Raw genomic sequence first — 56,703 nt, 5'->3', positions numbered from 1 at the left:
GATGATCGGGAACCTGTTCGTGAATTATCAAAAGAGTTAACGGGTTCTCTTTATGGTGACAAAGGTTATCTCAGCCAGGAATTGGCGGATGATTTAGCCCAAATCGGCGTCATTTTCATCACGAAAAAGCGCCGAAATATGAAAGCTTACATGCAATCTGAGTGGGATAAAATAATGTTATCAAGGCGTTTTATTATCGAAACAATTAATGGGCAATTAAAGACAATTTCTCAAATAGAACATTCTCGCCACCGAAGTATAAAAGGATTTCTGTTGACCGTTTTAGGTGGACTGATTGCTTATTGCCTTAAATTGAAGAAACCATCACTGAAAGTTTTCTACTCAGAAGAAGATTTTTCAGTGACGGCTTAAACGAAATTCGGGTTAGCATATATAAATTTTGAGGTATGATCTTTTGCCCCCCATGGCTCATTACTAATTTCCCAAAATTTTATTAGCGGCTTAATCAACGTTTCTACTGAACAATTCATATGCTACCTTCTGAAAATCATTCTGATTAATTATTATTCTTTCTCATATTTATAATTTTAAATATGAATGATATTACTATAGCTTTCATGGTTTAGCGTTGTCAGATTAACTGTTTGAGTGAAAAAATTCAATAGTATAATCAAAGAGATGCAAATAACTAATTGTGAGGATTTTTTTACCTGAATTGGGTATAAGCTTTAGAGGTTATTTAAAATGAACTGCATAAAATAGAAACTGTGCTATGGGTTTAAAAATAAAGATGTGGCATGTATAATTTATCAGTATGATTCATTAGAAATCGCCAAAAGAACTAATTCTTTTAGGAGATAGAATTTTCAGAGATTAGTTTTATAAATTTGATTAAATATTTTTCTTTCCCAATAAATTAAAATATAAAATCCGCCATGAAAAAAACACTACTCATGTATAAATGAACAGTAATTTTATTTCCGACTGAGTCTGTTCAAATCTATTTTTTATAGAAAATTTAATATGCTTAATTAGCTAAAGATCACCACTAAATTACATTAGTAATAATTCGTTTCATTTATTATTTGTTTACCATATTTTTCTATTTGAAACAGGAAAAATTGTTAGTAGACTTAATATACTTTTCCTTTGCATAAAGCACCCCTGCATAGTGCTTTTTATGCTGAAAATAATAACAATAGAGGTTAATTCGTTACCTTATAAGCCCTCAAGACATGAAATAGCAGTGTAGCTTAACCACTTTTGTGAGTGATGTGGGGTTATCTCCATAAGTGAAGTTATATTCTCGTCACATTTTGTGAATTTGTAACAGCAAAGCTGCTGATTGAAAGCAGTTGAGGGACTTTTTCGCACGGATTTTTATATTGGTATTCAATCAATATAGAGTATGAGATTACGCCATTGTAATAAAATTGGCATAGCAAGGCTTTTAGTGATGCAGAAATGTGTTGATTAAAAAGGGTAAAATTCCAAAACCGTTTTCTCATATCAAGTTTGATTATGAAGGGGGAATGATGTTTTTCCATGCTGTCAACAAAAATAATATCGTCGCACTTACATTAATATTGAGCATTGTCATTTTCTTTTTCTCTGTTAGTAACAGTAAGTTGAGTATTATCGATTATGCAGATAAACATTGTCAGAAGAATACTGCTTGTCTGATTGATATGAATAAAATCGCATCCTTTGACTGGGATAAAATGTATATCCTGGATAAGGGAATGGGTCATAAAGATATTGAAGAGATTATCGGGGCTGCTTTTACAGGAAAGGCTAGCCTTTTTTATAAGATTATTTTTGTCAGAAATCAGCGAGTGGTTTATGAAGATGAGTATGATCCCTATGTAAAATCTTATGAGAAAAAATTTCTGAAACCGGATTTTAAGTATCCTTATGATGGAAAAGGAAATTATTTAAATTATTACGTCATCTCCAAGGATAACGCGATTCTTTCAATGGAAATTGAAAAGAGGCCTCCCGCAAGTGATAAAGTTTATTACAAGTTATCTCCTTCCAATCCACAGCAGGTTAAGGAAAAAAACTTGTAAATATATTCAATTATTGGTTGGTGCTTTAGTGCAGTCCTAATATTTCTTTTTGGCCTGCACTTTTTTAGTTTTATTCTTTGTTTTGTATTTAGAGCGGGAGCGTGAATTTTTTGAGGAGTTAACTTTATTTGATGGAATATCAAAAGCCGAATGACTTTGATGTACTGGAGGTTGTTCTTGCAGGTTTTTTAAGCGCCTTTCCCATTCACAAGTTGCATTGAGGCTTTTCAGCGTTCGGGTTAACCCGGCAATCAATCTTTTATCCTTATCATTTCTTGCATACTTAAGTTGTTTTTCTAATGTTTTCTTTTTTTCCTCACATCCAGCTTTACTGGCGGTTGCATAGGCAATACTCATACTGAAAACGATCAATACAGATAAGATCATAGTTTTCGACTTCATGAATTATTCCTACATATGGTTTTAGGTAATTATCCAAAATTTTATATGCTGATCTGGATTTGATCCTAAAAATTTGACCATAGTTACAACTCACAGGGGGAGGATGGAGGCTTTTATCTTTTTTTTGCGAGAATGAGACATAATGCTTTTTTGTTGCCTGATCGGCATCAGGCAAGTTACCAATATTTCTCTCCCTGGGGGTTGAAAATCGAATGCTAAGTTACCTTCACATGATTTTTAGTGTTCGGGTGTTACCGCATTTGTAATAAATTTTCATATATCAATTTGTTATCTTGAATTTTATGCTGTATTTTTTTACGGTATTTATTACCGTTTTTCCACTTTTGCAACATATTGTGGGGTAATCAGTGGGGCAACAAATATCTTAGAGCACCGCACATTTATCTTCATCACGCTTATTTATCTTTTATGTAAGCACACGGTTTTGAGCGGCTGTTAACCCTGACAAAATTTGGTTAATCCATCCCTAAAATTATGCAGGAGTGCCGGAAGGATTATCGAAAAACGAGAACAAAGAGAGGGTATTCTTATATTGTTGAGCTATCGGAGGAAGCAGAAGAATGGCTGCCGTCGCTACCTGAGCATAAAAATCTCAATATTATACTATGATAGGTTTTTAGGTTTAACTATGTACTCAACATGAATTTTTTGATTCTATAGGGTTAGAAAAGGTATTAAGTGATAATACCCAGTATCACTATGTGCTTACATTGGCTCAGGCTCAAAGTATTATTGAAGATATTAATCCTAGCCCTCCACAAAAGCCAAGTTATGGTGAAGAATTTGCAAGAGGTAGTGAGATAAGAAATAAGAAGAAAAATCCTATGGCAGCAGTGTTTTCTGTCACAGATCCTATTTCTACTTATGCTGGAAATATCTATGATTCACATGGATTCTCTGAAGTTTGCCGGGAATTTAAGAGGTTAAGTATTACTGCAAAAACCTTTGTGGGAGAAAATGGGAAAAAATATATTCACCTGTCAGGTCATGCGGGACTTAGGCGTCTTGTCAGAGGAACCCGATACGGTGCTAGCCACCCTCAAATGTTAGCCATGGGGATAGGACAACAGGGTCTTAATAATAGTATTATCAAAGGTGTTAGATTCTGTATTGTCTTTTCGATTAGCTATAGATTGATAGAAAGTATTTTTAAGGATGAATATACCTTAGCTGATTTTATCGGGAATATAACAATAGATATGGCTAAAACCGCTATTGTTGCTGCTGTATCTTGGGCTGTCGGTACATTTTTAACTTCTACAGCTATTTTAGGCAGTAGTATTATTGTTGTTGCTGGAATAGTTCTTCTTGCGGGTATTTTAATTACCATTGGTTTAGACTATGTTGATAAAAAATATGGAATAAGTGAAAAGTTAATAGCATTATTAAAAGAGGGAATGGAAAGAAAACCAAGAACACCGGAAGCAGACTTACAATATTTTTTCAATGTGATGGGAAGAATCAGGTGAATAGCAAATATTTAAAAGCATTGGCTGGGGTAATATTATTAATTATATTTACACCTATTGTGTTTTTAATTGGTTATTATTTTCTTTCATTAATATTCATGAAAGATGAGATAACATTTTCTAGCGGTATTATCATAGGCTTTATGTCTTCTCCTCTATTGTTATATTCTATATCAGGATCTACTTTTTTCTTTATATTTGATAGACTACCTAGATTTAACAAGATAATTGTTAAGTATCTGAGTAGGTTGATGATTGCATCATTTATAATTGGTTTTCCTCTCTCTTTTTATGTTGATTATAAGTTAAAAAATGATGGTTATTTAACATGTGATAAAATATCGTGGATGTCACCAACCACCTATGTAAAAGATTTATCACTGTGTAAATGAAAAAATTTGTAAATATTCTGTCTTTATGTTTTGTCCTGTTTAGCCTCCAAATTTTGGAGGCTTTTTAGTTATTTTGCATAGTATTAAATAGTGTCTTTGAGGAAAATAAATAACCATAAGACACCATGAAAAAACTACTTAAATTACGCCAGCAAAAAGCTGATTTGATCCATCAAATGCGTTCGCTGCTCATCAAAGCAGAAGATGAAAAACGCTCACTGTCTACGGGCGTCCCCGAAGACGGAGGCTATACTGTTATCTCTGAGCTCAACAAACAGATCATGCAGCAACTGGCTGATGAGTCAGTCATGCGCCGAGTCTGTACGATTAAAACCACTCGCCGCAACGAATATAAACAGCTTGTTTCGGTCGGTGGCGTAGCGGTAGCCCACGGGGTAATCCGTTATCCCACACTCTCAGCTCCTTTCGACTACTTTTACTCTTTTTAAGATGCTATGACAGCATTTACTTTGTTACTATGCTTTATAGTGTTTTAGTGCTCGTGCAATGAATTGTGGGGTAATTCGTGGGGTAATAAAATGATTTATTCGCCTTATGTGAAACTAAAACTTATTAAAAATCAATAGGAAATAAATTAATGCTAAGTTATCGTCACAGTTTCCATGCGGGTAATCACGCTGATGTGCTTAAACACACTGTACAAAGCCTGATCATTGAATCACTTAAGACAAAAGAGAAGCCTTTTCTTTATTTGGATACTCATTCAGGCGCGGGTCGTTATCAATTAAGCGGAGAGCATGCCGAGCGTACGGGTGAATATCTGGAAGGTATTGCTCGTATCTGGCAACGTGATGATATTCCTGCAGAGTTAAATGCTTATATGAGGGTTGTTAAGGTACTGAATCAGAATGGGGTTCTGCGTTACTACCCTGGTTCCCCGTTGATTGCCCGTCATTTATTACGGGAAAACGATGAGCTTAATCTGAGTGAATTGCATTCAAGCGATTTTCCTTTATTACGCAGCGAGTTTTCCCGTGACAGGCGTGCACGTGTTTTGCGTGAAGATGGTTATCAGCAACTGAAATCAAAATTACCTCCTAAAACTCGTCGTGGGTTGGTGCTGATCGATCCCTCTTATGAATTGAAATCAGATTATCAGAGTGTCGTTAAAGGTATTTGGGAAGGGTACAAACGCTTTGCGACGGGAACTTATGCGTTGTGGTATCCGGTTGTGCTTCGTCAGCAGATTAGGCGTCTAGTTAAAGAACTGGAGGCGACAGGGATCCGCAAAATTTTGCAGATTGAATTAGGTCTGCGTCCAGACAGTGATCAACGTGGTATGACAGCATCTGGCATGATTGTTATCAACCCACCGTGGAAATTGGAACAGCAGATGCGCTCTGTTCTGCCATGGCTACATCAGGTACTGGTTCCTGAAGGTACGGGACATACTTTAGTAGAATGGATTGTGCCGGAATAAGGCGTCGTTGGCTTGATAGCTCTGGCCTATGACAATAAGAGCCAGAACCGTCATGAACAGTGATAACTTTTTGTAATAATATGATTTACGCTTAAATTTTAGTCGGTAAGTTAATTGATTAGACGGAAGTGCCTAAGATGAGTAAACATTACGATTATATTGCAATTGGTGGTGGCAGTGGTGGTATTGCTTCCGTTAACCGTGCGGCCATGTATGGGCAAAAATGCGCCCTGATTGAAGCAAAAGCATTGGGTGGAACATGTGTTAATGTGGGATGTGTACCGAAGAAAGTGATGTGGCACGCCGCGCAGATTGCGGAATCTATTCATCAATATGGCTCTGATTATGGTTTTGATGCAACAGTAAATCATTTTGACTGGAAAAAATTGATTGCCAGCCGTTCCTCCTATATTGATCGTATTCATATGTCGTATGAACGTGTGTTGGGTAACAATAAAGTGGATGTTATTCAGGGATTCGCGCGTTTTGTTGATGCAAAGACAATTGAAGTAAATGGCGAAAAAATTACGGCTGACCATATTTTGATTGCGACCGGTGGCCGTCCAATGTCTCCTGCTATTCCCGGTGCGGAGTATGGTATTGATTCAAACGGTTTCTTTGAACTGGATGAGATGCCAAAACGTGTTGCAGTCGTAGGTGCAGGCTATATTGCTGTGGAAATTGCGGGTGTTTTGAATGCGTTGGGAAGTGAAACCCATCTTTTTGTTCGTAAACATGCACCATTACGTTGTTTCGATCCGTTGATTGTCGATACGTTGTTGGAAGTTATTAAAAATGAAGGGCCGACATTGCATACGGAAGCAATACCGAAAGCGGTGATTAAAAATGCTGATGGCAGTTTGACGCTGCAATTGCAGGATGGCCGGGAGCAGACAATTGATACATTGATATGGGCGATTGGGCGCGAGCCAGTGACGGATAATCTGAATCTGGCGGTGGCAGGTATTGAGCTGAATGAGCAAGGATACATTCAGGTCGATAAGTACCAGAATACGAATGTGAAAGGTATTTATGCCGTAGGCGATAACACGGGAGCGGTGGAGCTGACGCCAGTTGCGGTTGCGGCAGGTCGTCGTTTATCGGAACGTTTGTTTAACAACAAGCCGGAAGAACATCTGGATTATGCCAATGTCCCAACAGTCGTATTCAGCCATCCGCCAATTGGTACTGTAGGATTAACAGAACCACAGGCAAGGGAGCAATATGGCGATGATCAGGTTAAAGTTTATACATCATCATTTACCGCAATGTATACGGCGGTAACAAGGCATCGTCAGCCATGTCGTATGAAGCTGGTTTGTGTAGGTAAAGATGAGAAAATTGTAGGCATCCACGGTATCGGTTTTGGTATGGATGAGATCCTGCAAGGCTTCGCAGTTGCGCTAAAAATGGGGGCAACGAAAAAGGATTTTGATAATACGGTTGCAATCCATCCAACGGCGGCAGAAGAGTTTGTGACTATGAAGGGTTAGTGTAGAAATCCCACCTCCACACGTTTTTACCGCTGAAAAATACATACTAGGCCAGCATGATCTGGTCTAGTATGGCTATAGACCAGCTTTGAAGGTTAATTTTCCCCTAAACAAATACGTTCTTATTTGAGTAGTTGAATAAAACCAATAGCTTTAATGAGGTTATTAGAACACTGACTCATGTTGTTCCGTATCAGATTCAGGTATGAACGCGATAATGTCTTGTAATGCCTTTCGAATTTTTTCCTCTTCCCCGCTTCTTTTCGTCGGAAACCGCAATAATGGAATGCCTAACTTAAATAAGATACTGTCTTTTATCTGATCCCTCTGTCTCTGCTTAGGATCGAGTGCATGGGTTTGGTGACCATCTACTTCTATTGCAAGCACAGGAAGCTTATCTAACTTATTGAAAATCAAAAAATCTATGTGGCTATTCAGATTTTGACTAAATCTCTGTTCAATTTCAGTTAGTATTCCGAAATCACTTATCAGTAAGCTTAGTGGATAATTATGCTCGTACGTGAATGAAGTAAAAAGCTCATCAGCAAGAATCTCGTTCAATAGCGTAGCCATTAGGTTTTCAGACAAATGCTGTGAAGTATTTACGATACGGCTTTTAAAATCTTGTAAAATGGGGGAGTACTCGTTGTACAAACAGTCGAATATTGAGACGATTTTACTTTCAAAAATGCTAGGTGACATAGATTGGTATTCTATATGGCGTATTAAGTCACCGATATTCGTACCTTGCTGTTTGGATAAATTGGCTGACATTACCATAATGAATTGCACTTTCGCTCGTGAAACGGCGACATTGATCAAGTTTGGACTGTCGTTAAATTGGTCTGCCCAGCTAGCTGTTGGGCTATATATGATAATGTCTTTTTCACGTCCTTGAAATTTGTGTGCGGTATCTATTTTTAAGTCTTTTTTATCAATAATATGGTTAGCGTTCACAACTTGGGCACGATAAGGTGTGACAATGCCGATTTTCTCTGGTTCTATATTAGCCAGACTTGCTTCAAGTAATTCTTCTTTAATTACTTCTAACTCACGGAAGTTGATTCGGCTTTTGCCGCTAGGATCTTTGCAAGTGTGATGGCCTGGAGCTGTCTTAAGAATTTTAAATGGCTCACTATCTGAATGAGTCATGATGACAAGCTGGTTGTCGTAATACTTCTGATTACAGAAATCGATGATACGAGGATGGCAACGATAGTGCTCTTTAAGTAGTGTGGAAGGTACACTCTTAGCGAATACCTTGTTTACAGATGACAATAGGCTTTCAGTTAGATAACTATACTCTGTTTGAATACCGAAGTTTTCATCAATATCGGGATGTGTGGAAATGAGCGACTCACTCGGAATATGAAGTATCTGCCTCAAATCGCCGACGACAACCATGTTTTTGGCGCACGCCATGGATAGCACTCCAGTGAGGAGGTTTACTTGCGACGCTTCATCTACAATGAGATAGTCAAATAGTTCATTGTCGCCTTTATTGTTAATGATTGAATCGGTTGTACTTAGTACGACAGGAAAGCGCTTAACAAAATTGTCGAAAAATTTTTTGTAGGACCGATTATTAAACTCAACGTGCTCCATTTTGTGGTGCGTTGAGAAAATATGGTGTTTTAAAACAGCTATCGAGCTATCGGTATATTGCCTTAACAAATCTTCGAAATTGTGTTGGTTTAGCTTCTGATCAATTGAGAATTTACTCTCTAAAAGTTCAGTTTTTTTCCTTTGATAGTACTCAGAGGCAAGTCCTTTGAACAAGTCGCTAGAAAGGGCTTTGACATCCTTGAATTTATAAATCCCGTATTTAAATAACCATTTAAACCTTAGTGGCCAAGACAGCTTTTCGTTTATCGAGAAATACTCTACCTCAGCCATAAATCTCATTAAATTTGGTGTTGACCATTTGTTACCAAAAGACCACTTAGATGGATTTATCGGATCTACAGAGAAATGCTTATCAAAATACTTACTCTCGACTTCAAGCCTGCTTATTAATTCTCGGATCCTTGCTTGCTCATTTTGAAGTTCAAGTAGCTCAGAAATCAGATTGTCAGTAGAAGTAATTACTTGTCTGGTTTGAAGCAGTGTCCTTGCAGAAAGCTCCCAATGAGCAATTTCAGGAATATTATGTTCTTTCGCAAAGAATGCTTGTTGTAAGACTGCATTACCAAGGCTAGCTGCAATAAAAGCAAAGCCTTCCTTTTCTAACTTTTCATAAACATTGTGTGTTGCCTCATTATTCCCAGCAACCACAGCAACCGTCTTATTTTGGCAGACCAAGTTTGCAATTATGTTGAGTATGGTTTGTGTTTTTCCTGTTCCCGGGGGGCCTTGAATAATGCTTATTTGTGATGTTAGCGCATTTGTAACTGCTTCACGCTGTGATGGGTTTACACCAAAAGGGAAGATGGTTGACGAGCAATATTTTCTTAGTGGTTGGGAGAAATTAACATAGTTGCTCAGTACTGAGTCACCTCTTATCTGGTTGAGTTTATTCTCATAAAAGTAGTTTGCAGACGGTGAGGACTCTTTCAAAAATGTTGCGATGTATCTGTAATAATCAATAAGGTGCTTCATCTCATTCCTATGAGCAATATTTGGTATTATTTCTACATCAGATACTGGAAATTCCTTGCTATATCCACTAGTGAGCAAAACTATATATTGGTTATCAAAAATTAATGCTTCATCCCATTCTTTATTTGATCCGCCTCTTAATCTAACAATTGAACCTTTAATGTTGATAGCTTCTGGGTGCTCAAAAAAACGGACATTTGTTTTGTTGTAGGGTAAAGTTTTTCCATCTAGAAAGGTGACGAGAGTTTTGTTGCCTGATGGAGCGACCTTGACGACCCTTTTTGTCGTATTTTTGAATTCACTTTGCTTGCTTCTGGTCAGAACCAAGTACTTCCGCTCATCCATGCACCACTAATCCTTTTTTGGTAAAACAACACTGGGCAGTATTCTAACCTAAAAAATCTGGGGCTCTAAGCTAATGACTGTGAATTCAGAGCCTGGGATCGCTCTGTAGGTTATGCCGCCTCGCGAATCTTTCATTAAATAGTTAAGGCCAGATTGTAACGCTAATCATGTTTTTACGTCAAAAGTGCCAACCTAAATGATAAGCCTCATCTGCAAGCGCTCAAACTGCCCAATTTGGTGCGTACAAGTGCTTTTAGATTCCTATCGTCGCATCTTAGGCATTCCCGAGAACAACCTAATCTGAAAACAAAGGAACTCATGGAGAAGCTGAACGTGATGATTTTGATGGTGAGCGAGTTGAAATGGTTGTCCAGACGATAGGAGCAATCGAGCGCCTTGACCTTCGGCCTAGACGATAGTTGATAGGGTTAAGGTGAAAGATCAGAAGTTACACATTAGGCTATGACTGATAAGCTAACCACATTCTTAAAAAGTGCGGGTCATACAAGGACAAGAAAGGATTTTGAAGATTTACTCCTTCCTATGCGATTTGCCCAGTTAAACTATTTTAAGGATCTGATAATATTTTCTAAAGAGTATTTGCGTCTACTTTGGCCTCTAATTGATAAAGAGGCCACTCTGAAAATCACAATCCCGGTGCCTTCCACAACGAAGTTGTCAGCCCATCATCCACCAAATGCAGTTGATCTGCATATACTGTCTGCCAGTCTTTCTTCGCTTTTTGGTAAACCTCTTGGTGGCTTAAGTTTGGTTGATATTCCCGTTCCCAACGCACCAGTCTTTCCCCTGTTTCTGGCATGGAATCATACAGCGAAACCCCGACGCCCGCTGCTATCGCACAGCCCAATGCCGTTGCTTCCTTAACTACCGGAACCCGCACGGGTAACCCAGTTACGTCGGAGAGAATCTGGCTCCAGAGTTTTCCTTTTGAACCGCCGCCTGCGAAGACCAGCGAATCGGGTTGTACACCTGAAAATGCTGCAACCATATCGAGGTTACAGGCTGAAACGATAGCTGCGTTTTCCTCTAATGCCCTAAATAGTGTTGCCTTGTTGCATTTTTCCGGATCAATCGACAGGTTGAGAAAGGAAGGGGCAGCGTGATACCACGATTTAAAGCGCATGACATCGGAGAAAATGGGCATCACACCATATGCACCGGCAGGAACTCGCGCTGCCATTTCTTCCAGAAGGTTGTAGGCATCAACACCCAGACGTTCCGCCATCAGTTTTTCTTCCGCACAGAAAGCATCACGGAACCAACGCATGGTGAGGCCAGTGAAAAAGCTGATGGATTCTGCTTGTGCCATGCCAGGGATCACGTGAGGATTAATGCGGATATTCATGTTGGGATCGGTCATCGGCTCTGGCAAGTTAACCACTTGCTGCCAGAATGTGCCGCCAAGTACCGCAGTCTGGGCAGGTTTGACAACTCCAATACCGAGGCAGCCTAGCTGGACATCACCACCGCCCATAACAACCGGTGTACCACTATTCAGACCGCACTCGGTTGCAGCTTTATCTGTTACGTGTCCAAGTAAAGTACCGGTTTCTTTAACTGGGGAGAGGATATCGGAACGTAAACCTGCCATTTCCAGCAGGCTTGGGCGCCAGTCGCGGCTCACTAAATCCAACATGCCCGTTGTCCCTGCGTTGGAAGGATCAACTGCCAGTTCGCCACTCAACATATAAGCCAGCCAATCGCTGATCATCGTCAGGGTAGTGGCTTGCCGATAGATATCTGAACGGTGATGGGCAAGCCACAACAGACGAGGCATTGCGCCCAATGCTAAGGTCTGGCCGGAATAACGATACACATCATATTCAAACGTATTGTTGTACAACTCTTTCAGTTCACTGACTTCATGACTGGAACGGGCGTCTACGTTGGCACATGCCCAGATGGGATCACCGTTGCGGTTGTAAAGGACGATACCTTCCCGCATGGAACAAGCTGCAACACCCTGAATCGCACTGGCGGGGAGTTCCGCTTTTTGCAGTGCCTGCCGGATACATTGGCAGGCCAGTTGCCAGTTGGTTTTCAGGTCAAATTCCATTGAGCCTGCGACATTCGGCACTGGTTGGTGAACCCATTCCGCCTGTCCAACGGAGATTTGATTTCCCTCCAGATCAAATATTACTGCACGGATACTGCCTGTTCCTGCATCAAGCGCCATCAGATACTTCCCTGATGAGTGAGCATGAGTACGTTGGTTCATGATGCTATCCTCGTTTGTCGTTATCTTATTAGCCTACTGGTTGTTGATTATTGACTACGATATGGCGCAGGGGATATTCCCTAATCTGTTGGGGATAAATGATTAGACGATCACATCAGCATAGCCCTTGCGGTTTTTTCTTCCGTGACCAACGAACTGATATAGCCCCCTTTTAATGCAGCAACAATAGCTTCGGCTTTTTCAATACCGCCAGCGACACCAATCACGTTCGGAATGGTTTTCAGCTCTGATAAGGTAAGACCAATCAGTTCCTGATGAATGTCGATATCATCAACCAGTTTCCCTTCGGTATTGAAAAAGTGGCCGAGAATATCTCCCACCGCCCCTTTGCGCCCAAACATCAGTTGTTCCCCATCACTGATATAACCGGAACGCATAATCGTTGCCTGTTGTCTCTGGTTGATTGCCCCAATACCTACGACTGCGATATCGGCGGCACAGGCGGTGAGTATCACATCCCGCACACTGCGTTCTTCGCGGAATGTTGTTGCGACTTGTTGGGTTGATGCCCTGAGTGGAGCAGGAATAATACTGACAGGGCAATCTGCATCAAGCTGGCCAATACCTGTCATATAAGGGCCAACGCCACCCGATAGCGTCACTAGCTGGATCTGTTGGGAAGAGATAAAACCGCTCAGATGTTGCAAAGTACACATGGGGGCTTCACCAAAACCAATAGCCAAAAGTTGACGAGGTTCAATCAGTGACATCAACAGATGAGCGGCCCCGGTGCCTAGCCGGGTATTCGGATTAATCCCTTCAAGGTCTGGCAAGACGCGCACTTTATTGAGGTTAAAGTGTTTTTTAAGGGTATCTTCCAGCTCCAGACATCCTTCATAGCGTGAGTTGATCTGAACATGGATAACACCGGATTTCCGCCCTTTCTCCAGCAAACGGGAGACCTTAAGACGACTCAGGCCAAGCAGTTCACCGATGTCCCCTTGTGTCAGACCATCGTGATAGTAAAACCAGGCAACACGTGCCAGTAGTTCTTCTTCACTCATGCTGTTTCCTGGATAGCTGTTTTCTGTATAGCTATTGCCTGCATAGTTATTACCTGCATAGCTATTACCTGAACTATTATCCGGATAATCAAACTCCCCGGATGACACGTTTTTCTCTGATGCTGATTTTTTCTTGTTTGATTTGTTCGTCATAACAACTTCTTTAATCCCCTGGAAAAGAATTAAGCATGAAAGCCTCTGATGTACCAGAGGTATTCTGCAAAAAATTGAACATATTTTAATGAAGATCTAACTTTTTCACAAAATGTGATCGAAATATTGCAAAAAATTCAGATTATGGATTAGAGTCATGAACAAAAGTTTTTTTAAAAAATAAATGTTCACATCGGTATTCGGGTTAAGTATCCGGGGTCACAAACGGAAAACAGCAATAAGGTACAGCAGCGAAAATCATACAAACACCCTGAGGTAGCGTGATGTCACAAAGCAATTCCGCTAGTAATTCATTGCAAACGCATTCATTACAAATACGCTCATCGCAAAAACATGCTGCCAATACGCCCCCGCTTCTGGCTGTCCGGGGGATCAGTAAGCAATTTTCCGGTTTGGTGGTGTTGAAACAGGTTGATTTCACTCTGATGTCGGGGCAAGTTCATGCTTTGTTGGGAGGAAATGGGGCAGGTAAATCGACGTTGATGAAAGTCATCGCAGGTCTTGAGCAGCCGGATGCCGGAACACTGATGTTGGAAGGAAATACTATTAACCATTTGACACCTGCCAAAGCCCATCAGTTAGGTATTTATCTAGTACCACAGGAACCTTTGTTATTTCCCAACCTTTCTGTTCAGGAAAATATTCTGTTTTATCTGCCTAAGCATCAAGCCAGCAAAAGCCGGATGCAACAATTGTTGCTGCAACTGAATTGTCGGTTAGATCTGAGTGCACCAGCCGGAAGTCTGGATGTGGCAGATCAACAGATGGTGGAAATCATGCGTGGTTTGATGCGCAATTCCCGCATTTTGATCCTTGATGAACCAACGGCTTCTCTGACTCCCGCGGAAACAGAACGATTGTTTGAACGGGTACGGGAGTTGCAACAGCAACAAGTGGGGATCATCTTTATTTCCCATAAATTACCTGAAATTCGCCAGATTGCTGACTATGTTAGTGTTATGCGGGATGGTGGAATTGCACTCAGTGGGCCGACTGCGGATTTTTCAACTGAAACAATTATTCAGGCAATTACGCCTGAGGCAAGGGTTTCTGCATTAACAGAAACACAGAAACTGTGGTTGGATGCCGCTAATTATTTATCCAATAGCAATATTCAGGCTCCAGTGCTTGACGTGATTTCCCTGTGTGGCGAAGGTTTTCGTGATATCAGTCTGACTTTGAAGGCAGGAGAAATTGTTGGTTTGGCAGGAGTTGTTGGCGCAGGGCGCACGGAACTGGCGGAAACGCTATACGGATTGCGGCCTGTTGTGAGTGGCGAGATCCGTTTGCGTCAACAGAGTCTCAATCCACTGGATACAGCAGCACGATTGCGATGTGGCTTGGTTTATCTGCCGGAAGATCGACAGGCATCGGGATTGTTCCTTGATGCTCCCCTGAGCTGGAATGTTTGTTCACTGATCCATAACCAAAGCACGTTTTGGGTTCGTCCTGCTTATGATACCGCAGTGCTTGAGCGTTATCGCCGGGCGCTCAATATTCGTTACCGTCATGCCAGCCAACCTGCGCGTACCTTGTCAGGCGGGAATCAGCAAAAGATTCTGATTGCTAAGTGCCTGGAAGCAAAGCCAGTCGTTTTGATTATTGATGAGCCGACACGTGGTGTTGATGTCAGCGCACGCCATGAAATTTATCAACTGATACATAGCATTGCCAGCCAGCAAGTGGCAGTTCTGCTTATTTCGTCTGATCTTGATGAGGTCGTACAGTTGGCGGATAGGGTATTGGTTATGCACCACGGAGAAATTTGTGGCCACCTTGATAAATCCAGCATGAGTGTGGATGCGATTATGCATCTTTCTTTTGGTGAACAGGAAAATGGCGAGAGGGCATCATGCTGAAGTTTATCCAAAACTTTATCCAGAACAATCGTGAAGTCACCGCGCTGATTGCCATTTTAGGATTGTTTCTCCTATTAAGAAGTCTGGAGCACCATACTTTTAATTTCCAGACCATCACGATGATTTTTTCTAATGCGCAAATCCTGATGTTATTGGCAATGGGGGCAACGCTGGTAATGCTCACCCGCAATATTGATGTCTCCGTTGGTTCAACAATGGGGTTGTGTGCTGTCGTATTGGGAATATCTATCAATGCGGGTTTTCCATTATCGGTAGCCTGCCTGATAACACTATTGACTGGTGTAACGGCAGGTTTGGTAAATGGTGTGCTGGTGGTATGGCTAAAAATTCCGGCCATTGTCGCGACATTAGGTTCGCTAGGTTTATATCGTGGTTTGATGTTGTTACTGACAAGCGGTAAATGGATTGAGGGGTTACCTGCGGATGTGAAAGCGCTTGCTAACCCAATATTATTCGGCATTTCCCCTATTGGATGGTTGTTGATATTGCTGGTTCTGGCAATGACGTGGATGTTGAGGGTGACGGATTTTGGTCGTGGATTCTATGCCACGGGCGACAACCTGCAAGGTGCTCGTCAGCTTGGTGTGCCTATTAGTCGTATTCGTATTACCGCTTTTGCCGCGAATGGCGTAATGGCGGCATTGGCAGGTATTGTATTTGTCGCCCAGATTGGTTTTATCCCAAATCAGACAGGGAACGGGCTGGAAATGAAAGCAATAGCAGCCTGTGTTTTGGGGGGAATTAGTTTGCTCGGTGGTATGGGAACGGTGATAGGGGCAGTTTTCGGTGCTTATTTTCTGACGCAGATAGATAGTGTGCTGGTATTACTTAGACTGCCGGCATGGTGGAACGACTTTATTGCGGGTCTGGTTCTGCTGGCAGTGTTGGTATTTGATGGCAGATTGCGTAGTGCCGTTGAAAAGAACTTACGTCAGCAACGTTATGCCCGTTTCCTCAAGCCAGACAGTGATTTTGTTAAGGATTCAGCGGAAGAAAACAGGAGGCAGTCATAATATGAATGCGCTTAAAAGGCATGGACGACAACGTTATGGTTGGGAAACGGCTCTTGCTGTTCTGTTGGCTCTGGAAATTCTGTTATTTGGTATAGCAAATCCACGGATGCTGGATATTAATGTATTGCTGTTCAGCACCAGCGATTTTATCTGTATTGGTATCGTCGCCTTACCGTTGACGATGGTCATTGTCAGTGGTGGGATTGATCTCTCGTTTGGGGCGATTATCGGCTTATGTTCCATTGTATTGGGGATGATGAACCAGGCCGGGCTATCAATGGTTGTTGTTCTCCCTTTGACGCTGATTACAGGAGTGCTCTGTGGTTTGATCAATGCCGGGCTGATTTTCTACACTGGCGTTAATCCTCTGGTTATTACTCTTGGGACAATGTATCTGTTTGGTGGTAGTGCATTATTACTGTCCGGGTTATCGGGGGCGACAGGTTATGAAGGCATTGGCGGTTTTCCGGCTGCATTTACTGATTTCGCTAACCTGACATTGCTGGAACTGCCTGTACCGTTAGTTATCTTTACTGTTTGTATCATCGGGTTCTGGCTGTTCATGCACCGTACTCATTATGGACGCAATGTCTTTCTGATTGGGCAAAATAGCCGCGCCGCCCGTTATGCTGCAATTCCTGTCAATAAAACACTGTGCCTGTTGTATGCCTTAACGGGGTTAGCTTCTGCACTGGCCGCGATTGTTTTGGTGTCTTATTTCGGTTCAGCTCGCTCTGACTTGGGCAGCTCATTCCTGATGCCAGCTATTACTGCGGCGGTGTTGGGGGGAGCTAATATTTACGGCGGTTCCGGCTCTATCATTGGCACCGCATTAGCTGTCCTGTTGGTGGGCTATTTGCAGCAGGGGCTACAGATGGCGGGTATCCCAAACCAGATATCTAGCGCGTTATCTGGTGCTTTGCTGATTATGGCTGTGGTCGGACGCTCTGTTTCACTGCATCGCCATCAAATTCGTGATTGGTGGCAACGTTGGCGGGCTGCGGTTTTTCAGTGAGCTACTCTTGAATGATTCCTGAACTATCCCTGAGATAGAAAATCCTGAGACAGAAAATTATTCCTGAAATAGAAAAGAGTGGAGACAGGCATGAAAACACCGATAGTGAAAACACCGATAGTAAAAAAACTGGTTTTGGCGAGTGTGTTAAGTCTGGTATGTGTTTCTTGGGCACAAGCTGCTGACAAAATTGCATTTATTCCGAAGCTAGTTGGTGTCGGGTTCTTTACCAGTGGTGGACAAGGCGCACAGGATGCGGGTAAAGACTTGGGGATTGCTGTGACTTACGATGGCCCGACTGAGCCAAGTGTGGCAGGGCAGGTACAGCTCATCAATAATTTTGTTAATCAGGGTTACAACGCGATTGTGGTGTCAGCAGTATCACCGGATGGTTTATGTCCGGCACTGAAACGCGCCATGCAGCGTGGTGTGAAAGTGTTGACCTGGGATTCAGATACTGCGCCAGAGTGCCGTTCTATCTATATCGATCAGGGAACGCCAAAACAACTGGGCGGGATATTGGTAGAAATGGCTGCCAATCAAGTGAAAAAAGATCATGCAGTGAAAAAGGATAAAACAAAAGTAGCGTTTTTCTACTCCAGCCCCACTGTGACAGATCAAAACCAATGGGTGAAAGAAGCGAAAGCCAAGATTGCAGCGGAATATCCTGACTGGGACGTTGTGACTACCCAATTTGGTTATAACGATGCTGCCAAGTCTTTGCAGACTGCGGAAGGTATTCTGAGAGCATGGAGTGATTTGGATGTGATTATTGCGCCTGATGCCAATGCGCTGCCTGCGGCGGCACAGGCAGCGGAAAACCTGAAACGTAAGGATGTGGCGATTGTCGGATTCAGTACGCCGAATGTGATGCGCCCTTATGTAGAAAATGGCACCGTCAAACAGTTCGCCCTGTGGGATGTGGTGAAGCAGGGCAAGATAGCGATTCATGTTGCCAATGAAATGCTGAAAAAAGGCAATTTGAATGTGGGGGATAAATTGGTTATTCCTGACATCGGCACACTTGAGGTTTCACCGAACAGCGTTCAGGGATACCGCTATGAAGCGAAAGGCAATGGCATTGTTGTAATGCCAGAGCGTGTGATTTTTACCAAAGAAAACATTAACCAATACGACTTCTGATTCATACCCAATAGATTTCGCGTTGTAACCTTCCGGAGGGAGAAATGGCAGATTTAGATGATATCAAAGATGGTAAAGATTTTGGCATTGATACACCGCAAAAGAATACATTGTTTGAACTGAAAGGCTGTGGTGCGTTGGATTGGGGAATGCAGTCTCGCTTATCGCGGATTTTCAATCCTGCTACCAATAAAACGGTCATGTTGGCATTTGATCACGGTTATTTTCAAGGGCCGACAACAGGGCTGGAACGTATCGATATTAATATCGCTCCACTGTTTGAACACACCGATGTGTTGATGTGTACACGCGGTATTTTGCGTAGTCAGGTTCCGCCAGCGACAAATAAACCTGTAGTACTGCGCGCATCCGGTGCGAATTCTATTTTGACTGAACTTTCTAATGAAGCCGTTGCGGTAGCGATGGAAGATGCGCTGCGGCTGAATGTCTGTGCAGTAGCGGCACAGGTTTATATCGGTTCAGAATATGAGCATCAATCCATAAAAAACATTATCAAGCTGGTGGATCAGGGGACGCGTTATGGGATGCCAACAATGGCGGTGACAGGTGTCGGTAAGGATATGGTTCGTGACCAACGTTATTTCTCTCTGGCAACCCGTATTGCAGCGGAGATGGGGGCGAATATCATTAAAACCTATTATGTCGATACTGGTTTTGAGCGGATTGCAGCGGGTTGCCCTGTACCGATTGTTATTGCGGGAGGTAAGAAACTGCCTGAGCTGGATGCGTTAATGATGTGCTATCAGGCCATTGATCAAGGCGCATCCGGTGTTGATATGGGGCGTAATATCTTCCAATCAGAAGCACCGGTAGCAATGTTGAAAGCCGTTCAGGCAGTTGTACATTGTAATGAGAAGCCTGCTCAGGCATATGAGTTGTTCCTGAGTGAAAAAGCGAAGGGAGAATAATATGCACGTCACATTAGTGGAGATTAATGTCAAAGCTGACAAGATCGACGAATTTATCCAAGTATTTCGCGATAATCACCTTGGCTCTGTGAAAGAGCCGGGTAATCTGCGGTTTGATGTATTACAAGATGAAAAAATCCCGACCCGTTTTTATATCTATGAAGCTTATACCGATGAAGCCGCAGTCGCAGCACATAAGAAAACTCCGCATTACCTGCGCTGTGTTGAAAAACTGGAATCACTGATGAGTGAGCCACGGAAAAAAAACACGTTTATTGGTTTGATGCCGGAATAAGGACGAGCCGGAATAGGGAAGAATAGTAATTTTCTGAATATTTGGCAGCCTGCAATACTGGAATAAGATATGCAGGCTGTTTTTCAAAAAATAGAATTATTTCTTTGTTGATGGGACGGCTAGTGTGCAGGTAAATATCTATAAGATTGGGGAGCGACAATATTATCTCCATCACCAGCTATACGACCGACCGACAGGCATGGTTGCATTAATCACAACTGAACGAACAGAGGTGTTTTTGAATATACCTCTTGTTTCCCCACAATAATCACTAATGATATAGGGTAGATATTATCTATCTAAAAAAATAAGCAGTAATAAACCCCACCACTTCTTCTGGACAATTCATATCAAGCTGCGGCAATGAGGTAGCCAGCGGGATATCGCTGGCAATGGCAATCACATGGGGATCAATCAGTTCCTCAAAGGAATGATTTAACCCATGCCGATACAGCGCAATTTTGGGAATGGCTTCGTCTTTGAAACCCTCAACCAGAATTAAATCCAGAGAATCTGTATCAAATCGGCTGGCAAGATAGTGCAGATCCAGTTCAGGTAATTCAGGTGTTTCTGCCATCAACACCCAGCGCTCCTGGCTGGCAACTAATGTTTGTGCTGCACCCGCTTTACGCAGTTCGTAACTATCCTTACCCGGTTTATCGACATCCATATTATGGTGAGTGTGTTTGATCAATCCCACACGTATTTTTTGCTGACATAACAGAGGAATGACCTGTTTTAGCAGGGTTGTTTTACCGGTTCCACTGTAAGCGGTCATTCCCAGTAATGGCAGGTTAGGTGGGAAGGTACTTTGATTCATGCTGACTCCCGAAGACATTCCCAATGCTGGCATTGCCAGTTTTGGCACTCTTCTGGTGTATTCAAATTGATGAAGGCTGTGGGATTAGGGATATAGACCGCTTTTGCTTTAATCATCTGCATAAAGAACATCAGCTTTCTGTCTCCCAACGCAAGATAGCTTTCTAATCTGGGTATCAGGCTACGGTGCATCAAAGCTAATGTCGGATGGGCACGTTCGCAATCATGTACATAAGCCGCCCATGAGTGTTGTTTATAACGCCAAAGTTTTGCGACTACGTCATCAGGGAAATCTGGCACATCACAAGGGACAAACATAACCCATTCATTAATAGCTTTCTTCAATACCGCCAGCATTCCTGCCAGTGGCCCAGAAAAATCAGTGATAATGTCCGGTATAATCGGGTAACCACTCTGATGATAAACTGACTGATTACGGTTGGCGTTAATCAACAGTTCATGAACTTGTGGCTGCAATTTTGTTGCTATGTGTTGGTATAATGGTATGCCACCAAATTGTAATAGTCCTTTATCATTTCCTCCCATACGGGTGGATAGCCCTCCAGCCAGAATTGCACCACTGATTTTTGGATACGTCATTGAAATCACCTGATACTTGGTCATGAAATATTTTATATTTGGTTATATAACCCTTGTAAATCAATATGTAACAATATACTACAGGAATAAGGGAGTATAACGCTTACTCTTGTTAACAGACCAATTTTTTCTCCCAATCATTCTTCTTGTTCTAAGAACTGTATAGAAGCTGGCTGAGGGTTGTACACACAAGGTATGATGGTTAAAGATTGATGAAAGAGAGAACTGAGTTGTGACAGAAACAATGGCTTTTAATTTCCAAAATATTACGCCGGACTTAATAATGGATGCTGTGGTGCAGTCTGGTTTGTATGTTGATTCTGGCTTAACTGAATTGAATAGCTATGAGAACCGAGTTTATCAGTTTATGGATGAAAACCGTAAACGTTATGTCGTGAAATTTTATCGTCCTCAACGCTGGAGCCAGCCGCAAATTCGAGAAGAACATGAGTTTGCACTGGCATTGCAGCAAGCAGATTTACCGGTTGCTGCACCGATGGTTATTGATGGACAGACGGTATTGGAGCATGGCGGGTTCTTTTTTGCCATTTTTCCTAGCGTAGGTGGACGACAGTATGAAGCTGATAACTTTGATCAGTTGGAAGATGTGGGGCGATTGTTGGGTAAAATACATCAAGTCGGTTACCAGAAAACATTTTCTGCCCGTCCAACTATCAGTCTCAATGAATATTTATACCAGCCATATCAATATCTGGCAGAATGTGATCTTATTCCCAACAGACGCAGAGCGGCTTTCCTTACTGCACTGGATGAATTGAACAAAGCTGTGGAAGCACAATGGAATGTTGATTGGCAGGTATTGCGGCTGCATGGCGATTGTCATGCTGGTAATATCCTGTGGCGTGATGAGGCATGGTTCGTCGATCTTGATGATGCCCGCAATGGCCCGGCTATTCAGGACTTATGGATGTTACTTAATGGTTCACGGCAGGAAAGATTGATTCAATTGGATATCCTGCTTGAATCATATGGCCAATTTGCAGAGTTTGACTTGAAAACACTGGCGCTGATAGAGCCACTGCGTGCAATGCGGATGGTCTATTATCTGGCATGGGTTGCTCGTCGCTGGCAAGATCCGGCTTTTCCAAAAGCGTTTCCATGGATGGCTGATGGTGACTTCTGGCATAAGCAGATAAATCTTTTTTCTGAACAAATCCAGTTGTTGCAGGAACCACCCTTACAGTTAACCCCGATGTATTAATTTTTCTGGAGAACACGATGAAAAAATTTTGGTTCGCATTGGTGGGAGTGTTTATGGCATTTAATGCCAGCGCTTCTGGCTTCTCTGAAGGCAAGCAATATGTTGCATTAAAAGATCCTGTTGCGGATCAACCTCAGGTTTTGGAGTTTTTCTCTTTTTATTGTCCACATTGTTATCAGTTTGAAAATATTTATCATGTGCCTGGTACAATTCAGAAAAACCTGCCTGCTGGCGTTACCCATGAACGTTACCATGTCGATTTTCTGGGGCCTTTGGGTAAAGATCTGACAGATGCGTGGGCTGTTGCTATCGTTATGAAAGTACAGGATAAAGTAGCGCCGATTCTGTTTGATGGTATCCAGAAAACTCAGACTATCATCTCTAAGGCTGATATCCGTAATGCGTTTATCAAAGCAGGTGTTCCTGGTGAAGAATATGATGCAGCATTAAATAGTTTCATAGTGAAATCTGTGGCAGCTAAAGAACGCCAGGCAGCTCAAGCTTTGCAACTACAAGGTGTTCCGGCAACTTTCGTCAATGGTAAGTATATGATTAACAACAGCGGAATGGATGTTAAATCTGCGCAGGATTATGCCAAAAAATATTCTGATGTTGTGAATTATCTGGTAACAAAAAAATAAGCAGTTACTATTAATATAAAATGATACAAGTATTGTGCCCGTTACTATAAGACTGGCACAATACTTGCTAAAAACCGTCTTTCATAACATAAACTCCGGTTATATCCACAAGTCAGTGATTTGTAAGTAGTTGCAATACTTTCACAATATTTGACGTAATCTATTGATTTTTACTCTCAGTTATTCCTTTTTAACATGGATAAACATAAATCTGTTTTATGTGCCAATTTTTTGTGCACAAAGTTATCCACAGTTTATTTATCAGAATATTTGTCAGGATATATAGAGGATATGGGTAACAGAACGAGAAAATTATCGCAAAATTCGTCTATGACTGCACAGTATGGCATTCTATTCTTTATTCATACTACAGAACGACGAAGACAATTTTATGGTACAGATAGCAGACAATCCCCTGATTTTGGTTGATGGTTCTTCATACCTTTATCGTGCATACCATGCTTTCCCTCCTTTGACAAACAGTGCAGGCGAACCGACAGGCGCCATGTATGGTGTACTAAATATGCTGCGCAGTTTAATCCTGCAATATAAGCCTAGCCATGTGGCGGTTGTATTTGACGCCAAAGGCAAGACGTTCCGTGATGAATTATTTGCTGAATATAAATCTCATCGTCCATCAATGCCGGATGACTTACGTGAGCAGATTGAGCCGCTGCATAAAATGGTTAAGGCAATGGGACTGCCAATTTTGGTTGTGCCGGGGGTTGAAGCAGATGACGTCATTGGCACATTGGCGTTGCAGGCGGAAAAAGAGGGGCATTCAGTTCTGATCAGCACAGGCGATAAAGATATGGCGCAGTTAGTGACGCCTAATATTACGCTGATCAACACCATGACTAACACCATTTTGGGACCAGATGAAGTCATTGAAAAATATGGTATTCCGCCGGAGTTAATTATCGATTTCCTTGCATTGATGGGGGATTCTTCTGATAACATTCCTGGTGTGCCGGGGGTTGGAGAGAAAACAGCACTGGGATTGTTACAGGGCATCGGTGGGTTAAATGAGATCTACGCCAGACTTGATGAGATTGTGACACTCAGTTTCCGTGGTGCAAAGACGCTGGCTGGAAAAATGGAGCAATATAAAGATGTTGCTTACCTCTCTTATCAGTTGGCGACCATTAAAACCGACGTTGAGCTGGATAAAACCTGTCTGGATCTTACGGTTTCCGCACCAGATAACGATGAATTATTGGCGCTGTTCGGTCACTATGAATTTAAACGCTGGTTGAGCGATGTACAAAATGGCAGTTGGTTAGAAAGCCGTCCGTCAGAGAAAAACGGGCAAAAGCCAACGACCAGCACGACGAACAAATCCACCGCAGCCAGTACACCAGCCGTAGCTAATATTTCTCCCGAAAGCTACCAGACTATCCTTGATCAGAAATCTCTTGATGAATGGGTTGGGAAACTGAAACAGGCACCCGCATTTTCGTTCGATACTGAAACAGACGGACTTGATACTTTAACTGCCAATCTGATTGGAATGTCTTTTGCTGTTGCAGTGCCCCAATCTTCAAAGGGGGAATCCTGTGTTGAAGCCGCTTATCTGCCGTTGGGACACGATTATCTGGACGCGCCACAACAGTTGGATTTGCATGAAGTGCTTACAGTCTTGAAACCGCTGTTGGAAGATGCCAACCTGCCGAAGATTGGTCAGAACCTGAAATTTGATCGTGGTGTACTGGAACGCCACGGTGTGGCATTGAATGGTATCGTTTTTGATACGATGCTGGAATCGTATGTCCTGAACAGTGTCGCAGGGCGGCATGATATGGACAGCCTTGCTGAACGTCATTTGGGATATAAGACCACGACTTTTGAAGAAATTGCGGGCAAAGGTAAAAAACAGCTCACTTTTAATCAGATCCCACTGGAAGAAGCGGCAAAATATGCTGCGGAAGATGCAGATATTACCTTGCGGTTGCATCAGGCTATGTATCCACAAATAGAAAATGTGCCGACACTGAAAAAAGTTTTCCAGGACATCGAAATGCCGTTGATTCCTGTACTTTCTCGCATGGAACGGACAGGCGTTTTGATCGATGCTAATACGTTAGCAGAACATTCGAAAAAGATTACCGCACGTTTACTCGAACTGGAAAAAGCCGCTTATGAATTGGCTGAAGAAGAGTTCAATCTTGCTTCACCTAAACAATTGCAGGTCATCTTGTTTGAAAAAATGAATCTGCCTGTTTTGAAAAAAACGCCAAATGGTGCACCCTCCACGAATGAAGAAGTGCTGGAAGAGCTGGCGGAAGATCATGAGTTACCAAGAATTATTTTGGAACACCGTGGGTTGGCAAAACTGAAATCGACTTATACCGATAAATTGCCGCTGATGGTCAGTCCACTGACTCAACGCGTTCACACCTCTTATCATCAGGCAGTGACAGCAACCGGGCGTCTCTCTTCCCGTGATCCTAACCTGCAAAATATTCCTGTTCGTAATGAAGAAGGGCGACGTATTCGCCAGGCATTTATTGCACCAGAGGGTTATCGCATTATGGCTGCGGATTATTCGCAGATTGAGTTGCGGATTATGGCGCATTTATCACAGGATAAGGGATTATTGGATGCTTTCGCACAAGGCAAAGACATTCATCGTGCTACGGCCGCAGAAGTTTTTGGTGTGCCACTGGAGCAAGTTACCGGCGAACAGCGCCGCAGCGCGAAAGCAATTAACTTTGGTCTGATTTATGGCATGAGTTCGTTTGGTTTGTCCCGCCAATTGGGTATTCCGCGTGGGGAGGCTCAGCGTTATATGGATCTCTATTTTGAGCGTTATCCGGGTGTACGGGAATATATGGATCGTACTCGTCAACTGGCTGCTGAGAACGGATTTGTTGAGACGCTGGAAGGTCGTCGTCTGTATCTGCCAGATATTAAATCGCGCAATGCCATGCGTCGTAAGGCTTCTGAGCGTGAGGCCATTAATGCCCCGATGCAGGGAACGGCAGCAGATATTATCAAATTGGCCATGATAGCGGTGGATGACTGGATCGTCACTGCACAACCGAATGTGCGTATGATTATGCAGGTTCATGATGAACTGGTGTTTGAAGTACATGAATCAGAGCTGGTTATCGCGGAACAGAAAATCAGAGAGTTGATGGAGAAAAGTATGCAGCTTGGTGTCCCTCTGAAAGTTGATGTGGGGGTCGGGGAGAATTGGGATCAGGCTCACTAATCTTTATTGAATAATTTTTATGAAAGCCACAGCGCATTAAATGCGCTGTGGCTTTCTTTATTATGCTGTGAAGGGGCGTGAGACAAGAATTTTGGTTAGATTTGAGATTAGATCCAGATCTCACAAATATGTAATTAAACTACAAGAAAAATGGTGTAATGACAGAGATTGATCACATAATTTTGGCTAAATCGAGGTATTTATTGAAAATTAATTACAAAAAAATCTTTTGTTGATAAAAAAAATAGGGTAAAGTTATTGGCGTAGGGTACAGAGGTAAGATGTTCTATCTTTCAGACCTTTTACTTCACGTAATCGGATTTAGCTGAATATTAGCTGCCCCAGTCATCTTTTTGACTGGGGCGTTTTTTTATGCACGATTTACGATTGTTGCAGAAGAAAGGAAAAGGTCAAAATTACTTCACGTTAATAGTGGGTTGACTGAACCAGTTATTAAGTTTCTGTTCAAGTTTGTCTATGCCGATTTTTTTCAAAACAGAGAAATTCTCGATCTGAATATCACCTTCCAGACTAGCCAATTCCTGACGTACTTTGTTTAATTGACTTTTGCGTGCCCCTGATGCCAGTTTATCGGCTTTGGTCAGTAGTATCATGACCGGCACCTGCATCACGACCGCCCATTCAATCATTTGCCTATCCAGATCTTTTAGTGGATGACGGATATCCATCAATACCACCAGCCCCTGTAGGCATTCACGTTTCTGGAGGTATTCCCCCAATGCTCTCTGCCACTTGAGTTTCATTTCTTCCGGTACTTGCGCATAGCCATAACCCGGTAAGTCAACGAGGCGTATACCTTCTTCCACCTCAAATAGGTTAATCAATTGAGTTCGTCCGGGAGTTTTACTGGTACGGGCAAGACTATTTTGCCGGGTCAGTGCATTCAGCGCACTGGATTTACCGGCATTTGACCGACCGGCAAACGCGACCTCAATGCCCACATCTTGAGGCAGGTAGCGAATGTCAGGTGCACTCGTGACAAAGTGGGTCATATGATAGTTGTAGTTCTTGATGGTCAAAATGGTTATCTCCCTGCGGAATACACGAAAAAACAGCGTGGTGATTATACCGAGAGCAACGGCTTGTGGACAGGTGTAACTTTATCGTGATGTTTCTATTACGACATATTTTTGCTTTTTGACTGAAATTATTTTTGCCTAACGTAGTAAAGAATATTCTGCAACTTTTTCCTGCCTAATATGTATGAAAGAACACCAAGATAGACGCTATTCCAAAAATAAACTCTACCCAAGATAGGAGAATATAATATCTATTTAGATAGATATTCTTTAGCAAAACTCTTAATTACTCGTAAAAGTTGGTAAATCTTTGCAACTTAGCGCTATAGGGAATTACACTTAATGAGTTTTATGGGTTTTGTTATTGACCTCAAGAATAAAGGAACCATCAATGTTTAAACGTATTTTTGTGTCGCTTATGACGGCATGTGCTATCAGTGTGATGGCTGTTCCAGCATTGGCTGCTGAAACTCACGTGAAGCTGGTGACATCAGCAGGTGAAATAGAGCTTGAACTGGATAGCAATAAGGCACCGATTACCACAAAGAATTTCGTTGAGTATGTGAATGAGGGTTTTTATAACAATACGATTTTCCATCGCGTTATTCCCGGTTTCATGATTCAGGGAGGGGGCTTTACAAAAGATATGAAACAGAAAGTCACCAAAGCTCCAATCAAAAATGAAGCTGATAATGGATTACGTAACTTGCGTGGAACAATTGCGATGGCGCGCACCGCAGATAAGGATAGTGCAACCAGTCAGTTTTTTATTAATGTGACTGATAATGCTTTTCTTGACCACGGTCAGCGTGATTTCGGCTATGCCGTCTTTGGTAAGGTAGTGAAAGGGATGGATGTGGTTGACAAAATTTCTCAAGTCAAAACAGAAAATGTTGGGCCTTACCAAAATGTTCCTGTTAAACCGATTGTGATCCTTTCTGCAAAGGTTGTTTCCCAATAACCTTGATGAGAAAAACGTGTTTTTTGCCTGAAAGATAGAAAATGAGACGGTATTGGCCTGTTATTACACTTTTTGAAGTTTCAGGGTTTTTAAAGTGCCGTCTCCCTTTCTCACTCCCCTTTCGTTTTCACACGAAAAAGACCTCACTGTGAATATGTGCCGCTGTCTGGCGGTAATCCCTGCCCCTATTTTAAAAATGCCTATGTGGTATGATGACTGTCCCGCTACCGTTGGTGCTGTTTTACCTAATTTTACCGTGATACAGAACGCATAATGTCCAATAGGACAACGCAATATATAAAACTATAAAAATCAGTAGGATGAACTCCTATGTTATTAATAATAGATAACTACGACTCTTTTACATTCAATTTATATCAATATTTTTGTGAGTTAGGGACGAATGTTTTAGTTAAGCGTAATGATGAATTACAGCTTGAAGATATCGAGAAATTGGCGCCGACTCATTTAGTGATCTCTCCGGGGCCTTGTACACCAGATGAATCAGGGATTTCACTGGAAGCCATTTCACATTTTGCCGGGAAATTGCCAATTCTGGGGGTATGCCTCGGACATCAGGCGATTGGTCAGGCTTTTGGCGCGAGTGTTGTTAAAGCCCGTGAGGTGATGCACGGAAAAACCAGTTTAATTCACCATAACCAGCAAGGTGTATTTAAGGGATTGAATCGTCCGCTGACAGTGACCCGTTATCATTCTTTGGTCATCGCCGCAGAAACGTTACCTGCATCTTTTGAGGTTACAGCATGGAGCCAGCATGATGGTAATGTGGATGAAATAATGGGAATACGTCACCGTACTCTCCCCCTGGAAGGCGTGCAGTTCCATCCGGAAAGCATCCTGAGTGAACAAGGGCATGAACTGTTAAATAATTTTCTTAAATATTAACGAAGAACGATTCAATTCCTCTTTTGGCTGTTGTTTACGGCCATTTTTTACGAAGCACCTGTGGGCAAGTTATATCACTAAATTATGCACCAGCGGGTTTCATTTTGTTAAGGGATGAGAGAAGCTGGAGGATGGAAAGCAAAAAGCCAGTGCTCTATGGGCTGCACTGGCCTAATTCAAGCGCAATTTCAGGAACTAGCGGGTTCCATAAACGACAATCGTTTTGCCGTGCGCAGAGATCAGGTTTTGATCTTCCAGCATTTTCAGAATGCGGCCGACTGTTTCACGGGAGCATCCGACAATCTGCCCAATTTCCTGACGTGTAATTTTGATTTGCATACCATCAGGATGGGTCATTGCATCAGGTTGTTTGGCCAGATTGAGTAATGTTTGTGCAATGCGACCTGTCACATCCAGAAATGCCAGGTTTCCAACTTTTTCCGATGTTGTTTGTAAGCGGCTTGCCATCTGAGCGGATAAACGCATCAGAATGTCAGGATTAACCTGAATTAACTGGCGAAATTTCTTATAGGAAATTTCAGCCACTTCACAGGCGCTCTTAGCTCGCACCCATGCAGTACGCTCTTGCCCTTCTTCAAACAATCCAAGTTCACCAATGAAATCCCCCTGATTTAAATAAGAGAGAATCATTTCTTTACCTTCTTCATCTTTTATTAGAACAGCAACTGAACCTTTAACAATGTAGTAAAGCGTTTCTGCTTTCTCGCCTTGATGAATAAGCGTGCTCTTGGATGGATATTTGTGAATATGGCAGTGTGACAAAAACCATTCAAGAGTAGGGTCTGTTTGTGGCTTGCCGAGAACCATTCGCTTTATCCTCTGTTGTTATTTCCGCCTTTATGTTCTGAGAAACTGTCAGTTTCTCATCAGGCTGGCTTTATAAAGTCAATAGATTAACATATTAACTTGCTGAAAAACTGACGAGTAAGAATTTTATATAGGTTTATAAAGGATGCTAACATATCGGTGTAGTCATCCAGACCCATAAAACCTGCCAGCTTCGCTTGTAACTCTGTTTGTAACACAGGAAAACTTTTCTGTCTTCTCCTGTATCGCTTCAGCATATAAAACCAGTTAATAAATTACCAGAAATCTGTTTGCAGAACACCACTTACCATATTTTCATTTATAAGTAGGTGAATAGTGGGTATTTTGTCACAGGTAACATTATTTTTTGTTACCTGCGTTATTGATAATTAACTTGTGCTTAATTCAGGAAATTTTTTTGCCTTCCAATAATTGTTGAACTAACGGAGCCATAATTAACTCCATTGCCAGTCCCATTTTTCCACCCGGAACGACGATAGTATTTATACTGGAAATAAACGAACCCTGAAGCATGGCCAGTAAATAAGGGAAATCGATTTGGCTCAGTCCACGGAAGCGGATGACGATAAAACTTTCGTCCAGAGAAGGAATAGCTTTGGCGGAAAAAGGGTTGGAGGTATCAACAGTAGGAACGCGTTGAAAGTTGATGTGAGTGCGGGAAAACTGTGGCGTAATATAGCGAATATAATCATCCATTGAACGAACCACAGAATCCATAACCGCTTCCCTTGAATGCCCGCGTTCACTGGTATCGCGAATGAGCTTTTGTATCCATTCAAGATTGACAATGGGGACAACACCAATTAGCAGATCGACTAATTCTGCGACATTGTATTGTGGCGTGACAACACCACCATGTAATCCTTCGTAAAACAGCATATCGGTGTTTGATGGTAGTGATTCCCAGGGCGTGAATGTGCCTGGTACTTGGTTGTAGGGAACAGCTTCATCATAAGTATGCAGATATTTCCGCCAGCGGCCAGTACCTGTTTCCCCATATTCAAAGAATGTCTTCTCCAGCATATGGAAATCATTCGCTTCTGGCCCGAAATAACTGATGTGCCTGCCTTGTTCTTTCGCTTTACGTATTTCTGCGTCCATTTCAGGGCGGGTATAACGGTGGAAGCTATCCCCTTCGATAAGTGCGGCAGTGATGCCGAGTTGTTGGAAAATCTTGCGAAATGCCACACTGGTGGTTGTCGTTCCGGCTCCGCTAGAGCCGGTTATGGCAATGACAGGGTGTTTGGCAGACATAAGAAACAGACTCCTTATCATAAAAAATTGGGATGATCGTTCTTGTGATCAGCAGTATCAGGCCAATAAAACAAACAGATGTTGAATGAAATGCTATTGAGCCAGAAATGATTTGAAACTATGGACGGAACATCTCCTTAGGCATGATATTGACAGTCTCATGTAATTCAGACCAAACCAGCAGGGCTTCACCCTGCTCAAGCTGGTGTTTTACATCCTGTACTTTTTGTTCCAGTGTTTTTTCGAGTTCACCGTAGTCGGTGCCTTCCCGCAAGACAAAACTTTCGATCAAGTTGAGTAGAGTATCGGGTTCTACTTGTTGCCACGGGATAATCATTGTGGTCGCTCCATATCACATTATATTAGCTGCTGGTATTGCTTAGTTTTGAGGATGTTTTTGAGTTTAACTTTCATTTTTAACTGGCCTTGTATGCTAAATAACATACTGCTATTTTCTTAGAAAGGAAATGCCAATAATTGAGGGATAAAGCACGCCATGACCGCCAGCCTGATATTCTCACTTAGCACATTTATGTTTATCTCCGCAATCACGCCCGGCCCGAACAATATGTTACTGACATCATCTGGTGCCAACTTTGGGTTCCACCGCTCGTTGACACTGTTGTTGGGAATTGTTTTTGGGATGCAAACCGTCCTGTTGCTGTCTGCCTTTGGTATTGCCGCGTTACTGCTGGTGTATCCGGCTATACACACCGGATTGAAGGTGCTCGGTAGTCTGTATTTACTGTGGCTGGCCTGGAAGACGGTGACGGCACAATACAAACGGCTGGAGGCTACACAATCCCTTGGGACACCCATTAAAAGCCATCAAGGCTGGCTATTGCAGTTTTTGAACCCGAAAGCATGGATGATGGGGTTAGGGGCTATCAGTAGCTACAGTTTAGCAGGGGATTTATATATCCATTCCATTCTGGTCATCAGCGTGGTGATGCTATTGTGTAATACAGTCACCGGAATGGTATGGCTGATTTTGGGTGCCATGATTGGCCGCCTGTTAAAAAGCCGTACCGCATGGTTTACTTTCAATATCGTAATGGGGCTTTTGACCGCGGCTTGTGTACCATTGATCTGGATTAGCTGAATCAGCTCAAATCAATATTCTTGCTGCCAAAGAAAAATGTCAGCACAAAGCCGCTGATATACGAAACAATCAGCCCTGCACCGTATACTGCCATGCCCATGAAAATGCCTGTTTGGGATGTCATTAAGGGCAGGGCAACCACACCGGAGGGGCCGAAAACTGTATTCAGACCGACGGGCAATCCAAACCAGGCAATCAGGCCGACAAAAAAACCACCAACAGCGCCACCAAAACAGGCGGTAACGAAAGGTTTGATGCGAGGCAATGTGACACCATAAATTAGGGGCTCACCGATCCCCAAAAAGCCTGGAATAATAGCTCCTTTGATTTGAGTGCGTAATAACGAATCTTTTTTGGCTCTGACATATAGCGCCAGCGCAGAGCCCACTTGCCCTGCTCCTGCCATTGCCAGAATAGGAAACAGGGAATTAAACCCTTGTGTTTCTACCAGAGCAAAATAGACTGGCACAAAACCCTGATGTACACCGAACATCACGGCTATCAAAAAAAATCCCGCCAAAATGGCTGTGCCGAATGGATTACCATTTAGGTTAGTGAAAAGCCATGACATTGCTGTAAACAGATAACTGCCTGTCGGCATAATCACAATAAAAGTAACCGCGCCCATAATAAGCAGTGTGATAGCAGAGGTCAGGATCATGTCCAGGTCAGCGGGCATGATCTTACGGATCTGCTTCTCAACCCAGGCTCCCAGAATACAGGCAATCAATACCCCGATAATATTTCCCCGTGGATCGATGGGAAAGCCAAAGAAGTTATTGATACCAGAATAAAAGCCGCTGAGGGTGTCAGGGTTATAACCCAAAATAAACAGGGAAGCGATGATAGCCCCATTAACGCCTGAACCGCCAAAAGCCTTCTGTGCGTTGTAACCAACCAAGATACTGAAGAAAGTGAACATTCCTTTGCTGAAAATCTTCATATAACCGATCATTTCAGCCAATACAACGTTGGGTTGAGCAACACCCTGAATGAAAATTTGCTCCAGCAGAGTCGCAAGGCCCAGTAGTAGACCAACAGCAATAAATCCTGGGACGAGAGGAGTAAAAATGGTAGCAAATTTGGTAAGGAATTTATGGATTGAACGGGTTTGTTTCTCTTTGAGGTGTTTTTTATTGGAAGAGGCAATCTCTTTCAAATTTGCCGGGCGATGTTCTGTTGAAAGATGTTCGGAGGCAGGATGATCAGCAGAACTTAATAGTTCATTCATCATATCCGCGGCTGTTTGAGCCTTACCAGGGCCGAGGACGATCTGGAGTTGTTCATGACTTTCAATTACCCCCAGAACGCCGGGAATTAGTTTCAGTTTAGCTTTATCGACCAGTAAATCATCACGTAAAGTCAATCTCAGACGAGTCATACAGTTGCCACTATGTATGACATTACTTGTTCCACCAATAGCGTGAAGAATTTCAACCAGCATATCTGAATTAATTTTAGCCATGTACCACCCCTGTGGTTTATCTTCCACAAAGAAAAAGTAATGATTATCGAACGGTTGAAATCGCTGGCCGGATGAATCCTCGATGTTCTGTTAATAATGTTTTGGCTTCTTCGGCACTGATCCCCGATAGAATCATCACAATTGCAGTCTTGCAGTGACCGTTACAGGCGTTCAGGGCTTGTTCTGCCGTCTCCCTGCTGCACTCAGTAGCAGCCATGACAATATTTTTTTGCCGTTCAACTAACTTAGCATTAGTGGTTTCCACATCCACCATCAAATTGCCATATACCTTACCAGTACGGATCATGGCGCCTGTCGTGATCATATTCAGCACCAGTTTTTGCGCTGTACCTGCTTTCATACGGGAGGAACCTGTTACAACTTCTGGCCCGACAATAGGAGTAATAGCGATATCAGCTAAATGGGTCATTGGACTGCCAGAGTTGCAACTGATACAAGCGGCAGTTGCTCCTATTGATTTAGCATATTCCATTGCTCCCAACACGTAGGGTGTCCGGCCACTGGCGGCAATTCCGACCAGCACGTCTTTTTCATTAAAGTGTAGTACCTTAAGATCATCTGCGCCTAGTTGCCGATTATCTTCCGCGTTTTCGACGGCTTTCAAAATAGCTTGATGCCCGCCAGCAATTAAACCAACCACTTGTCCCGGTTTGGTGCCGTAGGTTGGCGGACATTCGCTGGCATCCAAAATTCCTAATCGACCTGATGTTCCTGCTCCGCTATAGATTAAGCGTCCACCCTGACGTAAAGCTTCTGCAACTTTATCAACGACGAGAGCAACCTGAGGCAATGTCTGCTCAACCGCAACGGCGACTTTTTTGTCTTCATCATTGATGACGCGGAGCATATCGAGAGTTGATAACTCATCAATATGAGTACTGGCGGGGTTACGGCTTTCAGTCACCAGATTATTCAGATCGATTTTCATCATTTTTTCCTGCTACATGTGATGGAATGATTTTAGGTAATTCATAAATACTGAATTATCGCATTGATCACATAATATAACTTTCATCTTTCAGACTGTTTTTCTATTTGCTTTGTTCATTACGGTGTTGGGCTTAATACGTGAATCTAAGAACGACAGAAACACAGGTTCAGTTTATTAGCCTGTGTTTTTATTTTCTTAAATATCTAATCCATTGATTAATGGCATCAGGCTAACCTATAAGAACCTTGCGATAACTATCGGTTATCAGTCGATAACTGTTCCTGGTTGCATAATTAAGAAATCTTTCTAATATATTAAAGTGGGTAAGTAATCTTACTCCAGTTGTGTTGGTATCGAAATAAGATTACTGATAATAAATCTATCGGGGTACTCATATATGTCATCATATATTGGTAAATTCATTGGTTTCTTCACTATTCTTTATGCGTTGCTTATCCCTTCTACAATCATGAACGCTTTTGCTGAAAGTAACGTAACACGTGAACAAACTGATGTATCCAAGATAGATAATGTAGGCATTTCAGTAAAAGAAGTAAGTAAAAAGCTTTTGACCTCCAATACCAATAAAAAGGATGATATACAAAACGCAGATAATATTTCAGAACATGAGCTACCTGATTTTATTACAAGAAATATTCAGACGGTAGGTAATATACTGTCATCATCTTCTTCGCAATTGGCAGAACAAGCCAAATCTTACGCTTTGGGAAGAATCAACAGCACTGTTACCTCTGAAGTACAAAAATGGTTATCCCAATTTGGTACAGCAAAAATTAACTTTGGCCTTGATAGAAAAGGTAAATTGGAAAATAACTCATTAGATCTGTTATTACCCCTTTACGATAATAAAGCTGATTGGTTGCTCTTTTCTCAATTAGGTTATCGCAATAAAGATAGCCGGAATACAATTAACCTTGGTTTGGGGGGACGTTTTTTTTATCAAAACTGGATGTATGGCCTGAATACATTTTATGACTATGACCTGACGGGTAAAAACAGGCGCTTAGGATTAGGAGGCGAAATTTGGGGGGACTATATTAAACTTTCCGCTAACGCTTACCGTCGTTTAAGTGACTGGCAAATTTCACGGTATTTCGAAGAGCACCATGAACGCCCGGCTAACGGCTATGACATTAATGGAGAATTCTTCCTGCCTGCTTACCCTAATCTGGGGGGAAAATTGTCCTATGAGCAATATTTTGGCGACAACGTGACTTTATTCAACCGGAAGACTAAACAGAAAAACCCCAAATTGGTTAAATTGGGTGTGACTTATACGCCGATTCCATTGATTACAATGGGAGTGGATTATAAACAGGGAGAAAGCGGGCGTACTGAAACACAATTTCTGGCGAGTTTAAACTACAGATTGGGGGTTCCTTTGAGTACGCAGTTATCACCGGATAACGTGGCCTCTATGCGTACATTAGCGGGCAGCCGTTATGATTTGGTGGAAAGGAATAATAATATCGTGCTTGATCATAGGAAAATTCCGATTGCTGAGTTTTTTGTACCAATTCAGGGTTACAAGATTAAAGATAATATTTTGATAGTCATCCCAAAAGGAAATACTAAAGATGGAAATTTAACTGCTGATGGTACAAGTAAATATATCTATAAAGCTATTGTATTAGATAGCAATGATAAGGTTGTGAAAAATAGAATAATCCCTAATGTGAAATGGAATAAAAATAAGGTCGTAGAGGGGCTTACTTTAAATGTACCAAAAGGAGATATACAAACGAATAGCGAAGGGGAATTAACCGCAGAGTTAACCATGACTGGTGGTAAGGGAGAAAAGGATATTGTTGTATCTCTTTCTATTGAAGGGAATACACCAATACAGGCTCATCCGGTATCTTTTGATAAGGCAAATGTTTTTTTAAAACCTCTTCCAGAAGGCACTATGAAAGTTAATAAATCTTATAAGCTGACTGTAGTCGCTAAAGATGATGATGACCAACCGGAGATTAACAAGAAGGTTACTTTTACCTCTGTACCGGAAGGGATCGAATTTAAACCAACGAGCACTAAGATTGATGATAATGGTGAAGCAACTACAGAATTTACCAGTACAAACGCTCGACAGTATAAGATAATAGTCACTGTCGATGATTTATTAACATTAGAACATCCTGTAGAATTCGCGGCACCAGTGGAATTTGAGATTGCAAGTGTTGAAGTTGTTGGCACTATTGATGAAAACGGAGTTTTCCATCAAGGCTATGATTCCTCTAAACCATTAGTTGCTGATGGGAAGAGTGCATATAAATATAGAGCGAAGATTGTGAATAAACACGATCAAACATCTGTTATTCCGAATCAGACATTTTTTGATGTGAAATGGAGTCGAGATCATGAACAGATTAAAGTTGATCTGGGGCAACCTGAAAAAGATCCGAAAAATGAAAATACAACGGATGCAGAAGGATATTTATATGCAACATTAAAAAGCCATAATGCAGGGGTGAAAGATATAAAAGTCACATTACAAATGTCTGAGCCAAACGATCAGAAAGAATCCAAATTTGCAGATGATTTAGTTAGCTTTAAACCGAAAGATCAGGATGCGGTTTTGTTTGTTTATAATAAATTTAATCAACAAAAGCAACGGTACTTTACTGAAACAGGCCATCCGTATACGGTTTTTAACTCCCTGATTGGCAGGCTTGGAAAAAATTCATCAGGCGCTTTTGGTAATGAAGCTAATTATAGCATAGAACTGGATGATAATAATGTATTTAATAACATAATTATGGTGGATAAAAATAGTAACGTTATAAATTTTCCTGGGCCAGCAGGTAATGCAACGATAAAAGCAGAAATAACAGAAAAAGATGGAAGGACTTATTTATATCATTACGCTGTGAATATGGTTAGACAAATTACATACCCCTATTTTCCCGGTAAAAATCCAGAGCTGCGAGGCTATCATAGAGCGACGGATGGAGTAACATGCAACGATCTGAACCGTGACGGCAATATGGGATTTGATGCTTTTATATCTGTTTCTGAACAAGATTTTATGAAGTCGTATGAAAAGCATGCGATAAATACTGAGTTTGACAACCTTTATGACTGGGGATTATTTAATGATAATCCTAGTGATGTTAACGTAGACAAACTTAAATATAAATTGTTAGCCGCCTACAATAGTAAAGTTTATGTAATATTTGATCCTCATACAGAGAAATCAAGTACTGAATCTGATGATGAAGGATTATTAATTTGTACTATTGACACAAAAAAAGATCGTGGTACCAAATAACCGAGTGAAATTTTCAATAGCAATCAGTTAATACAGTTAACTAATTGCTATTATTGATTGTTTTTTAATTTTAATAGATGAAATAAATTTAATTGATTTAATTTCTACTGGGAAATATTACAAGCGAATAGTGATAACTAATTGTTATCAGGTGATAAAAAAAATTCATTATATTTTTAATCTTAATTTCTTTAAGTTAAATCCCGTTAGGTAATGAATATAAAGAAGCTCGAATAAATGAGTTTCCAAAGGATAGTGTAATTGTTTTCTTTCATATAAATATAATGAGGTTACAAAATTATGTCAGAAACAAAAGATGTATTAACAACAACGATTTCAAAACAGGCAGACCTTATCGTAGGACAGCGTTTTCTTTTAACTATTACTTTAATATCTAAAAAAGTAATTGATGTTGCGAATGTAAATATTACATTTACAGAAGTAACATCCAATATTATTGCTCCACACGGAGAAATTGTATTAAATCGTCAAAACGCTGATGGCACTGCGGTTACATGTGATGTATTGTTGACGGTTAATAAAAATGCACAGGAAAAAGCGCCAATAAAATTTACCATTAAAGCGAATGGTTCTACTGCCGATCCATTCGTTTTTAACGGGACAGCCAGAACAATAAATCCAGATACATTACCCCTTATATTTGATAAAGAATTTTTAGATATAAAGAACGTAGTAAACGGTTCCATAAATAGTGATTTGAAATCTATGGCGACTACTACTTTGCTGGATATGAATGGAGATCCTCTAAAAAATGTTCCTATTTTGATACGATCAGAAAAACTAAAACACCTAACTTCCTGTAAGTTTAAGGATCACACAGAAAAAGAAGTTCCAGTAAAGTACATTGGCGCTTTCAGTTATCCTGTAATAACTATAAATTCTGATGAAAAAGGGAATATAAAGTTTTATATTTATCCAATACAAGCACATTCAATGATTCTTTACTTGGAAACTTGGATTTTGAATGTTGTACGTCCAGTGGATGCTATTTCTCCTCTTTTTCTTGTTAACACTGAAATCCCTGACGATCTAGATGCTATGCCAGAACCAAATATATTGGGTACAACTTCTAATTTAACTTCTTATTCTGGTACTCCAAATTTTTATGTGGGAATATACGATTACCCAAATGCAGCGCAAGGTGACTATATACTCTTTCTGACTAAAGAACAAGATAAGGAACGTAAATATAGTGGTCATTATGTTATTGTAGGTGATCCGGGCAAAGAACTGGGGCAGGATAAATATACTTATCAAGTTCCCTATGGTATTTTTAAGATAGGTGTTACTTACGAATTTAACTGTGTAGTTATTTTAGGGAGAGATGGTAGTTCTATAACTTCTCTTCCAGAATATGTGACTTATATGGGAGGCGCGAAATATTCTCCTTCTCCAGATATAGAAAGGAAATATGACGCCTGTAAGGTATATACGAGCCTTGGCGTTAAAGATGATGAGATATTCCCTGGTGAAACTATTGGTTATGATAACATAAAAAAATATTTAGATAATCCCAAAGGAAGCACAGGGTTATTTATTGAAGTTGTAGGAGATAAAAATTCAAAAACAAAAGTACCTTTAGGTGCAAAAGTGACATTAAATATGTATATTCAGGCATCAAACCGTAATATACAAGTGCCTTATAAAATGGGCACCATGCCACATGATATTAATTCGGAAACTAATAGATATTCTTTATTTTTTAATATTAAACTAGAAGATCTTGTTAATATATTACCATATGATAATGGTGGAGCGGGTACTATTTGGTTTGATTATGAATTTAGTGTAGCCAGGAGTAAATATTATGGTAAGGTTTGGGAAGGAGGAATAGATACACGTACAGGAATACCAGAAAATGATAATAATTAGTTTCTATTGGATGGCATAATTTTTTTAGATTTATTATGAAACATGCTGTTATGAATTTGATATTATGCCACATCAATCTGATCCATAAAGTAGGCGATATTCATTATTTTTTAATATTAAATCCGATGATCTTATCAATATATTACTATATGATAATGATTATCGGCTTTATAGGAATCTAATTCTGTTATTTATTTGTCAACTAATTTAAAAGTAAAAAGTCAATATCAGTATATTTTCTTATCACCATTAAAATTAATTGTTCCTTTTGTATTGTATAATTTTAATGGCAATAATATCTAACTATTTTAATTATTAATTTAATATTTCAAGAGAATATAGATATGGGAAAATTTGGTAATATCCAATTGATATTTTATCATTGTAATATGTGATAATTAAATTTATAACTTGTAAGTTATTAAATTCTCACCAATACAGTGTTGATAATGATTTTTTTAGTGTGATTTATTTTTTTATTAATGCATAATATTATTATGAAAATAGGGGTTTCTTATATGAATATTAATGAAATAAATTTTGATTCATTACAGTTGGATATGGACTTTCCATTTTTTGCTATTCCTAATCTACCTGATCATGGTGTAGGTAATAAAAGAATAAAAGTTACTGCAAATATTATAGATATATATGGTAACGACCTTCCTAATATCTCTATATTTGTATCAGATTCTATTCCTGAAAATCTTAAAAAAGTAAAAATTTACAATTCAGAATCAAATCAAGAAATTCCCATTATATACCAAGATAGTAGAGAAGGATTTACTATAAAAACTAATGAAAATGGAAAGGTTGAATTTTTTATTCAACCACTTCAGGCTCATTCTGTTGTTCTTGATTTATATTCTAATGTAATTGGGTCAACAAAACAGGTTCCTGCTAAGCATACAATTTTTATTGTTAATAAGTCACCGGATAACATGAAGATTAAATTTGGAATGCCGCAAATAATAAACTTCTTTGGTGAGTATTTAAAATCTGATGGGAACAGTAAATTTAAGGTTGAAATACCGGGGTATTCAGGAGCAACACCGGGAGATTATATTTTATTTTTTGTAAATGGAGAATATACAAAGTATTTTGTCAGAAGGGAGCAGGAAGGTGATTCGAGTATTTTTTATCATTTGCCATATGATATCTTCACAAAAGATATTTATTCAAATTTCTTCTATGTCATTATCAGAGAATCTGGAGACATACTGGCGGATAAGTCCAACTCATTGCCTTTAATTTATAAAGGAGGTGTTATATATAAACCAGAACAGAACCCGGCATCAGGCAGAAACTATGCTACTTGTGTTGTATATGACAGCTTTGGTGTTGCAAAATATCATGTTATACAAAATCATGAATTAATTAATTATTCTTCAATACAAAAATACCCAAATGATCAAAGAGGAGGATTAAATGTTGAAATATTAGGTACTACAGAACATGATAAAGAGACAGATAAAGTACCATTGAATATTTTTGTTACTTTAAATATGTATCTTAACTCAATAAATAAAAGCTATATTAAAAGCTATTCTGGTAAAGTAGAGATACAATCTGATAATAAAGTAGCGGCTATTATTCATATTCCATTTGTGGATGTTGTTGATGTTAAAACATATCCAGATAATAGACTAGGCCATATTTATTTTGACTATACATTTTTTTATGCTGGTAATCAGCAATATGGTAATGTTTGGGAAGCTGATATTGAGACTGATATTGGTTAATGACAATTCACTGAAAAATAATATATTTCTCTGATTATTATATTTTTAATAAAATAATTATTTTTATTCATAACTGAAAACTACCTCCTGAGAAGGTGGTCAACAACAGGTTTTGGCTCTGCCTTATTGGTTTTTAGATTTTAAAGTAACGGAAGTGGCAAAGACTTGTTTTTGGGGATTTTAGTACGCCCCTCTGGAGCGAAATCAAAGCCACCTTCTATGAAGGTGGATTTTTACTTGTTAATTCCGTAATGTTATAAATGACGTAAGGTAAAAAAATGATTATTTCTCTTTCTGAGAGAGTAAGAATTCAATCATTAAGATTGAATATTGATACTCCTTTTTTAGCAGTTCCACCATCATATGATCCTGATTTAGATAAAATATTTACGAAAGTAACAACAACAGTTAGGGATATATATGGTAATCCTTTGATAGGAACTAGAATACTCGTTACCGATGATTCAGGTTTTAATTTGAAAAATGTAAAAATATTTTCATCTAATCACCAAGATGAAATTACAGTTGAGTCAGTAAATAATCAAGAAGGTTTCCATGTTGAGACAGATGATAATGGAGATATTTTATTTTTCATACAGCCTGTTAAATCACAAGGGCTAATAATGCAGTTGTATGCCCAAATAGCTGGAAATGAAAAAACTATTTCTGCGGCAGATAGTAAGATCTATATTGTTAATAATACATTAGAAAATATTTCAGATAAAATGCTTCCGCCAGATATAATAAACTTTTCAGGAGGGTATTTAAAATCATATGAGAATAGTACATTCAAAGTTAAAATTAAAGAAACAGGCAATATTATAAATAACGGTTTTATACTGTTTTTTATTAATGATGAATATACTAAAAAATTTATTGAATTTTCAGATATGAGTGATTTGGAAAATCCATTTGATTTACCTTGTTCTATTTTTAAAAATAAAGTTTTATCATATTTTTCTTACATTGTTATCAGCGAAAATGGAGATATATATCCATATAAATCAAGACCATTGACTTTAACTTATATGAGAGAGCCAAATAAGCCTTGGTCTGATGTTAATAGGGTATATGAACCTTGTGTGGTTTATAGTAGTGCTGGTGTTTTTCCTGAAAATATTTTAAAACAATATTCCACTATCAATGATAATAAAATTTCTACTATTAATAGTGTAGATGCGGGGTTATATGTTGAAATCACAGGAACAAGTGATCCTAATGATACTTCAAAAGTTGCATGTGGTTCTAAAGTAACATTGAATTTATACATTATTGACGGTACAGGAAATTTTAACTGGAGTAATTCTGCTACGATGCCATATCCACAGGAGGAAATTAATGAGTCTTTGGTATTTGATATACCTCGTGAGATTTTAGAAAACAAAATAGGATTTTCTAACAATCTTGGTAAACTATATTTTGATTATCAAGTTGGAACAGATCTTGATCCTGATGTTTCTTATAGCAATACTTGGTTTTCTCATATTGTTACTTATGAAAATGTATAAGTATATTATTTTATTAGATGCTAATAATCTATAGGCTTTGAGGATTTTTTATTTTATTAATAATGTATATATGAACAATGATGAGGTGATGCTATGTATGATAATAATTTACTTCTTGCACCGATAATTAATGGATATGACGGGCATTATTTATATAATGGAAATAATAGTTATTTTTGTGTAATCATTCCAGCTTATGAATATGCTCATGATACGGATACTATATGTTTTTATGTAAACGGTCATAGTACTGGAGATTGCTTTGTTCTTGGTGATGTAACTCTTTTAGACACTCGTTGCACTAAAAGATTAAGTTTTACTATTTTTGAGATTGGGAATACGTGTGAATTTAGTTATAGTGTTACACGTAATGATGGTTCAATGCAAAATTCAGAATCACTATCGGTATTTTATAGTGGTCAAACTGGACCATATCAAAACGCTGAATATGACCCTTGTCTTGTATATTCCAGTTTTGGAATTGACCATGCAAATATAATACACCAACATGACAATGATGATTGTAGTAACGTCAATGTCAATAATGTTGTTAATTGTTATACCCTTTCTAATTATCAAAATACCCAAGATGGGCAGACCGGATTGTATGTTGTAATACAGGGAAGTAATGATACTCCGGGTGGTGTACGGATGGGGAGTGCGGTCTCATTGAATGCATCTGTGGACTTTTGCCTGAGGTTAGATACAACGCTTGGCCCAAAAATTATGGAGCCATACCCTCATGATCCTAATATTGGGCGGGTAGTTTTCTGTCTTGATTATCGTGAGCTCGAAGGGTTCTGTCGTAATTGGTATTGTAAGACGAGTGATGGTCAGTCGTTTGGATATAGTAAGCTGACATTTACGTATTCTACAGAAGATGGGCGTACCTCTTCACCCTGGAGCGGAAGAATATTTACTTGCGGGCCAGGATACACAAGTCCACCTTTTGAAGCTGGTAAGCCTGAGTGCCCTGATATTACTTTTGGCCCTAATCATGGTCACATTAATTGTCCTCGTTGTTTTTAATACATAACTTTATGTTTACTTTAATGGTATAAATTTAATCATAAAGTTGATAATAAATTAAATTCACTGTGATCGAGAGTAGTTCAATTACATGTAAAAATATGATTTTTATGCCCAATTGGCACTCATAAAATGGGTGCCAATCCAATTGCACTTCAATGGTTTTAAAGCCGCTTAGCTAATATTTCATTGAGTGATTATCTTAATGTTGAATCGATACCTTCCTTATATACGAAAACTCCAGCATGTTTTACCTGTGCAATAATATATAAATACAGAATGTTCCTATATCCAAAAAATTAAAAACTTGAAATAAGGATAGGTGTATTACATAGGTGACATTACTCTAAAAATAAGTTTTCATAAAAGTTGTGTTTTACTCGTATTTTGATAATTAAATCTTTTATAATTTATTTTCTTCTGGTGGTTTATAAATTGTATTATGTAGATGGATGTATTTTAAAATTAACACGTGATAAGCGTTAAATATGAATTGATGATAAAGAATGGATGGATTTTGTTATAAGAAAACATGAATAAACTATGGGTATTGTCATTATACGAGTAAACTAGTTTGATATGCTTTTCTTAGTTTTTATTATTAATCTATTCACATGTGGTTTAATAGTGTGATATTTTATTAAGATTGATTTTAATGTTATGAAGTTATTTGTTGTTAAATGAAAATTTATCTTTTTCTGTATTGGTAGTTGCGTACTTCATCTTTTTCACAAATGTAATTGTTAACTTATGTGATTAAAACACAATAGTAAATCTTTTGCTAATTGTATCCTGATTAATTAACTAACACTTCACTGGTTAATATTTTGACCAGTAGTCTCGATAAAACCTTTGGCGAAACGCTAAGTTAAAATGCTATCACCATGAATCTGTAATGTTTTATCGTTATTCACAACCATTGGGCGAAAGAACATGGATATACGCAATCTTGAAGCTTTCATCGTTTTGGCTGAGACTCTTAATTATCATAAGGCTTCAGAGAAACTTTATCTTTCTCAGCCTGCTTTGACGAAAAAAATACATGGTCTGGAAGGTATTCTGGGTGCTTCATTATTCAGAAGGGGGCCAAGTGGAACGAGATTAACAGATTTTGGGCAGAAGACGTTGGAAAATGCCAGGAAGTTTTTAACACATTATGAGCAGTTTAAAAGTCAGGTACAATCTGATTCAAAAAGGGAACTTGTCAGGCACCTATATGTTGGGTCCTGTTTTTCCACTCATAACTATTCGCAAATTGAAAGGCAGCTTGCAGGGAATAAAGGGAATGTTGTACTGGCTTTGATGACAGGATTGTCAGTTGAGCAGCAGATGAGTTTGTTGAATGTGGGAATGCTCCATGTAGCTGTAGTGCCATTGGTGGCTGTGACACAGTTAGAGCCGAAAAAAACTTTTACTGAAAAATTGGTTTATATCTTTAGAAAAAGGAGTCAATTGATATCTAAATTTAGAACGGAAAACAGTAAATCTAAGTATAAGAATTTCCTGATCAGTTCACCGGGAAAGGAAGAGATGATTGACCTGAATGATTGTCTGAATGTCTTTCCTGTTTATACTGGTGATAATATGAATTTGTTATTAAAAACAAATGATATCATGTTAATTATGGAGATGATTACAAAGAACGGTACTTATGCCTGTGTACCTAAAAGGATGATTGCTGCAATTCCTGATTATTATATGAATTTGTTAGAGTTTGTTGAAACTGATGAGAAAATAGATTTAGGTGTAGTATGGAGTAAGTCAATAGATGATGATTTGATTGACGATGCCGAAAGTTTTTCTGCATTGGTGGCTAATTTGTAAAATAATTTGATAAGCAATCAGCGAATTATTCTACTGTTATTCTTATTTAAATCATAAGGCAGTTTTCGTTAAGGAGCATAGAATGTTTATTAGAATTACTGATGTCTATAATTGTAAAAATACTTTTTAATTAAATGAGTTGTCATTTTTACGGTCAGTAAGATAATTCATTTTAGATGAATTCCTTTTCTTATTTGTGCACATAATACGTTTGGAAATACATAGTCAGTTTAGGGACGTTGCTATATAAAGTATGATTACCGGGTATTGAATTACAACACCTGGTAATCATTGCCTAACAATAATTGAATGGTAATAAACTTACTGATTGATGTTAAATGTTTCTGTCATTTTTTCAAGTTGCTCTTGAATATCCAACCATTCCATTTCAATATCTTCCAGTCTGGATTTAGTCTTTATCTGTTGGTGCAGGCATTCCGTTAATTCAGTTTTACGCTCACTTTCATATATTGTGTTATCTGAAAGTTTTTCTTCCAAACTTGCCAAGTTTGTACTTAAATTTTCCATCTCTTTTTCAAGCACTGTGAGTTGCTTACGCAATGGTTGCGTTTGGCTACGGAATTCTGCTTCACGCCGTTTTTGATCTTTGCGTTCTTGTGCACTGTAATTTTGAATGTTATTTACAGAATCATCTGTACCGGGAGCTGTTTTTTCCTTTTCCTGATTTTCACGCCATTGTTGACGTTGTAACTCTGTCAGCCATTGTTGGTAATCTTCCAAATCGCCTTTGAAAGGTTCTACTTTGCCATCATGTACCAGATAGAGTTCATCTGTCGTGGAACGCAATAAGTGTCTGTCGTGCGATACCACGACAAGAGCGCCATCGAAATCGATCAGGGCTTCAGTCAATGCTTGTCTCATGTCGAGATCAAGGTGGTTGGTCGGTTCATCCAACAACAGAAGGTTTGGACGTTGCCAGACAATCAGCGCCAGCACCAATCGGGCTTTTTCTCCTCCTGAGAATCGGACAGTTGGATCGGTCACTTGATCACCTTTGAAACCAAAACCACCAAGATAATCTCTTAACTGTTGTTCTGTTTCCTGAGGCGCAAGTCTGGCTAAATGTTGTAAAGGAGATTCATCTGCGCGAAGGTATTCCAACTGATGTTGTGCAAAATATCCTAGCTTGATGCCCTTAGCTAAGGAAATTTCTCCTTGTTGTGGAATGAGCTCCCCTGCCAGTAATTTTATCAGGGTTGATTTACCCGCACCGTTACGACCCAACAAGCCAATTCGTGAACCCGGAACCAAATTTAATTTGATTGAGTTCAGTACCGTTTTATTTCCATATCCGGCGCTGACTTTTTCCATAATTAATAGTGGATTTGGCAGGCTGTCTGGCTGGCGGAAACTGAAACGAAATGGGTTATCAACATGAGCAGGCGCAATCAGCTCCATTCGCTCCAGCATTTTGATTCGGCTTTGAGCTTGTTTTGCCTTAGAAGCTTTAGCACGAAAACGATCAATGTAGCTTTGCAAATGCGCTACTTTTTCTTGCTGGCTTTGGTATGTAGCTTGTTGTTGGGCGAGTTTGGCTGCCCGTTGCCGTTCAAAAGAAGAGTAATTGCCCGTGTATTCAAATAAGCTCTGCTGTTCAATGTGCAGGACTTTATCAATGATTGGATCGAGGAAATCTCTGTCATGCGATATCAGGATTAAAGTACCTGTATAGTTTTTCAGCCATTTCTCGAGCCAGATTACAGCATCCAGATCAAGATGGTTGGTGGGTTCATCGAGCAATAATAGCTCAGAACGACAAATCAACGCCTGAGCCAGATTAAGTCGCATACGCCAGCCACCGGAAAATGAACGGACAGGTTGCTCCAGTTGAGCCTGAGAGAATCCCAGCCCATGCAGTAAACTGGATGCACGGGCACGAATTGTCCATGCCTGAATGGTATCGAGCAGGCCGTGAAGGTGTGCAATGGCATGACCATCATTCTGCTCGTTGGCAATTTGCAGTTTCTGTTCCAGTTGGCGGAATTCACGATCACCATCGATCACATATTCCAGAGCTGAAACCTCCAGAGCAGGCGTTTCCTGATTCACCCAGGCTAAAGCCCAGTTGTTAGGAAATGTTACAGAGCCACTTTCAGCTTGCAGTTCACCTTTCAGTAATGAGAGTAGGGTTGATTTACCACAACCATTTTTACCAACTAATCCCACTTTTTGACCGGGATTGATGGTTGCGTTGGCATTATCCAGTAGGACGCGAATGCCACGACGGATTTGCAGAGAAGAAAAAACAATCATGATGTTGTCTGTATGGGATATGTTAAGTTAATAATGACATTATATGTATTCGTTTTGATAGCCTGGCGTGCATGGTAGCGGAAAATAGGTGGTCTGACACGTCCTGGGAAGGGACTGATGTTATTGTCATCTAACAGGGTGATATGAGCGAAGTGGAACTACTGTGTAAGACATTAATCAGGTTAGGGATTCATCCGCATCAGGCATGAACAGCAATGGGGGTAAATATGTCAGTGAGTCGTAAACGTTTTATAGCAGGTGCTGTGTGCCCAAAGTGTCAGTCACAGGATACTTTGGCAATGTGGCAGGAAAACAGAGTTGATATTGTCGAGTGTGTTCATTGTGGACATCTTCAGCGACAAACTGATGAGGCTGTAACATCTCATGTCAGAAAGCAGGAACAAGTTATCGGCATTTTTACACCTCAATAACTCAATGTAATTACAATGTGTAACGGATTAATTTTCCCATTACTAGGTACAGTGAAGTAGAATTCCGGTACAATCGGCGGCATTTTTTTAGTCGTAACAATTTTTCCCACGTTTTTTCCTGGGTATCGTAGGAGATGTCATGAAAGTAGCAAAAGATTTAGTGGTCAGCTTGGCTTATCAAGTAAGAACAGAAGATGGTGTTTTAGTTGATGAGTCTCCGGTGAGCGCACCGTTAGACTATCTCCATGGCCGCAGTTCCCTGATTAGCGGTTTGGAAAAAGCGCTGGAAGGCCGTGAGGCTGGTGAACGTTTTGATGTTAGTGTTGAAGCAAATGATGCATATGGTCAGTATGATGAGAACTTAGTTCAGCGCGTATCAAAAGATGTTTTTGTTGGTGTAGAAGAGTTGCAGGTTGGTATGCGTTTTCTGGCGGATACCGATATGGGGCCTGTGCCTGTTGAAATCACCGCTTTAGAAGGTGATGAAGTTGTTGTTGATGGTAACCACATGCTGGCTGGTCAGAACCTGAAATTCAACGTTGAAATTGTAGCGATTCGTGAGGCGACAGAAGAAGAACTGGCTCATGGTCACGTACATGGGCAGGATGGTTGCGGTGATCACGATCACCATCATGATCATGAAGGTCATAGCTGCTGTGGCGGTGGTTGCCATTAATTAGTGGGTTAGCTGAAAAAAGGGAAGCTGGCTGGCTTCTCTTTTTGTTGTCGGTCTTTTTGCCTTCCCTGGCAGACGATTTCCCCCGATTGGATAGCCGGAATTGGCTTCAGTAGATCTGTTTTCAGTAGTGGGGTGGGGGCGTTTCTTCTGAAAGTGGTGCAATAATTGATGACTGATGCGTTTTAAGTCGTTCGGCCATTAATTTTAGCTGTTCTTTTAGCTTATCTATTTCTATTTGCTGTTTTCTGACTTCTTGATTTAACGCTTCAATGGTAACTTCCTGATGGGTCAGTTTAGTTTCCAGTTGTTCAAATCTCTGCTCAAGGCTGGATAATACCATTACTTTTCTCCCTGTTTTTAATCATGTCATTACGCGACGGAATGATTATTGTATTTAAATCGATACTATAATACTTGAAGCCTCATGCCCAAAGCCTAATAGCCAAACCTTAATGTCTAAATCTTTTGGTGAAGGTGAAAAGTAAAATGGAGAACAGGAACGCTTTTTTGTTCAATGAGTTACTTCAAGGTTGTTTCAATATTTTTCAGGGCGGCGTATAGCAAATATTGTTATTGGTTTTCGTAGGCAGTTATAGTACATGTGGTTGCATGATTTTTGCTGACGGCAAACTCAGTCAAATTTATTGGAGAATAAGATGAAATCATTGTTAAAAACAACTTTATTGGCAACTACACTGGCAATGGCATTCAGTGCACCATATACAATGGCTGCTGAAACAAAAACCAGCGATGAAGTGAAACTGAATAAGGCTTTTAAGACAGTAGAACAGCAGGATTCTTATGCATTGGGAGCTTCCATAGGTCATTATATGGAAAAATCTTTGGACGAACAGAAAGCGCTAGGTATTAATATTGATAAGTCTCAGCTTTTGGTTGGTTTTGAAGATGCCGTCAATAACAAAAGTAAACTGAATGACACAGAAATTCAGCAAGTCCTTAGTGAGTTTGATGCAAAAATCAGATCTTCTTTACAGGCTAAGCTGGAGAAAGAGGCCAGTGAAAATAGTGAGAAAGGGAATAAATTCCGGGAGCAGTTTGCTAAGGAAACGGGAGTTATAAAAACGAAATCCGGTCTTCTGTATAAAATTGAGCGGGAAGGAAGTGGTAAAACGCCTGCAACAAGCGATACCGTAGTTGTGAATTACAAAGGAAGTTTGATTGATGGAAAAGTGTTTGATAGCTCTTATGAACGGAAAGAGCCTCTGTCGATTCCTCTGGATAAAGTGATTCAGGGCTGGAAAGAAGGTCTTCAGCATCTGAAAAAAGGTGGAAAAATGAAATTAGTCATCCCACCTGAGTTGGCTTATGGAAAAAATGGAGTGCAAGAAATTCCAGCTAACTCAACTTTAGTCTTTGAAATTGAATTGTTGGATATTAAACCTAACGCGAAAGCAAAATAATTTTCATCGTAATTAATACATGATTTTATAACAGGGGCTATCAGGTCCCTGTTTTGTTATACCAATATTTACTTCGATTTAGTAAGTAATAAACGTAAATATAGAGAATGAATTTTGACAATTATTATTTTACACAATATTAAATAGAATAATTTTCTCATATTTCAGGTACATTTGAACATAAACGCTGTGATAACCTCTGGCAGTCTATTCAGCAAGGTCTTGACGGCAATTTAATGTAGTTTTAACGTCATTATTCTGGATAGAATACAGCGTTTTTGGAATGTTTTCTGTTAAATTGCGGTTATAATAAATCTCACTCTGATGCTTTTGGTGAGGTGAAGTTTAAGCTTGAAGGATGGTGTATTACATGTCTACCCCACTATTGTCCGGTGATAAAATATCTGGTGATAACAGCGATATTGATTTACTGGAAAACCAACCGTTCAGTGAAACGGATCATGAAATTTTAAAGTCTTATGAAGCTGCTGTTGATGGCCTGGCTATGCTGATTGGTGGGCATTGTGAAATTGTTCTTCATTCACTGGAAGACCTTAAATGTTCAGCTGTCAGAATAGCTAATGGCGAACATACGGGCCGTAAAATTGGCTCTCCCATCACTGATCTGGCATTACGGATGCTGCACGATATGACGGATGAAGATGCCAGTGTTTCCAAAGCCTATTTCACACGGGCGAAAAGTGGCGCATTGATGAAATCTGTTACGATTGCGATTCGTAATCGTCAGCGTCGAGTGATCGGGCTTTTGTGTATTAATATGAATCTGGATGTTCCTTTCTCTGAGATTATTCAGACTTTTATTCCGGAAAAAACTCACGAAGTCTCTTCAAACGTCAATTTTGCTTCTTCTGTGGACGATCTGGTTGCGCAGACTTTGGAATATACTATTGAAGAGGTAAATGCTGATCGCAATGTTTCCAATAATGCAAAAAACAGGCAGGTTGTCCTGAATCTTTATGAGAAAGGTATTTTTGATATTAAAGATGCTATTAATCAGGTTGCTGATCGCCTGAATATCTCCAAGCATACGGTATACCTTTATATTCGCCAGTTTAAAAGTGGTGAATGTACAAGTCCGGAGAAGTAATGTCACCACTGTCTTATTGTCTTCTGGTGACCGGACCAGCATATGGAACTCAGCAAGCCAGTAGTGCTTATCAATTTGCTCAGGCGCTTATTGTTTCTGGCCATAAATTGCATAGCGTATTTTTTTATCGTGATGGCGTTCAGAATGGTAATCGGCTGCTAGTGCCTGCTAATGATGAATTTGATCTCGTCAGAGCTTGGCAATCATTGGCTGCTCAGCACCAGTTTAATTTATCCATTTGTGTTGCGGCAGCATTGCGACGCGGTGTTGTAGATGAACAACAAGCAAATGAACTGAATCTGGATGCTGCGAATCTGGCCAATGGGTTTGAACTCAGTGGCCTTGGCTCTCTGGCTGAGGCCATGATGCTATGTGATCGTGTGGTACAGTTTTAGGGGCATAGGCAAAAGGATATTGAGGGTAATAATGAAAAAAATCGCCTTCGTTTTTACTGAAGCTCCCCACGGATCTTCTGCTGGCAGAGAAGGGCTGGATGCTCTACTTGCAACATCAGCATTGACGGAGCAGATAGGTGTATTCTTTATTTCTGATGGAGTATTCCAGCTACTGTCCGATCAGCAACCGGATAAAATTCTGTCACGTGACTACATTTCAACATTTAAGATTTTATCTCTGTATGATATTGATAAATGTTATATTTGCCTTGAGGATCTGATGGTTAGAGGATTTAGCCCAGAAAGTGATTTTATTCTGGAGGCCGAGTTTCTCTCCGCTGTGGCCATTCGACAAATGTTAGCAGGCTATGATGTTGTGTTGAAATTTTAATCTATTTTGGAGGGGTAACATGTTATATACTGTTAGACATTCACCTTACCAGGATGACTTCGATGCAATACTTGGCTTGATCACTGACGTGGATGATGTTCTGTTGATTCAGAATGGGGTATTGCTCAGTATAAATGGTAATCGCTATTTAGCTGAGTTGATCCGCACAGGAGCTGGTATCTATGCTTTGCAGGATGATCTGGATGCACGAGGGCTTGTTAATCAAGTTTCAGATCATGTACGGGTAGTAAATTACAACGGTTTTGTTAGCTTAACGGTGAAACATCAGCAAAGTTTCAGTGGGTAGATATTTCTGTATTTTGTTTGAAGATACTGCCTGTAGTATTCAGCCAGCAATAAATGACTTGCTAACTCTTTGACGTCGCCAACCATAGAAAGGCTGTATATTTCTTGACACCTCGTCAAGTCAGCAATAAAATTCCGCGTCCTCTCGTTTTGTCATCATGACTGACAGAGGGTAAAATCCGTGTTTACGAAGCAAAAAACCAGGAGCTTTTTTAATAATGGCAACTATTAACCAGCTGGTTCGCAAATCTCGTAGCTCGAAAGTTGTGAAAAGCAACGTTCCTGCTCTGGAAGCTTGCCCGCAAAAACGTGGTGTATGTACTCGTGTATATACTACTACTCCAAAAAAACCAAACTCAGCACTACGTAAAGTATGCCGTGTTCGTTTGACTAACGGTTTCGAAGTGACTTCCTATATCGGTGGTGAAGGCCACAACCTACAGGAACACTCCGTAATCCTGATCCGTGGCGGTCGTGTTAAAGACTTGCCAGGTGTGCGTTACCACACTGTTCGCGGTGCACTGGACTGTTCCGGTGTTAAAGACCGTAAACAAGGTCGTTCTAAGTACGGTGTGAAGAAGCCGAAGGCTTAATGGTTCTCCGTTAAGTAAGGCCAAACATTTTTTACTTTAATGTCAGAATAAACTCGTAGAGTTTTGGACAACCCTGAAATTCGAAACGGAGTATTTCCATGCCACGTCGTCGTGTAATTGGTCAACGTAAAATTCTGCCAGATCCAAAGTTCGGATCTGAACTGCTGGCAAAATTTGTAAATATCCTGATGGTAGACGGTAAGAAGTCTGTCGCAGAAGCAATTGTATATGGTGCGCTTGAGACCCTGGCTCAGCGTTCTGGTAAAGATCATCTGGAAGCATTCGAGCTGGCACTGGATAATGTGCGCCCGACTGTGGAAGTTAAGTCCCGTCGTGTAGGTGGTTCTACCTACCAGGTTCCAGTTGAAGTTCGTCCGGTTCGTCGTAATGCATTGGCAATGCGTTGGATCGTTGATGCTGCTCGTAAACGCGGTGATAAGTCGATGGCTCTGCGCCTGGCGAATGAATTATCTGATGCGGCTGAAAACAAAGGCGCTGCTGTTAAGAAACGTGAAGACGTTCACCGTATGGCAGAAGCTAACAAGGCGTTCGCACACTATCGTTGGTAATCCATTTTTTGTTATACCATCGGCAGTGAATATGTTCTGGGTAGCTGCTTAGCTACCCGTTCTCTAATATTGAACGCCCACGAGAGAGGAAAAAATGGCTCGTAAAACCCCTATAACTCGTTACCGTAATATCGGTATCAGCGCGCACATTGACGCGGGTAAAACCACTACCACCGAACGTATTCTGTTCTACACTGGTGTAAGCCATAAGATCGGTGAAGTTCATGATGGCGCTGCTACTATGGACTGGATGGAACAGGAGCAAGAACGTGGTATTACCATCACGTCTGCTGCAACTACCGCATTCTGGTCTGGTATGGCCAAACAGTATGAGCCACACCGTATCAACATCATCGACACCCCAGGCCACGTTGACTTCACTATCGAAGTAGAACGTTCTATGCGTGTTCTTGACGGTGCAGTAATGGTTTACTGTGCAGTTGGTGGTGTTCAGCCACAGTCTGAAACTGTATGGCGTCAGGCGAATAAATATAACGTTCCACGTATCGCGTTCGTTAACAAAATGGACCGTATGGGAGCGAACTTCCTGCGCGTTGTTGAGCAGATCAAAACGCGTCTGGCAGCTAACCCTGTTCCTCTGCAATTGGCAATCGGTGCAGAAGATTCCTTCACCGGTGTTGTTGATTTGTTGAAAATGAAAGCAATCAACTGGAACGACGAAGATCAGGGTATTACCTTCGAATACGAAGATATCCCGGCTGACATGCTTGAGCAGGCTCAGGAATGGCATCAGAACCTGATTGAATCCGCAGCAGAAGCATCAGAAGAGCTGATGGATAAATACCTGGGCGGTGAAGAGCTGACTGAAGAAGAAATTAAGGCAGCTCTGCGTAAGCGTGTTCTGGCTAACGAAATTATCCTGGTTACCTGTGGTTCTGCATTTAAGAACAAAGGTGTTCAGGCAATGCTGGATGCAGTTGTCGAATATCTGCCAGCACCAACTGATGTTGAATCCATCAAAGGTATGCTGCCAGACGGTAAAGATACCCCAGCAGAACGTCATTCTAGCGATGACGAGCCATTCTCTGCTCTGGCGTTCAAAATCGCTACCGACCCATTCGTGGGTAACCTGACGTTCTTCCGTGTTTACTCAGGTGTTGTTAACTCCGGTGACACTGTACTGAATCCGGTTAAAGACAAAAAAGAACGTTTTGGCCGTATCGTTCAGATGCATGCTAACAAACGTGAAGAAATCAAAGAAGTCCGTGCAGGCGACATCGCAGCTGCTATCGGTCTGAAAGATGTCACTACAGGTGATACGCTCTGTGATCTGAGTGCGCCAATTATCCTGGAGCGCATGGAATTCCCAGAGCCAGTTATCTCTGTTGCTATCGAGCCAAAAACTAAAGCTGACCAAGAAAAAATGGGTATCGCTTTAGGCCGTCTGGCTCAGGAAGATCCATCATTCCGCGTGAGCAGTGATGAAGAGTCTGGTCAGACTATCATTGCCGGTATGGGTGAACTTCACCTCGACGTATTGGTTGACCGTATGCGTCGTGAATTTAACGTTGAAGCGAACGTAGGTAAACCTCAGGTTGCTTACCGTGAAACTATCCGTGCTTCTGTTGAGCAGGAAGGTAAACACGCTAAACAGTCCGGTGGTCGTGGTCAGTACGGTCATGTATGGCTGCGTATCGAACCTCTGGAAGCTGGTGGAGCTGGTTACGAATTCGTGAACGAAATCGTTGGTGGTGTTGTTCCTAAAGAATACGTCCCAGGCGTCGACAAAGGCGTTCAGGAACAGTTGAAGAGCGGTGTTCTGGCTGGTTACCCAATTGTTGACGTTAAAGTTGCCCTGTTCGATGGTTCTTACCATGACGTTGACTCCTCAGAAATCGCCTTTAAAATTGCTGCATCCATGGCATTTAAAGAAGGCTTCATGAAAGCGAAACCAGTTCTGCTGGAACCTATCATGAAAGTTGAAGTGGAAACACCAGAAGACTACATGGGTGACGTCATCGGTGACTTGAACCGTCGCCGTGGTATGATCGATGGTATGGATGATGTAGCTACGGGCAAAATTGTTCGTGCTCAAGTACCATTGTCTGAAATGTTTGGTTATGCTACTGACCTGCGTTCTCAGACCCAAGGTCGTGCTTCTTACTCCATGGAGTTCTTGAAGTACAACGAAGCGCCGAGCAACGTCGCTCAGGCTATTATCGAAGCTCGTAAATCTAGATAATTTTTCGAGTTTACTATCTTTTTAGCTCCCTCATCATTTATGACGGGGGAGCGGTATTAAGGAATAGAGTCGTGTCTAAAGAAAAGTTTGAACGTTCCAAACCGCACGTTAACGTTGGT

General features: G+C 40.5%; 48 protein-coding genes and 1 pseudogene. 35 read left to right on the top strand and 14 right to left on the bottom strand.

All coding sequences use genetic code 11. From position 1 onward, the window contains the following. Positions 1 to 372, top strand: a 372-nt coding sequence (locus ABLA85_RS02360; protein WP_367961014.1) for a transposase, incomplete at its 5' end; no start/stop codon positions are given. A 1,055-nt stretch (positions 373 to 1,427) separates the two neighbouring features. After that, positions 1,428 to 2,030, top strand: a complete 603-nt coding sequence (locus ABLA85_RS02355) for a hypothetical protein (protein WP_367961012.1) — start codon at positions 1,428 to 1,430, stop codon at positions 2,028 to 2,030. 36 nt (positions 2,031 to 2,066) lie between these two features. Here the strand turns inward: ABLA85_RS02355 and ABLA85_RS02350 are convergent, their stop codons facing one another. Further along, positions 2,067 to 2,417 carry a DUF1090 family protein gene (locus ABLA85_RS02350; RefSeq protein ID WP_367961011.1) on the bottom strand — a complete coding sequence of 117 codons (351 nt, stop codon included), beginning with the start codon at positions 2,415 to 2,417 and terminating at the stop codon, positions 2,067 to 2,069. Positions 2,418 to 3,163: 746 nt separating this feature from the next. Between ABLA85_RS02350 and ABLA85_RS02345 the strand changes: the two genes are divergently transcribed. From ABLA85_RS02345 to gorA, 5 genes and pseudogenes are all read left to right on the top strand, one after another. Further along, on the top strand, positions 3,164 to 3,922 hold the full coding sequence (locus ABLA85_RS02345; RefSeq protein WP_367961009.1) for a hypothetical protein: 759 nt from the start codon (positions 3,164 to 3,166) through the stop codon (positions 3,920 to 3,922). Then, a complete protein-coding gene (locus ABLA85_RS02340; RefSeq protein ID WP_367961007.1) occupies positions 3,919 to 4,314 on the top strand; it encodes a DUF1240 domain-containing protein in 396 nt (131 codons plus the stop codon). Before ABLA85_RS02345 ends, ABLA85_RS02340 begins: the two co-directional genes overlap by 4 nt. A gap of 125 nt (positions 4,315 to 4,439) precedes the next feature. Beyond that, positions 4,440 to 4,691: pseudogene (locus tag ABLA85_RS02335) on the top strand (phage major capsid protein); the annotation flags it as partial. A 221-nt stretch (positions 4,692 to 4,912) separates the two neighbouring features. Continuing rightward, a complete protein-coding gene (locus ABLA85_RS02330; RefSeq protein ID WP_367961005.1) occupies positions 4,913 to 5,755 on the top strand; it encodes a 23S rRNA (adenine(2030)-N(6))-methyltransferase RlmJ in 843 nt (280 codons plus the stop codon). Positions 5,756 to 5,892: 137 nt separating this feature from the next. Continuing rightward, positions 5,893 to 7,248 carry a glutathione-disulfide reductase gene (gorA, locus tag ABLA85_RS02325; RefSeq protein WP_367961003.1) on the top strand — a complete coding sequence of 452 codons (1,356 nt, stop codon included), beginning with the start codon at positions 5,893 to 5,895 and terminating at the stop codon, positions 7,246 to 7,248. Positions 7,249 to 7,413: 165 nt separating this feature from the next. On the opposite strand, the gene ABLA85_RS02320 is transcribed toward gorA, so the two are convergent. The 3 genes from ABLA85_RS02320 to lsrR all read right to left on the bottom strand — a co-directional run bounded on the left by ABLA85_RS02320 (position 7,414) and on the right by lsrR (position 13,608). Then, positions 7,414 to 10,191 carry an AAA domain-containing protein gene (locus tag ABLA85_RS02320; protein ID WP_367961001.1) on the bottom strand — a complete coding sequence of 926 codons (2,778 nt, stop codon included), beginning with the start codon at positions 10,189 to 10,191 and terminating at the stop codon, positions 7,414 to 7,416. A gap of 646 nt (positions 10,192 to 10,837) precedes the next feature. Beyond that, complete coding sequence (gene lsrK, locus ABLA85_RS02315; RefSeq protein WP_367960999.1) at positions 10,838 to 12,430, bottom strand: autoinducer-2 kinase; 1,593 nt, start codon at positions 12,428 to 12,430, stop codon at positions 10,838 to 10,840. A 110-nt stretch (positions 12,431 to 12,540) separates the two neighbouring features. Further along, positions 12,541 to 13,608 (bottom strand): transcriptional regulator LsrR, encoded by a 1,068-nt coding sequence (gene lsrR, locus ABLA85_RS02310; protein WP_367960997.1) that lies wholly within the window; start codon positions 13,606 to 13,608, stop codon positions 12,541 to 12,543. Positions 13,609 to 13,892: 284 nt separating this feature from the next. Here lsrR and lsrA point away from each other — a divergent pair, with 284 nt between their 5' ends. The 6 genes from lsrA to lsrG all read left to right on the top strand — a co-directional run bounded on the left by lsrA (position 13,893) and on the right by lsrG (position 19,904). Beyond that, positions 13,893 to 15,488 (top strand): autoinducer 2 ABC transporter ATP-binding protein LsrA, encoded by a 1,596-nt coding sequence (gene lsrA / locus ABLA85_RS02305; protein WP_367960995.1) that lies wholly within the window; start codon positions 13,893 to 13,895, stop codon positions 15,486 to 15,488. Further along, positions 15,482 to 16,522: an autoinducer 2 ABC transporter permease LsrC gene (gene lsrC, locus ABLA85_RS02300; protein WP_367960993.1), complete on the top strand. Its 1,041-nt coding sequence runs from the start codon at positions 15,482 to 15,484 to the stop codon at positions 16,520 to 16,522. The genes lsrA and lsrC overlap by 7 nt, the downstream gene beginning before the upstream one ends. Before the next feature lies 1 nt (position 16,523). Continuing rightward, positions 16,524 to 17,537 carry an autoinducer 2 ABC transporter permease LsrD gene (gene lsrD, locus ABLA85_RS02295; protein ID WP_367960991.1) on the top strand — a complete coding sequence of 338 codons (1,014 nt, stop codon included), beginning with the start codon at positions 16,524 to 16,526 and terminating at the stop codon, positions 17,535 to 17,537. Positions 17,538 to 17,642: 105 nt separating this feature from the next. Next, positions 17,643 to 18,680, top strand: coding sequence for an autoinducer 2 ABC transporter substrate-binding protein LsrB (lsrB, locus tag ABLA85_RS02290; RefSeq protein ID WP_367961019.1), 1,038 nt, complete (start codon positions 17,643 to 17,645; stop codon positions 18,678 to 18,680). A gap of 44 nt (positions 18,681 to 18,724) precedes the next feature. Continuing rightward, entirely contained in the window at positions 18,725 to 19,609 is an 885-nt protein-coding gene (gene lsrF, locus ABLA85_RS02285; RefSeq protein ID WP_047680755.1) for a 3-hydroxy-5-phosphonooxypentane-2,4-dione thiolase, read from the top strand. Position 19,610: 1 nt separating this feature from the next. Then, positions 19,611 to 19,904 (top strand): (4S)-4-hydroxy-5-phosphonooxypentane-2,3-dione isomerase, encoded by a 294-nt coding sequence (gene lsrG / locus ABLA85_RS02280; protein ID WP_367960989.1) that lies wholly within the window; start codon positions 19,611 to 19,613, stop codon positions 19,902 to 19,904. A 295-nt stretch (positions 19,905 to 20,199) separates the two neighbouring features. On the opposite strand, the gene mobB is transcribed toward lsrG, so the two are convergent. Then, on the bottom strand, positions 20,200 to 20,724 hold the full coding sequence (gene mobB / locus ABLA85_RS02275) for a molybdopterin-guanine dinucleotide biosynthesis protein MobB (RefSeq protein ID WP_367960987.1): 525 nt from the start codon (positions 20,722 to 20,724) through the stop codon (positions 20,200 to 20,202). Next, positions 20,721 to 21,323: a molybdenum cofactor guanylyltransferase MobA gene (gene mobA, locus ABLA85_RS02270; protein WP_367960985.1), complete on the bottom strand. Its 603-nt coding sequence runs from the start codon at positions 21,321 to 21,323 to the stop codon at positions 20,721 to 20,723. Before mobA ends, mobB begins: the two co-directional genes overlap by 4 nt. Before the next feature lie 244 nt (positions 21,324 to 21,567). Here mobA and ABLA85_RS02265 point away from each other — a divergent pair, with 244 nt between their 5' ends. The 3 genes from ABLA85_RS02265 to polA all read left to right on the top strand — a co-directional run bounded on the left by ABLA85_RS02265 (position 21,568) and on the right by polA (position 26,400). Further along, the gene (locus tag ABLA85_RS02265) at positions 21,568 to 22,545 is read left to right on the top strand and encodes a serine/threonine protein kinase (RefSeq protein WP_367961018.1); all 978 of its coding nucleotides are present in this window, start codon (positions 21,568 to 21,570) and stop codon (positions 22,543 to 22,545) included. Positions 22,546 to 22,562: 17 nt separating this feature from the next. Next, positions 22,563 to 23,186 (top strand): thiol:disulfide interchange protein DsbA, encoded by a 624-nt coding sequence (dsbA, locus tag ABLA85_RS02260; RefSeq protein WP_367960983.1) that lies wholly within the window; start codon positions 22,563 to 22,565, stop codon positions 23,184 to 23,186. Positions 23,187 to 23,577: 391 nt separating this feature from the next. Further along, positions 23,578 to 26,400: a DNA polymerase I gene (polA, locus tag ABLA85_RS02255; protein WP_367960981.1), complete on the top strand. Its 2,823-nt coding sequence runs from the start codon at positions 23,578 to 23,580 to the stop codon at positions 26,398 to 26,400. A gap of 416 nt (positions 26,401 to 26,816) precedes the next feature. On the opposite strand, the gene yihA is transcribed toward polA, so the two are convergent. After that, positions 26,817 to 27,440 (bottom strand): ribosome biogenesis GTP-binding protein YihA/YsxC, encoded by a 624-nt coding sequence (yihA, locus tag ABLA85_RS02250; protein WP_367960979.1) that lies wholly within the window; start codon positions 27,438 to 27,440, stop codon positions 26,817 to 26,819. Between the two features lie 391 nt (positions 27,441 to 27,831). Between yihA and ppiA the strand changes: the two genes are divergently transcribed. Then, entirely contained in the window at positions 27,832 to 28,401 is a 570-nt protein-coding gene (ppiA, locus tag ABLA85_RS02245) for a peptidylprolyl isomerase A (protein ID WP_367960978.1), read from the top strand. Between the two features lie 330 nt (positions 28,402 to 28,731). Further along, positions 28,732 to 29,307, top strand: coding sequence for an aminodeoxychorismate synthase component II (locus ABLA85_RS02240; RefSeq protein WP_367960977.1), 576 nt, complete (start codon positions 28,732 to 28,734; stop codon positions 29,305 to 29,307). A 195-nt stretch (positions 29,308 to 29,502) separates the two neighbouring features. Here ABLA85_RS02240 and crp read toward each other — a convergent pair whose 3' ends face one another. From crp to ABLA85_RS02225, 3 genes are all read right to left on the bottom strand, one after another. Continuing rightward, the gene (crp, locus tag ABLA85_RS02235) at positions 29,503 to 30,135 is read right to left on the bottom strand and encodes a cAMP-activated global transcriptional regulator CRP (protein ID WP_004240730.1); all 633 of its coding nucleotides are present in this window, start codon (positions 30,133 to 30,135) and stop codon (positions 29,503 to 29,505) included. 405 nt (positions 30,136 to 30,540) lie between these two features. Next, positions 30,541 to 31,410, bottom strand: coding sequence for a phosphoribulokinase (locus tag ABLA85_RS02230; protein ID WP_047680785.1), 870 nt, complete (start codon positions 31,408 to 31,410; stop codon positions 30,541 to 30,543). A gap of 118 nt (positions 31,411 to 31,528) precedes the next feature. After that, positions 31,529 to 31,747 carry a YheU family protein gene (locus ABLA85_RS02225; RefSeq protein ID WP_367960975.1) on the bottom strand — a complete coding sequence of 73 codons (219 nt, stop codon included), beginning with the start codon at positions 31,745 to 31,747 and terminating at the stop codon, positions 31,529 to 31,531. Positions 31,748 to 31,906: 159 nt separating this feature from the next. Here ABLA85_RS02225 and ABLA85_RS02220 point away from each other — a divergent pair, with 159 nt between their 5' ends. Next, positions 31,907 to 32,512: a LysE family translocator gene (locus ABLA85_RS02220; protein ID WP_367960973.1), complete on the top strand. Its 606-nt coding sequence runs from the start codon at positions 31,907 to 31,909 to the stop codon at positions 32,510 to 32,512. A 1-nt stretch (position 32,513) separates the two neighbouring features. On the opposite strand, the gene murP is transcribed toward ABLA85_RS02220, so the two are convergent. Together murP and murQ are read right to left on the bottom strand one after the other, a co-directional pair. Next, a complete protein-coding gene (gene murP, locus ABLA85_RS02215; protein WP_367960971.1) occupies positions 32,514 to 33,977 on the bottom strand; it encodes a PTS N-acetylmuramic acid transporter subunit IIBC in 1,464 nt (487 codons plus the stop codon). Between the two features lie 43 nt (positions 33,978 to 34,020). Further along, positions 34,021 to 34,926, bottom strand: coding sequence for an N-acetylmuramic acid 6-phosphate etherase (gene murQ, locus ABLA85_RS02210; RefSeq protein WP_367961016.1), 906 nt, complete (start codon positions 34,924 to 34,926; stop codon positions 34,021 to 34,023). 400 nt (positions 34,927 to 35,326) lie between these two features. Here murQ and ABLA85_RS02205 point away from each other — a divergent pair, with 400 nt between their 5' ends. The 6 genes from ABLA85_RS02205 (at position 35,327) to ABLA85_RS02180 (ending at position 46,214) form a co-directional block, all read left to right on the top strand. Beyond that, entirely contained in the window at positions 35,327 to 38,218 is a 2,892-nt protein-coding gene (locus ABLA85_RS02205) for an inverse autotransporter beta domain-containing protein (RefSeq protein ID WP_367960970.1), read from the top strand. Positions 38,219 to 38,518: 300 nt separating this feature from the next. After that, positions 38,519 to 40,111: a hypothetical protein gene (locus tag ABLA85_RS02200; RefSeq protein WP_367960968.1), complete on the top strand. Its 1,593-nt coding sequence runs from the start codon at positions 38,519 to 38,521 to the stop codon at positions 40,109 to 40,111. A 518-nt stretch (positions 40,112 to 40,629) separates the two neighbouring features. After that, positions 40,630 to 41,853, top strand: a complete 1,224-nt coding sequence (locus ABLA85_RS02195) for a hypothetical protein (protein ID WP_367960967.1) — start codon at positions 40,630 to 40,632, stop codon at positions 41,851 to 41,853. Between the two features lie 278 nt (positions 41,854 to 42,131). Then, positions 42,132 to 43,361: a hypothetical protein gene (locus ABLA85_RS02190; RefSeq protein ID WP_367960966.1), complete on the top strand. Its 1,230-nt coding sequence runs from the start codon at positions 42,132 to 42,134 to the stop codon at positions 43,359 to 43,361. 93 nt (positions 43,362 to 43,454) lie between these two features. Then, positions 43,455 to 44,390: a hypothetical protein gene (locus tag ABLA85_RS02185; RefSeq protein ID WP_367960964.1), complete on the top strand. Its 936-nt coding sequence runs from the start codon at positions 43,455 to 43,457 to the stop codon at positions 44,388 to 44,390. A gap of 933 nt (positions 44,391 to 45,323) precedes the next feature. Beyond that, complete coding sequence (locus ABLA85_RS02180; protein ID WP_367960962.1) at positions 45,324 to 46,214, top strand: LysR family transcriptional regulator; 891 nt, start codon at positions 45,324 to 45,326, stop codon at positions 46,212 to 46,214. Between the two features lie 321 nt (positions 46,215 to 46,535). Here ABLA85_RS02180 and ABLA85_RS02175 read toward each other — a convergent pair whose 3' ends face one another. Further along, positions 46,536 to 48,488 (bottom strand): ABC transporter ATP-binding protein, encoded by a 1,953-nt coding sequence (locus ABLA85_RS02175; protein WP_367960960.1) that lies wholly within the window; start codon positions 48,486 to 48,488, stop codon positions 46,536 to 46,538. 227 nt (positions 48,489 to 48,715) lie between these two features. Here ABLA85_RS02175 and ABLA85_RS02170 point away from each other — a divergent pair, with 227 nt between their 5' ends. Continuing rightward, positions 48,716 to 48,919, top strand: a complete 204-nt coding sequence (locus tag ABLA85_RS02170) for a YheV family putative zinc ribbon protein (RefSeq protein ID WP_047680805.1) — start codon at positions 48,716 to 48,718, stop codon at positions 48,917 to 48,919. A gap of 139 nt (positions 48,920 to 49,058) precedes the next feature. Further along, positions 49,059 to 49,595 carry a peptidylprolyl isomerase gene (gene slyD, locus ABLA85_RS02165; protein ID WP_367960957.1) on the top strand — a complete coding sequence of 179 codons (537 nt, stop codon included), beginning with the start codon at positions 49,059 to 49,061 and terminating at the stop codon, positions 49,593 to 49,595. 124 nt (positions 49,596 to 49,719) lie between these two features. Here slyD and ABLA85_RS02160 read toward each other — a convergent pair whose 3' ends face one another. Beyond that, complete coding sequence (locus tag ABLA85_RS02160; protein WP_367960956.1) at positions 49,720 to 49,938, bottom strand: SlyX family protein; 219 nt, start codon at positions 49,936 to 49,938, stop codon at positions 49,720 to 49,722. Between the two features lie 316 nt (positions 49,939 to 50,254). Between ABLA85_RS02160 and fkpA the strand changes: the two genes are divergently transcribed. From fkpA to fusA, 8 genes are all read left to right on the top strand, one after another. Further along, positions 50,255 to 51,019: an FKBP-type peptidyl-prolyl cis-trans isomerase gene (gene fkpA / locus ABLA85_RS02155; RefSeq protein WP_367960954.1), complete on the top strand. Its 765-nt coding sequence runs from the start codon at positions 50,255 to 50,257 to the stop codon at positions 51,017 to 51,019. Between the two features lie 370 nt (positions 51,020 to 51,389). Further along, positions 51,390 to 52,127, top strand: coding sequence for a transcriptional regulator (locus ABLA85_RS02150; protein ID WP_367960952.1), 738 nt, complete (start codon positions 51,390 to 51,392; stop codon positions 52,125 to 52,127). Next, complete coding sequence (gene tusD / locus ABLA85_RS02145) at positions 52,127 to 52,522, top strand: sulfurtransferase complex subunit TusD (protein WP_367960950.1); 396 nt, start codon at positions 52,127 to 52,129, stop codon at positions 52,520 to 52,522. The genes ABLA85_RS02150 and tusD overlap by 1 nt, the downstream gene beginning before the upstream one ends. A 31-nt stretch (positions 52,523 to 52,553) precedes the next feature. Next, positions 52,554 to 52,913 (top strand): sulfurtransferase complex subunit TusC, encoded by a 360-nt coding sequence (gene tusC / locus ABLA85_RS02140; protein ID WP_367960949.1) that lies wholly within the window; start codon positions 52,554 to 52,556, stop codon positions 52,911 to 52,913. Between the two features lie 19 nt (positions 52,914 to 52,932). Then, entirely contained in the window at positions 52,933 to 53,220 is a 288-nt protein-coding gene (gene tusB, locus ABLA85_RS02135) for a sulfurtransferase complex subunit TusB (RefSeq protein ID WP_367960947.1), read from the top strand. A gap of 217 nt (positions 53,221 to 53,437) precedes the next feature. After that, a complete protein-coding gene (gene rpsL, locus ABLA85_RS02130) occupies positions 53,438 to 53,812 on the top strand; it encodes a 30S ribosomal protein S12 (protein WP_038269449.1) in 375 nt (124 codons plus the stop codon). Positions 53,813 to 53,910: 98 nt separating this feature from the next. Next, complete coding sequence (rpsG, locus tag ABLA85_RS02125) at positions 53,911 to 54,381, top strand: 30S ribosomal protein S7 (protein WP_038269448.1); 471 nt, start codon at positions 53,911 to 53,913, stop codon at positions 54,379 to 54,381. A 94-nt stretch (positions 54,382 to 54,475) separates the two neighbouring features. Then, complete coding sequence (gene fusA / locus ABLA85_RS02120) at positions 54,476 to 56,584, top strand: elongation factor G (protein WP_367960945.1); 2,109 nt, start codon at positions 54,476 to 54,478, stop codon at positions 56,582 to 56,584. Positions 56,585 to 56,703: the final 119 nt, after the last annotated feature.

Origin of the sequence: Xenorhabdus sp. SGI246 (genome assembly GCF_040838225.1) — a bacterium.
Taxonomy (GTDB): domain Bacteria; phylum Pseudomonadota; class Gammaproteobacteria; order Enterobacterales; family Enterobacteriaceae; genus Xenorhabdus; species Xenorhabdus indica.
This window is presented reverse-complemented; position numbering and strand designations above follow the sequence as displayed.

What these genes read in the sequence shown, in the direction of transcription:
- lsrK (WP_367960999.1), bottom strand. Translation starts at nt 12,430, where the DNA reads ATGAACCAACGTACTCATGCTCACTCATCAGGGAAGTATCTGATGGCG.
- ABLA85_RS02195 (WP_367960967.1), top strand. Translation starts at nt 40,630, where the DNA reads ATGAATATTAATGAAATAAATTTTGATTCATTACAGTTGGATATGGAC.
- ABLA85_RS02230 (WP_047680785.1), bottom strand. Translation starts at nt 31,410, where the DNA reads ATGTCTGCCAAACACCCTGTCATTGCCATAACCGGCTCTAGCGGAGCC.
- ABLA85_RS02220 (WP_367960973.1), top strand. Translation starts at nt 31,907, where the DNA reads ATGACCGCCAGCCTGATATTCTCACTTAGCACATTTATGTTTATCTCC.
- ABLA85_RS02180 (WP_367960962.1), top strand. Translation starts at nt 45,324, where the DNA reads ATGGATATACGCAATCTTGAAGCTTTCATCGTTTTGGCTGAGACTCTT.
- ABLA85_RS02170 (WP_047680805.1), top strand. Translation starts at nt 48,716, where the DNA reads ATGTCAGTGAGTCGTAAACGTTTTATAGCAGGTGCTGTGTGCCCAAAG.
- mobB (WP_367960987.1), bottom strand. Translation starts at nt 20,724, where the DNA reads ATGAATCAAAGTACCTTCCCACCTAACCTGCCATTACTGGGAATGACC.
- ABLA85_RS02160 (WP_367960956.1), bottom strand. Translation starts at nt 49,938, where the DNA reads ATGGTATTATCCAGCCTTGAGCAGAGATTTGAACAACTGGAAACTAAA.
- lsrG (WP_367960989.1), top strand. Translation starts at nt 19,611, where the DNA reads ATGCACGTCACATTAGTGGAGATTAATGTCAAAGCTGACAAGATCGAC.
- crp (WP_004240730.1), bottom strand. Translation starts at nt 30,135, where the DNA reads ATGGTTCTCGGCAAGCCACAAACAGACCCTACTCTTGAATGGTTTTTG.
- ABLA85_RS02185 (WP_367960964.1), top strand. Translation starts at nt 43,455, where the DNA reads ATGTATGATAATAATTTACTTCTTGCACCGATAATTAATGGATATGAC.
- tusD (WP_367960950.1), top strand. Translation starts at nt 52,127, where the DNA reads ATGTCACCACTGTCTTATTGTCTTCTGGTGACCGGACCAGCATATGGA.
- murP (WP_367960971.1), bottom strand. Translation starts at nt 33,977, where the DNA reads ATGGCTAAAATTAATTCAGATATGCTGGTTGAAATTCTTCACGCTATT.
- lsrF (WP_047680755.1), top strand. Translation starts at nt 18,725, where the DNA reads ATGGCAGATTTAGATGATATCAAAGATGGTAAAGATTTTGGCATTGAT.
- ABLA85_RS02225 (WP_367960975.1), bottom strand. Translation starts at nt 31,747, where the DNA reads ATGATTATCCCGTGGCAACAAGTAGAACCCGATACTCTACTCAACTTG.
- rpsL (WP_038269449.1), top strand. Translation starts at nt 53,438, where the DNA reads ATGGCAACTATTAACCAGCTGGTTCGCAAATCTCGTAGCTCGAAAGTT.
- ABLA85_RS02205 (WP_367960970.1), top strand. Translation starts at nt 35,327, where the DNA reads ATGTCATCATATATTGGTAAATTCATTGGTTTCTTCACTATTCTTTAT.
- ABLA85_RS02330 (WP_367961005.1), top strand. Translation starts at nt 4,913, where the DNA reads ATGCTAAGTTATCGTCACAGTTTCCATGCGGGTAATCACGCTGATGTG.
- murQ (WP_367961016.1), bottom strand. Translation starts at nt 34,926, where the DNA reads ATGAAAATCGATCTGAATAATCTGGTGACTGAAAGCCGTAACCCCGCC.
- ABLA85_RS02190 (WP_367960966.1), top strand. Translation starts at nt 42,132, where the DNA reads ATGATTATTTCTCTTTCTGAGAGAGTAAGAATTCAATCATTAAGATTG.
- ABLA85_RS02175 (WP_367960960.1), bottom strand. Translation starts at nt 48,488, where the DNA reads ATGATTGTTTTTTCTTCTCTGCAAATCCGTCGTGGCATTCGCGTCCTA.
- fusA (WP_367960945.1), top strand. Translation starts at nt 54,476, where the DNA reads ATGGCTCGTAAAACCCCTATAACTCGTTACCGTAATATCGGTATCAGC.
- fkpA (WP_367960954.1), top strand. Translation starts at nt 50,255, where the DNA reads ATGAAATCATTGTTAAAAACAACTTTATTGGCAACTACACTGGCAATG.
- dsbA (WP_367960983.1), top strand. Translation starts at nt 22,563, where the DNA reads ATGAAAAAATTTTGGTTCGCATTGGTGGGAGTGTTTATGGCATTTAAT.
- mobA (WP_367960985.1), bottom strand. Translation starts at nt 21,323, where the DNA reads ATGACGTATCCAAAAATCAGTGGTGCAATTCTGGCTGGAGGGCTATCC.
- ABLA85_RS02200 (WP_367960968.1), top strand. Translation starts at nt 38,519, where the DNA reads ATGTCAGAAACAAAAGATGTATTAACAACAACGATTTCAAAACAGGCA.
- lsrD (WP_367960991.1), top strand. Translation starts at nt 16,524, where the DNA reads ATGAATGCGCTTAAAAGGCATGGACGACAACGTTATGGTTGGGAAACG.
- lsrA (WP_367960995.1), top strand. Translation starts at nt 13,893, where the DNA reads ATGTCACAAAGCAATTCCGCTAGTAATTCATTGCAAACGCATTCATTA.
- lsrC (WP_367960993.1), top strand. Translation starts at nt 15,482, where the DNA reads ATGCTGAAGTTTATCCAAAACTTTATCCAGAACAATCGTGAAGTCACC.
- gorA (WP_367961003.1), top strand. Translation starts at nt 5,893, where the DNA reads ATGAGTAAACATTACGATTATATTGCAATTGGTGGTGGCAGTGGTGGT.
- ABLA85_RS02150 (WP_367960952.1), top strand. Translation starts at nt 51,390, where the DNA reads ATGTCTACCCCACTATTGTCCGGTGATAAAATATCTGGTGATAACAGC.
- tusB (WP_367960947.1), top strand. Translation starts at nt 52,933, where the DNA reads ATGTTATATACTGTTAGACATTCACCTTACCAGGATGACTTCGATGCA.
- ABLA85_RS02265 (WP_367961018.1), top strand. Translation starts at nt 21,568, where the DNA reads ATGGCTTTTAATTTCCAAAATATTACGCCGGACTTAATAATGGATGCT.
- ABLA85_RS02350 (WP_367961011.1), bottom strand. Translation starts at nt 2,417, where the DNA reads ATGATCTTATCTGTATTGATCGTTTTCAGTATGAGTATTGCCTATGCA.
- polA (WP_367960981.1), top strand. Translation starts at nt 23,578, where the DNA reads ATGGTACAGATAGCAGACAATCCCCTGATTTTGGTTGATGGTTCTTCA.
- ppiA (WP_367960978.1), top strand. Translation starts at nt 27,832, where the DNA reads ATGTTTAAACGTATTTTTGTGTCGCTTATGACGGCATGTGCTATCAGT.
- ABLA85_RS02240 (WP_367960977.1), top strand. Translation starts at nt 28,732, where the DNA reads ATGTTATTAATAATAGATAACTACGACTCTTTTACATTCAATTTATAT.
- tusC (WP_367960949.1), top strand. Translation starts at nt 52,554, where the DNA reads ATGAAAAAAATCGCCTTCGTTTTTACTGAAGCTCCCCACGGATCTTCT.
- rpsG (WP_038269448.1), top strand. Translation starts at nt 53,911, where the DNA reads ATGCCACGTCGTCGTGTAATTGGTCAACGTAAAATTCTGCCAGATCCA.
- ABLA85_RS02320 (WP_367961001.1), bottom strand. Translation starts at nt 10,191, where the DNA reads ATGGATGAGCGGAAGTACTTGGTTCTGACCAGAAGCAAGCAAAGTGAA.
- lsrR (WP_367960997.1), bottom strand. Translation starts at nt 13,608, where the DNA reads ATGACGAACAAATCAAACAAGAAAAAATCAGCATCAGAGAAAAACGTG.
- slyD (WP_367960957.1), top strand. Translation starts at nt 49,059, where the DNA reads ATGAAAGTAGCAAAAGATTTAGTGGTCAGCTTGGCTTATCAAGTAAGA.